Raw genomic sequence first — 57,671 nt, 5'->3', positions numbered from 1 at the left:
TACTAATTCCCCTTCTATGGATATTTTAATATCTAGCAACCTTGAAAGGCTTTTATATGATTTAAGCAATGAAGATTCAATTCTTATAAAAAATCTTATGAATTCCTTAGAAATTCAAGGCTTTTATGAGATTCCTAAATCATTAAAAGAAAAATTAAATGAAATTTTTTATAGTGATTTTGCTACAGAAAAAGAATCAATAAATGCAATAAATAAGGTTTATAAAAACTTTAATTATCTTATAGACCCACACACTGCCGTTGCTTATTCAGTTTATGAAAAATATAAAGAAAAAACTAAAGATAAAACGCAAACTATAATAGCCTCAACTGCTAGTCCTTTTAAATTTCCAAAAACAATTTTACAAGGATTAAATGTTAATACTTCAAACATTAATGATATAGAAGCCCTTAATATTTTATCTAAAAAAACTACTTTGCCTATCCCAACATCATTGAAAAATTTAGATAAAAAGCCAATTATTCATAATAACATTTGTCCAAAAGACAAAGTTTTACAAGCCATAGAAAACTTTGCACATATAGGAGGTGATTTACTTGATTAAAATTAAAGTTCCCTGCTCATCTGCAAATTTTGGACCTGGATTTGATTCTATTGGTGTTGCATTAAATCTTTACAATACTTTTTCAATATGTGAAATAGAGAGTGGTCTTATAATAGATGGTTGTCCCTTAGAATTTCAAACAGCAGATAATATAGTATATAAAGCTATGGAAATTGTATTTAAAAAAGTAAATTATACTCCATCTGGAATAAAAATTTTAATTGAATCTGATATTCCAATTTCAAAAGGACTAGGGAGTAGCTCAAGTTGTATCATAGGTGGTATGGTTGCTGCAAATTACTTATCTGGAAATAAGCTATCTAAAGAAGACCTTATAAACTTAGCAATTAAAATGGAAGGCCACCCTGATAATGTTATTCCTTGTTTTTTAGGTGGATTTATTGTTTCTTTCTTTGATGGTGAAAAAACTTATTATGAAAAAATTCCTTTTGAATCTAAAACTAAATTTTTTGCCATGTATCCAAACTTTAATTTATCTACTAAAAAATCAAGAAATGTTTTACCTAAACAATTAGATTTTAAATTTGCTATGTCAAATATAGCTGCTAGTTCATTTTTAGTTGCATCTATTGCTAATAATAATTTAAAGAATATAAAACACGCTATGAAAAACGTTATTCATGAAAATTTTAGAGAAAATTTAATTCCAAATTTTTTAGAAATAAAAAATAAAGCTTTAGAACTAAATGCTTTAGGAGTTTATTTAAGCGGTGCTGGGCCTACTATTATGGCTATAACTTCTCAAGATAATTTGGATTTTAAAAATTCTATGGACTCTTTTTTTGAAAGCTTAGAAAATGATTGGACAATCAAAGAGTTATCTATTTGTACTAATGGCACTACAATATATTGATTAAAAAGGAAAGAGGGATTTTATGAAACAAGTTAAAATTGCACTTTTAGGACTTGGCAACGTTGGATCTGGAGTTTGGAAAATATTAAATTTTAACAAATCCGAAATATTTAAACGTTGCGGTTTTGAAATAGAAATTAAAAAAATTTTAGTTAATGATATAAATAAAAAAAGATATCTAGATATTCCAGATGGTATTTTAACAAATAATTTTTGTGACATTTTAAATGATGACTCTATTGAAATTGTAATAGAAGTTATGGGGGGCGCATACCCAGCCCTTGACTATATGATAGAAGCTATGAAAAAGAAAAAACATATAGTTACAGCTAATAAACTTTGCATAGCTCTTCATGGTGATAGATTGTTTGAGACTGCTTTAAAAGAAAAAGTATTTTTATATTATGAAGCAAGTGTTGGTGGTGGAATTCCAATTATTAAACAAATAAATGAAAGCCTTACTGCAAATAAAATTGAAAAAATAGTTGGTATAGTAAATGGAACTACAAATTATATTTTAAGTAATATGACTGAATCTAATATGTCTTTCGATAAAGCACTGTGTTTAGCTAAAGAAAATGGATTTGCCGAATTTGATCCAACTGACGATATAGAAGGTTTTGATGCTGCTTACAAACTATCCATTATGTCTTCTTTATCTTTTGAAGCACCAGTTCATCCAAATAATATTTTAAGAGAAGGAATAAGTAATATAAGGATTAAAGATATAAATTATGCTAAAAAATTTGGCTACGTTATAAAACTTTTAGCCATTGGAACACTTAAAAATAATTCTATTGAAGTTAGAGTGCATCCGGCGTTTGTTCCCAAAAATCATCCATTTGCAAGTGTTAAAGATTCATTTAATGCTGTTTACTTAAAAGGAAATGCTGTTGGTGATTTAACAATCTATGGGAAAGGAGCTGGTGATTTACCAACTGGTAGTGCAATAGTGTCTGATCTTCTTTCAATATTAAGAAACAACCTAAACTATTGTGGGATAAATCAAGCTAGAAATTTAAATAATAAATACGATATTTTACCTAGTGATGAAATTGAAAGTGAATACTATATAAGGCTTAATGTCAAAGATAAGCCTGGCATAATTGGTGATATTGGAACACTTCTTGGAGAAAATAATATAAGTATATCCTTAGTTACTCAAGATATACAAACAAAACATCAAGTTGATTTAATATTTTTAACTCAAAAATGCAAAGAAAAATCAATAAAGAATTTTAAAGAAAAAATAAATAACTATAAAAATCTTAATAAATTAGAGAATATAATAAGAATTGAAAATTTAAATAATTAAATTTAAATGAGGATTCAAAGTATTTGAATCCTCATCTTTTACGCTGCATTTCTTCTATTTTTCTTAATTGGTATCCTAAGTATGGGATTTGCAATTTTATAAACAAAACGATTATAAAGAAAAATAGCTATTAAACAAGATATAAAGCCTACAACTACTCCCATTAGAACATCTGTTGGATAATGAACAGTAAAGTACAACCTAGAACATGCTATTAATATAGCCCCTATAATCGATGGCGCTGCCATTTTTCTTATATAAATAGCTATTATAAATGCTGCTACAAAAGCTGCTGACGTATGTCCTGAAGGAAATGAGTATCCAGGAGGCGTTGAAATAAGTAAATGTAAACTATGTAAAGTATCAAACGGTCTTGCTTCCTTTACAGTATTTTTTATTACCTCTGTTATTATATAATTTATTATAGATCCGAAATAAATTAGAAAACCAACCTTTCTATATTTCTTCGTTATAAGAAGTATAATTCCTATCACAAGCCATATAGCCCCATCTTTCCCTACAGTGGTGAAAAAACTCATTATTGGAGTTAAAAAAGGATTTTGAATATGAGCCTGAATAAAGAATAAAATATTATCGTTAAAACTAGATATTAGTGACATATTTTCTTTTCTCCTTAGTTTTTTACAATTTATATATTTAATTATACATTACATTTAAACTATTAACATTAATTTTAAATTAAAATTATTTATATCACAAAATTCATGTTATATCATTTTATATAATTTGTCTACTTAATTTTTTTATATCGTCTTTAATCGTAAATGATAAAAAGGAATAAAAATATAAATTTTATTCCTTTTATGTTTTATAATTAAATATTTTATCACTCAACATCACAGTTATTATTTTTCTCTTTTTTCTTCTTAAAAATAAAAGATATTTTATCCTTAGTTGAAAGTTCCTCTTTTTTTCTTTCACTTTCTAAAATATTGATACCTAAATTTATAATAGGTTCTAGAAGATTTTTAGCATCATTGTATCCATGATTAATTCTGTTTTTCTTTGCATTAATATCTAAATTTAAAACCCCATTTATTACATTTTCCTCTAATTCCTTAGGGTATATTTCTATTATTTGAGCGTTAGGATAAAGACTTCTATCAACTTTTACATCTTTTGATAGTAAAACAACTATTATTGTATCACAACCCTCTCCATATACAGGTTGTATGGGAAGATTATCAACAAGTCCTCCATCTAGATATCTTTTCCCTTCTATCTGAGCACTTTCATATATTAATGGCAATGAGGCTGATGCCATTATTATTTCTTTAGCATCAGCTACATTATAATCATTTAACTTAAAATACTTTACTTTAAAATCAGGAATTTGAGTACACGTTGCATAACATATTTTTTTCCTCTTTTTTATTTTGTTTATATTTATGTAATTATCCATTATTTGCACTAATCCATCTTTTGAAACAGCTCCGTTTTCTAAAGAACTAACCATATATTTTTTTACAAAATTCATATTTTTAGCTCCAACTGATAGAGCAATTCCCTTTTTAACTAAATTGAATTTGCTTATAGGCACTAAAGAATCCATAGTAACCTTATCCCAAAGTTCTACTGCCTTTTCTAAATCATCTTGTGCAAATAATGCAGCATTAAAAGCACCTATAGAAGTTCCAGAAAAAACATCAATATATTTATCTATGGACAATTCCTTTAAAGCCTTCCAAACTCCAAGTTCGTATGCTCCTTTTCCGCCTCCACCTGCTAAAACTAAACCTATTTTCATATAAATTACCCCTTAATACACATATTTCTTTATAAATATTTCTAATTTTATTTTAATTATATTATATTCCTAACTTTTGATTAGTTTCTTGATTTTATTTTTATATTTTTGGATTATTAACTTTTTTGAAATATTTATGCAATAATTGTTTTAAAAAAGAAATCATAGAATTTAATTTTTAATTCTATGATTTCTTATATTAAATATTTATTTTAAACTAAGCTTTAAATTTTTTAAGTCTTAATGCATTTAAAAGTACTGATACTGAACTACAACTCATAGCTGCTGCACCAATCATTGGATTTAAAAGTGGACCTCCAAATATGTATAAAAGCCCCATAGCTATTGGAATACCAACAACATTATATGCAAATGCCCAAAACAAGCTCAATTTTATATTATTTATTGTAGCCTTACTTAATTTAATCGCTGTTATAACATCCATTAAGTCGCTTCTCATTAATACAATACTAGCTGACTCTATAGCAACATCTGTTCCTGAACCTATAGCTATTCCTATATCTGCTTGAACAAGCGCAGGCGCGTCATTTATACCATCTCCAACAAAAGCCACCTTTCTATTTTCTCCTTGAAGCTTTTTAACTTCATTAGCTTTATCTTCTGGTAAAACTTCTGCCAAAACTATATCTATACCTATTTCATCGGCTATGGCCTTTGCTGTCTTCTTATTATCCCCTGTTATCATTGCAACATTTATTCCCATGCTGTGTAATGTTTCTATAGCTTTCTTGCTACTTGGTTTAACTGTGTCTGCAACAGCGATAACCCCTTGAAGCATTCCATCTATTGCCATATACATAGGAGTTTTTCCTTTTTCAGCTAAGCCTTCTGCCTTATTAAATATAGCATCATTTATCTTAACAGTTTTACTTTCCATAAGTTTTTTATTTCCAAGTAAAATAGTCTTATTCTCTATTAACACCTCAATACCATGCCCTGGAATTGCATTAAATTTTTCTATTTGTTTTAATTCTAAACCTTTATCTTTAGCTCTATTTACTATTGCTTCACCTAAAGGATGCTCTGAACCTTTTTCACAACTAGCAGCTAATGCTAAAATTTCATCTTCACTCATAGAATCTGTTATTATATCGGTAACTCTTGGTTTTCCTTCTGTTATAGTACCTGTTTTATCAAATACCACTGTGTCTACTTTATATGTATTTTCTAATGCCTCTCCACCTTTTATTAAAACTCCATTTTCTGCACCTTTTCCAGTACCTACCATTATAGCTGTTGGAGTTGCTAAACCTAGAGCACATGGACATGCAATTACAAGTACTGCTATAAATATAGTAAGCGCAAATACTAAATCTTGTCCTGATATATACCATGCTATTCCTGCAAAAAGTGCTAAACACATTACAACTGGCACAAAATAACCAGATACAACGTCAGCAAGCCTTGCAATAGGTGCTTTAGATCCTTGAGCATCCTCCACAAGTTTTACTATTTGAGATAGCGCAGTATCTTTTCCAACCTTTGTTGCTCTATATTTTATAAGTCCTGTTTTATTTATACTAGCTCCTATTACCATGCTACCAACTGTTTTTTCAACTGGAATACTTTCTCCTGTAAGCATAGATTCATCTGTTGATGTCATTCCCTCTATAACCTCACCATCAACTGGTAATTTTTCACCTGGTTTTACAACTATTATATCATTTACTATAACTTCATCTATTGGTATTACTATCTCAGTATTATTTCTAATTACTGTAGCTGTCTTTGGTGCTAAACCCATAAGTTTATTTATCGCTTGTGATGTTTTTCCTTTTGAAATAGTTTCTAAATATTTACCTAAAGTTATAAGTGTTAATATTGTAGCTGCTGAATCAAAATAAAGATGTTCAACAAAAGAAACATTTCCAGCTATTATTTCTCCAATACAAAACAATCCATATATAAATGCTGCTAATGTACTAACTGATATCAAAGAATCCATATTAGGACTTAAGTGAAATAAATTTTTAAGCCCAACCTTATAAAACTTAGAACCTATTATCATAACCGGTACTGTTAACACTAATTCTAATATAGCAAAATTTAAAGGATTTAATGACGGACTTATTATACTTGGAAGTGGCATTCCAAAATCGTGTCCCATTGCTATTATAAAAAGTGGCACTGTAAATACACAAGACCATATAAACCTATAAAACATAACCTTAGTTTTATCTACAGGTTTTGTTTGTTCCTTTTTCTCCTCTTCTTTAACAAGCTTATAACCTGACTTTTCTACTGCAGCTTTTATTTGTCCATAAGTTACTTCATCTGCATTAATTGTTATTGCAAGCCTTTCTGTTGCAAGATTTACAGTAGATTCTATAACTCCTGGTAACTTTCTTGTAACTCTCTCAACTCTACTAGAACATGCAGCACATGTCATTCCTTCAACCTTTAAATTATAACTTTGAATATTTTTTCTAACCTTATATCCAGCTTTATCAACAGTTTGTTCAATAATATCTGAATTTACTTTTTCTTTATCATACTCTACAGTTAATGTTTCTGTGGCAAAATTGACAGTAGCACTCTCCACTCCATCTACTTTTTTAGTAAACCTTTCAACTCTATTTGCGCATGCAGCGCAAGTCATCCCATCAATTTTAAATGATTTACTCTCCATTAATTGCACCTTCTTTTGTTTAATATTATACTTTTAAGAAACAATCCATGTTGTTTTATTTAGACATTATTTTTTCCAACACTTGAATTATTTCCTCCATTTTTTCATCTGCTTTATTTTCATTACAAGCTTCTTTTACACAATGATGTATATGCTGTTTTAAAATAAGAAGATTAGCTCTTTTTAATAAAGATTGTGATGCTGTTATTTGATTTGATATATCAATACAATACCTTTCATCTTCTATCATCTTTATTATTCCTTCTATTTGACCCCTTGCAGTCTTTAAAGATTGTAATGCTTTCTTTTTTTCTTCATTCATTTTTATACCTCCCCACCCCATGGGGGTGTTTATATTTTAATTATATCTTTCTTTGAAACTTTGTCAATAATATAGACTCATTTTTTAAGAAAAATATTTTACCAATTTATAAATATAATACTTTTATTATTTTAACCTTAAACAGCAAAAAAACGCAAATAAATTTGCGTTTTTAATTTAATATTTCAATATTTTTATTTCATGCGTATAAAACATTTAAAAAACTCTTTATTTCATCGCTATTTAATGTTATTTCACCTAAGGAATTGTATTTTTTTCTAAATGTATGAAAATCTGAACCAGCTGTATATATAATGCCTTTTTCTTTTGCAAACTTTAAAAAAAATTCCTCATCACTTTTTTTATTTTCTATATACTTAGCTTCTATTCCTTTGAAATCAAAATCCTTTATAATATCAAAAATTTTTCTTTTAATCCTAACAGGATGCGCAAGCACGCAAATCCCATCAAATCTACTTATTAGCGTTATAACCTCCATAGGAGTTAAAAATTTATCTTTCTTTCTATCTATATTAGAATTTAAAAACTTTCTTATATCTTTTATTTCTTTTTTTTTAATAAGATTTAGGATCTCATAAAATAACCTATTATTAACTATATCATCCCTAAAATAACATAGAATATGAATATGTTCCCCATTATACATAGATGATATTTCCACTCCTGGAATTACACATACACCTAGTTTTTTTCCAATCTTCATAGCCTCATAAACCGAACCCATAGTATTATGATCTGTAATAGATATTATATCTAACCCCTTTTTCTTTGCTAATTTTATTATTTCTAAAGGGCATAAATTTCCATCAGATGCTGTTGAATGTATATGAAAATCTCCTTTTTTATACATAATTTTTTCTCCCATAATTTCTCTAATAAATATACTATTCAAAACATTTATGAAAATTTATATAAATTATTGTCTTTTAAAACCAAGATAACGACTACCCTGAAAAGAAAGTTTTCCATAATCTCCTTCTTTCAACATACCATACTCTTTTTCGCAAACACAAAACTCTATTCTATCACCACTTTGAACTTCAAACGTCACATAATAAGTAGATGTTCTTGTGTACCCAAACTCATTAACATTATTATTATGTGTTACATTTATTCGTTTTGTTATAATAGTTGCATCAACAGTTAATCGTGGAGATTAATTATTTTTATTCCACTGACCAACTCCTCTAATAATTTGGGATATAATCGACACAACAATAATTAAAAACACAAGTATATACATAAATTCAAATCCATTTAACCATATCATTTTTTACCTCAATTTATTTTGATTTTCATATTATTATCTTATAAAGTAAAAAAATATATAACATTATTTTTTACAATCATAATATCTATTCAGTTATCTTATAGCTGTTATAACATCTGTTTTAGCTGCTTTATTAGCTGGAAGTATGCCTGATATAAATCCTATAATTAGACAGAATACTAAAATACCTAAAACAAGTGATATACTTGGTATCGCAATAGATTTTATTGGTTGGTCAATTAGTGTCTGCGTAATATTTTCCGCAACCAAATTTATTACACCACTTATTAACAACCCTAAAATAATTGATATAATCCCACCTATACCTGATATTGCACAAGCTTCTCCAACAAATATTTTTCTAACATCATTAAGATCACCACCTATAACCTTTATGACACCTATCTCTTTGTTTCTTTCATAAATTGCCATATCCATTGTATTAGTTATTCCAAGTGCTGCAACTAAAAGTGATACTCCAGCTAAAGAACCTAATATAATATTTACTCCCATAAGTATTTTTTTAGTATCCTCTTCAAATTCTCTAAAAGAGTAAGTTTGATATCCCATTTCTTTCAAAACATTCTCATATTCTTCTAAATTATTTTTGTTATAAACCTTAACTGCTATTTCATTATATTCTTTAAGAAGCCTATTAATTTCATCTTTTCCATAATAAATTTGAGATTGAACTATATTATCATACAACCTTCCAGTTACTAAACTAGAATATTTATACTCTCCTGAACCATTAACAATGCCAACAACTTTCCCTGATATAACTTTAGATGTAGTTTCTTGTCCATTTTCATCTACATAACTATTTCCCCCAATTTTAACCTTTTTACCAATTAATTCATTGTATTCTGATAAATCCTCTACCTTTTCTCCCCAGTCATATCCTAAAAATGAATTGGCAACTTCCACTCCTAAAACTATTTCTTTGCTATCTTTTCTTGGGACTCTACCTGCAACTAAGTCTGCTTCTATATCATCATAACTATCTTTAGATATAATACTTGAATAATTCGTTACATTTGCTATATTAAACTCTGCTGAAGTCGTTCTTTTAGGTGTTACATTTTCTACAAAATCTAATTTTTTAATTTCCTCTACACATTTATCATCCAATATAGTTTTTGTATTTTTATCTTCATTTGTTTCTGCCCAAAAAGGTTGTACCGTTATAACAGATGTATCCATAAGACCATTCATGCTTTCATTTAAATATTTTTCAAAGCCATTTGTTATAGATACTATAATAAATACTGCAAGACATCCAATTATAACTCCACTCATTGTGAATATAGTTCTTGCTTTTCTCTTCCACATATTTCTCCATATTATTCCTATTAAATCTTTAAATCTCATTTGCTATGCTCCAAAACCAAAAAGATTTTTTATAAATCCCCAAAACCCTCTACTCTCTTTAGTATCATTCTCTATTGCATCTGATACACTCTCTGTTGCTAATGCCTTTACTGTACAATTGCTTTCTGCTACATATGTGTTTTTAGAATCATCCTCATAATTTACAGATATTGAAGCTACAGTATCTTCTAAAACATTTGGAAGGTCTATTTCAAACATTTCCTCTTCTTCCGTTTTTATATTTGATGCTTGATAGGAATAAACATTACCATTTAGATTAACTCTAACATCTACATTTTTGATTTTTGTATCACCAGCATTTGTTAAACTCCCTGTAAGTTTGTATCCATCTCCGTTTTCATAAACATCAACATCTGAAAGTTCTAATTGTGCCTTAGATTTTAACACTATTCCAGATAATTTAGTTATCTCTTCTTGCTCTTTACTATCTTCATTATATGTTACACTAGTTATAAAATTATAAGCCCCCGCCTTCAAACTCTTATCACTATAAAGTCTTATTGATACCTCTCTTTTACTTCCCGCATTTATAGTTCCTAAATAAATTTCATTTGTAGTTCCCATTGGAACAAATCCTTCTAATGTTCCCTTTCCCTCAATACTTACTATTTTTAAAGATGTATTATGAAGTTTAGCATTTGTATTATTAACTAGTGTATACGTCAGTATAAATTCATCGCCTGGCTCTATCTTATCCTTATCAATCTTAACACTTTCTATTAATATTTTTTTAGGTTGAATATTATTAACTTGGGTGTCTATATTATTTTTACTTTCAGTCTCTCCAACATTACCTTTTTCATTTCTATCTAAGTTATCTAAAACATCGGCATTTATATTTGTAGCTAAAACTAAATTTTCTCTCCCTACTAAACTTACACTACTAAGTGCTAAAGCTGTAACTAATATTACTAATCCTTTTTTCTTCATAATAAAATTTCCTCCCCATTACTTACTAATAATCCATCTTTCATCTTTATAATTCTAGTTGCGTATTTATAAACTACTTTTGAATGAGTAACAACTACAAAAGTGGTTTTATATTTTTCGTTTAATTCTTTTAAAAGTTCTAATATTTCGACGCTTGTTTTACTATCTAAATTACCGGTTGGTTCATCGGCTAAAATAACCTTTGGATTATTCATTAAAGCTCTTGCAATTGATACTCTTTGTTGCTGTCCACCAGACAATTCACTCGGCTTATGATTTACCCTATCTTCAAGCCCTACTTTTTTTAACATATCTAATGCCCTTTTTCTTCTCTTATTTTTAGAAACTCCCGAAAATATTAGAGGCATTTCCACATTTTCAATAGCACTCAATTGTGGCATAAGATTATATGCTTGAAATATAAATCCTACATTATGCCTTCTAAAAAGAGCTAGCTTGTTTTCGTTTAGCTTGTCTATTCTATTTTCATTAATTGTTATCTCTCCGCATTCACACGGCATAAGTCCCCCTAAGATATTTAAAAAAGTAGATTTTCCAGAACCTGATTCTCCAATTATTGCAACAAACTCACCTTCTTTTATGTCTAAAGTTATTCCCTTTAAAATCTCTACTTTCTCGTTTCCTACTTTAAAATTTTTTTTAACATCTTTACAACAAACTACTTTCACTACATTCCCCTTTTAACTTAATTTATCCTATTTTATTACATTTTATATTAATTTTACTATATTTTCTATAAATATTCAATTTAAAAATTATTTTAATAACCCATTGAAAAAGTAGTATACTGTAATTACAATTTAGTTAATTCGAAAAACATCTAAATAAGAAAGAGGATTTTGATAATGAAAAAGAAAAGTAATATTTATAATTTAATTTTAACTGTTATAGCATTTTTAATTCCTATAATTTTGTATAGTAAACTTCCCTATGCTATCCCCTGCCAATTTAGTATGTCAACAGGAACTGTCACTAATTATATGAATAAACCTATAGGAGCATTCTTTCTTCCTTTAATCATGGCACTTATTTGGATTGGAATGTTATATCTTCCCAAGATAGACCCTAGAAAATCACACTATGCTAAATTTGCAAGAAGCTATGGTTTAATTTTATGCCTTATACTAACATTTTTCTTTGTTTTACAAATAATAATTATTTTAGTTTCCCTTGGATTTAATGTTCCTGTAAATACAATTATTCCATTTGCACTGGGAATACTTATTATAGTTATAGGAAACTACATGCCAAAATCTAAAAGTAACTTCTTTTATGGTATAAAAACTCCTTGGACTTTAAGTTCAGAAACTTCTTGGAAGAAAACTCATAAATTAGGTAGAATTTTATTCATTTTAACTGGATTGCTTATATGTATTAGTTCTTTATTTTTAAGTGGTAGTATTACATACACTGTTGTACTTATATCTATAATCCTATCAGTTATAATAGTTGTTATAGCTAGCTACTTTTTCGCCAAAAGAGCTTAAAAAATAAAGCTGTACCAAAATCTAATTATATTTTTGGTACAGCTTTATTTTTATTTTCTTTTAGCTATTAAAAATTTTATTTTTATTCCCTTTTCTGTAAACATATTTTCATGCTCAGTTCTTATATTATCTTTGTCATATTCACTGTTATGTAAATCATATGTTTTATAAATTACATCAAATCCACTTTCTTTAAAATATTCTAAAGACTCTTCAAAAAGATTATCATCATCAGTTTTAAACCATATCTCACCATTATTAACTAGAAATTTCTTATAATTTTCAAGTTGTCTTGTATGAGTTAACCTTCTCTTTTTATGCTTTTCCTTAGGCCAAGGATTACAAAAATTTATATATATTCTATCTATTTTATCTTCTTCTCCTAAAATATCATTTATAAGGCCTATTTCTTGCGCCATAAGTTTAACATTATCTAAAATTTCATTATTTTCCTTATAAACTCTTTCTATATTTCTTTTAGCCAAGACTAAAACTTCATCTTTTATATCTATCGCTATATAATTTTTATCTTTATTTCTAGCACCATGAACCGATACAAAATTTCCCTTTCCACATCCAAGTTCTAAATACATTATTCCTTCATTTTTAAATGAACTACTCCATTTTCCTTTATATTCTTTTGGGTTTTGAACAAAAAAATTACATGCCTCAAGTTCTGGTCTTGCCCATGGTTTTTTTCTAAGTCTCATAACTTTATCCACTCCGTATCTTGTATTTCATAATTATTATACAGAGTTACTTAGTTTCTATCAACATATTTAAAATGCAAATTAAAATATTCTTTTTCCTTTTGCTTAGATAATAACTTTCATGTAAAATTATAATATATTAAGTTATTATATTTAGGAGGTTAAAACTGTTGAATTTACCTAAAATAGGAATGAGAACAATAAAAACTGGCATTGCGGCTTTTATATGCGCACTAATAGGTTATACAGGAATTATAAATAATTCCTTTTTTGCAATAGGCGCTTGTGTAGTTTCTATGCAAAATACTATAAAAGATTCTTATGACGCTGGTTTTAATAGAATAAAAGGTACTATACTTGGAGGTATCTTTGGATTTCTGATGGTTTATATATTTGACCACAATATTTTAATAGCTTCTATTGGATTGGTTCTTGCTATATATGTGTGTAATATATTAAAATTACAATCATCAATATTAGTGTGTGCTATTACCTATTCTTCTATTGCTTACACCATAAGTACGCAAAATCCATTTAGTTACTCTTTTCATAGAACATTAGATACAACTCTGGGTGTCGTTATAGGAGTTTTAATAAACTACACAATCTATAAGCCTAATCTTTTAAATGATATTTTATCTAATATAGAACGCCTTAGAGATTTAAGTTTTCACTTAGTTAGAAATAGTCTTTTATCTAAAAATATAGATTTAGATGATTATGAAAACAAACTATCTAGCTTAATTTCAATTATTAATAAACATGATGCAGAATTTTATAGTGATAAAAATATTGGGGAGTATTTCGAATTTGAAAAAATAATCATGGAATTTAAGGAAATAAAAATACACCTTTATTGCTTAGAGAAACTTAAAGGTAATTTTACTATTTCTAAAGAAAATTTACATTATTTAAATTCAATTTTTGGACCTGAAATTACAAATAACTTTAAGGCATTAGAAGATGCACCTTCTAATAATTTAGAATTATCTTCTGTTTACAATTATCATCTCAATGAAATATTGCATTCTCTAGAAGATATTAATAATTGGATTTTAATTCATTCAAAAAAGAAACTTGTATTATAAAGTAAAACCACAATAGTATGTGGTTTTTATTTTTTTACATAATTTCTTTTAATATTCATACTCTAGAATATACATTAATATATATTTAATAAAAATATTAAATGAGGTTAATTTTATGAATGTTAATACTTTGATAGCTTTTATTCTATGCTCCATAGCTGGTTTTTCTACAATTTTAGGTGCCTTTATTGTCTTTTTTTCTAAATCCGATAATAAAAAAATAATTACATTTGCTTTAGGATTTTCATCTAGCGTGATGATTACAGTTTCTTTTACTGATCTTCTTCCAAATGCCTTAACTTCTCTTTCAAAGCACTATAATATGACTTTTTCAACTGTCTATACCTTAATATTTATATCATTAGGTTTTTTTATAACATTTTTTATAGATAAATTAATTCCAGAAAACAATACTTTATATGATAAAAATAAAAAAAAAGATAATAAACTTTATAAACTCGGCTTATTTTCTTGCTTAGCTATTATGATACATAATTTTCCTGAAGGTATGGCGACATTCATTTCTAGCTATGAAGATCCTTCTTTAGGTTTATATATAACTTTAGCCATAATGCTTCATAATATTCCCGAAGGTATATCAATTGCTATTCCTATATATTCATCCACCAACAGTAAGTTAAAAGCTTTTAAATATACATTCCTATCAGCATTAGCAGAACCTTTAGGAGCCATAATTACATTCCTATTTTTACAACCATTTATAAACGAATTACTCCTTGGAATAGTCTTTGCGATTGTTTGTGGTGTTATGATTTATATAGCTTTTAATGAACTTATACCAAATGCTATTAATTTAGGATTTCAAAATATTTATTTATTTTCAATTCTTTTAGGAATTATTGTTATGAGTTTAAGCCATATATTTCTCCATTAATTTAAGGAGCTAAAAAATTTTAGCCCCTTAAATTTTATTCTATATAATTCTTAATTCTTTCTTTAAAAAATGTAATTCCAACTCCTCCTATACCTAAATGCGTTCCAAGTACACTCCCTATTTTACTTACCATATATTGCTGTTTTCCTATTTTTTCATCTATCATTTTCATTATTTCTTCAGCTGTTTCTATATCGTCCGCATGACTTATTCCAATTATCTGCCCTCTAAACCCTTTAGATTCAGCACATACTAAATCTACAACAGTTCTTAATGTCTTTTTTCGTCCTCTTACCATTTTTATAACTTCCATGTACCCCTCATTAACATGTAAAATTGGTTTAATATCTAAAATTCCACCTATAGTTCCTTTAAACTTACTTATCCTTCCTCCTTTTATAAGCCATTTTAAATCGCTTATGCTAAATATATAGCACGTTTTCTCAACCATATCATTTATACTTTCTATGATATTATCAAAACTATAACCCTCTTCAATCATTTTTGCAGCTTGCATTGCCATAAGCCCTATTGCAGCTGCACCAGTTTTACAATCTATTATTTCAATCTTTAAATCTTTATGCTTTTCTTTAAACTCATCTAAAATATTTTTGCACACATTATAAGTTCCAGAAAGGCGAGATGAGAATGATAAATAAATAAAATTATCATTATTATTGCACAATTTTTCAAAGACGCTATAAGCATCCATTGGATTTACTTGGGATGTTTTAGGAACAATCCCTTCTCTCATTTTTTCATATATGTAATCTACGCTAACATTTACCTTATCTAAAAATTCCTCGTTATTTGCCGATATCCTAAGCGGTAAAACTTCTATATTATATTTTTTAATAAAACTATCATCTAAATCACAAGTGCTATCAACTACTATTTTAATCATAACAATACTCACTTTCCTTTATCTTTTTATCAATTATATATTGATTTATAATAACATTTAATTACTAAAATAAAAAAGTTTTTAGAGTAAATTACCCTAAAAACTTTTTAAATTTAGTGTTTTAACTCTTTTCCTTTTTTCATAGAAATTCTTTCGAGAACTAAATTTTCAATCAAAACATTAACAGTCCAATTTTTAGATGTTTCAGTTACAATAGCGAAAAGTACATCATTCATTCTACTCTTCTTTAAACTATCTATAAAAAGATTTACTTTAACATTAGGCACATTATTAAATATAATTGCTCTTTTTTTATTTGAAACCTCACAATTTTCATCTAACTTATTATCTATTAAATCACTAATTACTGTTTCTCCATTTTTCCATGAAATATTTATCTGATCCCGTACACCAAAAATATTCCCATAATTTTTGATAATTTTTCTATCTTTATCATTAAAGTTATATACTATTACACAACTTCTCTCATTGTTATCTATATTTTTATTATCTAGTTTTACAAAAGACAAGAAAAACACCTCCTAAAACTTCTTTATTATATAATAAAGTTTATTAAATATGCAAACTATAATTTATTAATAAAATTATTATTAATTTTATTTCATTTTTTTATTTACATAACATTATTGTTATATTATTATATTAAATTATATATAAATATAAAGGAAGTAAAATTAATGAACTTATTCATTGAAATTTTAAATATTATTTTCAATATCTCATTAAATACCCTTATTTTATTTTTTTTAATCATAGGTTTTTTAATTATTCAAGGACTTATAATTGGCTACCTTGAAAAATTATCTATGAAAAACATCTATTCTTCAATTGGGTATATAGGTATTTTAATCACAGGTTTAGGCGTATGCTTACATGAGACAAGTCATTTATTAATGGCTAAATTATTTGGATTTAAGATAAAAGATGTTAAATTTTTTAGACCAGTGCAAGGAGCTAAGGATGGAGTTTTAGGTTATGTTAATTATTCATATAATCCTAAAAATATTTTACATAAAATAGGATTATTTTTTGTTGGTTTTGCTCCTATTTTAGGAGGTATATTAGGACTAGTTCTATGCATTATAATATTTTTACCTAATACTTTTAACAATGTGCAAACTCAACTAAATGTTATTTTATCTTATGATAATGTCTTTAGCTTGCGTTTTTTTCAAAATCAACTATTTTTATCTTTTTCACTTTTTAAAAGCTTATTTACATTACAAAACTTTAAAAATATTACCTTTTGGATATTTTTATTACTAGCTATAAGTATTTCCTCTCATACAGCATTAAGTATAGCTGATTTAAAATCTAGCGTTAAAGGCATAAAAACTATCTTTATATGTTTGTTTTTGTTAAATATAGTTTTTTATATTTTAAATATAAATATTTATAATCATATGTTTTTTATTTATAAGTTTGATGCTCTATTTATAACTTTTATGAATATTTCTATATGTTTTTCTATTTTACACTTAACTATAACATATATAATTAAGCTTAGTATATCTATCTTTAAGAAATTTATTTATTAAATAATAAATTTTCATATAATAATAAAATAATAATAAAACTAAAATAACTACATTTTAAATATGCCTAAGAATTAACATTTATAAACTTTACATAATATCAAATAATATTTCTATGTATAATTTAAAAGTATTTAATAATACAAATTTCCTTTTTATCTCTTTATTTCTTAACACCATATAGACTTTTATTATATTTTGTCATATAAATAACAAAATTAAAAATATAATATTGTTTTTTTGTCGAATAATGTATTATAATAAATATAAAATATATTACTTAATTTATACTATAGAAAGGAAGATATTATGAAAATAGGACTTGTTCTTTCTGGCGGAGGAGCTAACGGAGCTTATGAAGTTGGAGTGTGGAGATATATGAGAGAGTTGGGTTTAAGCAAACATGTTCATGTTTTTTCAGGAACATCTATCGGAGCATTTAACTCTCTCCTTTTTGCTCAAAATGAACCTTCAAAATCAACAGCCTTATGGAATGATTTATCTGCAGATATAGTTATGCCTATATCAAAATTTAAAATACTTTCTATGAGCATACAACTTTCAATTGGTGCAAAAATAGTGTCTAAATTTGATAAAATAGGCGACTGGTTTTTAAACAAATACTGGGACTCTGGCAAAGCCCCTACTGAAGGATTATTGGCCGTTTTAAACAAATACTTAGATTATGAAAAAATAATTAATTCAAAAATAAAATGTTATGCAACATGTACGGAAATGCCTGAATGTAAAGCTACATATTTTAAACTTAACGACTATACTCCAGAAGAAATAACAAAAATAATAATGGCTTCAGCTACTTTACCTACAATTTTTAAAAGCACAGAATTTAACGGTAAAAAGTATGTAGATGGTGGATTAGTTGATAACACTCCAATTGAACCTGCCTATAAGGAAGGGTGTGATTATATTATTGTTGTATACTTAAATAAAGGTATATCAATTGACAAAAGTCTTTATCCTAATAGTAAAATAATAGAAATTATTCCAAAAGAAATTAATGAGGGTACTATAGGTGGGGTTCTTAACTTTAAAGAAAAAGCTAAACTTAAGCTATTTAGACAAGGTTACTTAGATGCTCAAAAAGTTTTATCACCTGTATTCCAAAAAAGTAACTTATCTTTAAGTTCAATAAACTAATTTTTATTATTTGTTATCGCTAACTTTATATTTATAAAATTACATATATATTATTAATGAACCTTTTATTGAATTTATAATATAGGTTAAGTAAATTTACTTATATAAAATTATATATTAATTAAATTTACTTTATGTATTATTATGTATATAATTACATTGTAATATATATTATAAATTTAGGAGGTTCTTTTTTTATGGTTATAAATCATGGTGCAAATTTATTTGATTTATCTAATAAACTTAATGTTAACGAAGATGAATTTTTAGATTTTAGTTCTAATATAAACCCTTTTGGAGCTTGTCCTAATGCTAAGGAAGCGGTTATTTCAAATATAGATAAAGTATCAATTTATCCTGATGTAAACTATTTATCACTTAAAACATCAATTTCTAATTATTGTAGATGCAAAACTGAACATATACTTTTAGGGTCTGGCTCAACAGAACTTATATCAACATTTATAAAGATAATAAAGCCTAAAAATGCGCTTATTATATCTCCAACCTATTCAGAATACGAAAGGGAATTAAAAAAATCATCTTGCAACATTAGTTACTATTTTGCTAAAAAAGAAGATGATTTTAAAATTGATGTAGAGGATTTAATACACACTATAAATGATGATCTTTATGATTTGGTTGTTATATGTAATCCTAATAATCCTACTGGATTTGCTTTTACTCAAGAAGAAATTAAAGAAATTTTAAAATATTGTAGTACCTATATTATGCTTGATGAAACTTATGTAGAATTTATAGATACTAATGTATTTTCATCCACTCCTTTAATTGATAGATTTTCTAATTTATTTATTATAAGAAGTACATCTAAATTTTTTTCAGCCCCTGGTATAAGGCTTGGCTATGCTTTAACTTCAGATAAAGAAGTCTTAAAAAAAATGAATGATAATTTAGATTTATGGAATATAAATATTTTTGCAAGTTTAATGGGTGAAGTAATGTTTAATGATTTAGAATATATATATTCTTCATTAGAAAAAATTCAAGATGAACATTCATATCTCATGAAAGAACTTAACTCTATAGATGATTTAAAAGTTTATCCAAGCTCCAGTAATTTTATTTTATGTGAAATTACATCTAAAAAACTAACAAGTTCTTCTTTATATGAAACTCTTATAAAAAGCAACGTAATTATTAGAGACTGTTCTTCTTTTAATAGCTTAAATAACTATTTCTTTAGAGTATGTGTTTTAAAGCATAATGATAATAAACTTCTTATAAATCTTTTAAAAGATATTTTTTCTTAAAAATAAAAACATAGAAAACAAAAATATGTTTTCTATGTTTTGAAACTAGATTTTCTTTATAATTTTTACACCTATTTTATCTATTATCAACTTTTTCTGGATATAAGTCATGATTAACTAGTCTGTTAAATGCAACCTCTTCCCACTTAGTTCCTTTTTTTCCGTAATTACAATAAGGATCTATTGATATTCCTCCTCTTGGAGTGAATTTTCCCCAAACTTCAATATATTTAGGATCCATAAGTTTAATTAAATCCTTCATTATTATGTTCATACAATCTTCATGAAAATCCCCTTGATTTCTAAAGCTAAACAAATACAGTTTTAATGATTTACTCTCTACCATATATGTATCTGGTACATATGATATATATATAGTTGCAAAATCTGGTTGTCCTGTAATAGGACAAAGACTTGTAAATTCTGGACAATTAAACTTTACAAAATAATCATTTCCTTGATGTTTATTAACAAATCTTTCTAATATTTCTGGTTTATATGCATAATCATACTTAGTTCCTTGATTTCCTAAAAGGCTTAATCCCTCTAATTCTTTTCCTTGTCTTCCTGATGCCATAAATCTTACCTCACTTCTTACTTTTTAAATTGCTCCTTAAATTTTAAATATCCATTTTTTCTAAGTGTACATGCTGGACATTCACCACATCCATTGCCCTTTATACCATTATAACAAGTTAAAGTTTCATTTTTAACTATATCTAATACACCTAAATCGTCTGCTAATTTCCAAGTTTCAGCTTTATCAATCCACATAAGTGGAGTTAAAACTTCAAATTGATAATCCATAGCTAAATTTAAAGTTACATTTAATGATTTTATAAACACATCTCTACAATCTGGATATCCACTAAAATCACTTTGAGAAACTCCTGTTATTATAGTATTTATCCCTCTTTGCTTTGCAAATACTGCAACAAAAGTTAAGAATAACATATTTCTTCCATCAACAAAGCTATTTGGAAGTTTATCCTCTTCCTTTTTTTTATCAACCTTTATGTCAACTCTAGTTAATGAGTTTGGAGCTAATTGATTTAAAAGATTTAAATCCATTATATGATGCTCTACATCATATTTTTTACATATGTCCTTAGCACATTCAAGTTCTAAACTATGTTTTTGTCCATAATCAAAAGAAACAGCTATAACTTCCTTGTATCTTTTTTTAGCCCAAAAAAGACAAGTTGTACTATCTTGACCACCACTAAAAACTACTACTGCTTTTTCTTTATTCAAAAAAATCACCTCTTAAAAATTATTAATATATAAAAAAATATTTATATGCTCATTAATAGCTCTTGTCTTAAAGATGAATCATCTTTAAATGCACCTTTAAAAGTTGTTGTTCTAGTTTTTGAACCATTTTTCTTTATTCCTCTAGTTGTCATACAAGCATGCTCCCCTTCTATAACAACAGCAACATCTTCACTATCAGTTATCATGCACATGATTTCAGCTATATCATTTCCTATTTTCTCTTGAAGTTGAAGTCTTCTTCCTACCATATCAGCAATTCTTGCTATTTTGCTAAGACCTATAACCTTTTTTCTTGGAATATAAGCTACTGTAACATTCATATTATACATAAGAGCTAAATGATGTTCACAAAAACTAAATATCGGAATATCCCTCATTATAACCATGCCTTCACTTGCCTTACTTTCATAATCCTCAGTAAAACACTTATCAAACATTTTAGCTATTTCTTCATTTGTATACCTTACACCCTCTAAAACTTCCTTAATCATATTTACACATCTTTTAGGTGTATCTTTAAGTCCTTCTCTGTTTGGGTCTTCTCCTAAAAGCTCTATAAACTCTTTAACTAAAGATATAGCTCTTTCTTCTTTTTCTCTTGATTCCCAAATATTCATATATTATACCCCCTTAGTTTCTGGACTCCATATTATTTTATGCATCTGTATTTGCATTCTTATATCATTTAATTTTCTTGTTTTTAAAAACTCAACTATTTCAACTAATTCTATTTTTCCAAACACTGGGCTTACAAATATAGGAGTCTTTCCCTTAACAAGTTCAGTTTCTTTATAAACTTTTTCCATTGTTTTAAGATCTAATATATCTCCCACTACAAACTTTACACAATCAATAGGTCTTAAAATATTGAAATTGTTTATTAACATTTTTTCCTGCATTTCACTTGACGGACTTTTGTAGTCAACTATAAAAGCTACTGTTGGAAAATCTTTAACAAAGTCTTTCATATCGATTGAACCATTTGTCTCAACACTTACATTGTACTTTTCTTTTACTAAAGCATTTAAAAGACTATACGCATTCTCTTTATTTAAAAGAGGTTCTCCACCTGTTAAAGTAATATTTTTTATTCCCTTATCTAATTTCTTTAAGATGTCGTCTATGGACATCTCCTCTCCATCTGATAAGTTTTGTCCATAAATAGTATCACAATAATTACATCTTAAATTACACCCTGAAAGTCTTATAAAATTGGTTATTTTACCTGCATTAAATGCTTCACCGTCTATGCTTTGAAAAATTTCAACAACCTTCATTAGCCTAATCCTCCTTATAAGTTGCTTTATTATTAGGTGTTTCATATACTGTTATATAACAAAGTGAAAAATTATTACTTTTTACTTTTTCATCTAACAAAGCACTTATTTCATAAAAAAATAATTTAGACATATTTTCAGCTGTTGTTCTACATGGAAGATTTATTATTTTAAAATTCATAGCATTACAAGCATCTATAAATGATTTTTCTTCACTTGAAACTTCATGACTATCAACAGTTAATAACAAAGCATGGTCATATTTGTCAAAATAATTTTTTATTATATTTTTTATATCTGTAAAATCTATAATCATTCCTTTTGAGCTTCCAGACTCTATTAACTCATCAGCCTTTAATCCATATTGTATTTTCCACCTATGGCCATGTAAATTTTTACATTTCCCACTATGTCCTATTAAAAAATGACTAGAATCAAAACTTTCCTCGCCTTCTAAAAAATAACTCATTCCTTACCTCTCCTTAGCTTTAAAAATCTATCTTTGAATATTAAGTATTTAAATTTTAAACAATAAAAAAAGAGCATTTCTGCCCTTATAAATAAAAAAACTAGAGATAAACAACACAAAAAGTAAACCTATTATTAAATAAAAAATTTTTAATTAATATAAGTATATGTATATTTCTCCTAGTTTTATTTATAGACAGGATGGTTACGAACTGTCTTATTAAATTTTACACTTAATATTAACATATACTTTCACTATTTGCAATATAACATGATAAATACAAACCCTTTATATTTAATTTATCAAAATTAGCAATGCCTAAATTTTAAAAAATATTAATGATTAAAATTAAAATTCCAAAACATAATAAACAAGATATTATTGCCAATATAATAATCTTAGAATTAGAATTTTTAGATATTTTTTTATAAATAAAATATTTTATATATTTTTTATATTTTTTTATTATCCAATACACAATAATACTAAATGCTATAACAAAAATTATAATCATTATGTATCTACTTAGATATCTTTCTATATTTTTAACATCTCCTCCCAGAAAATCTCCAAGACATATGAATGTTAAAATCCAAAAAAATGCTCCCATATATGAATTTAATATAAATTTTTTATAATTAATTTTAATTATTCCAGAGAAATATCCAGTAACATGTCTAACTCCTGGTATAAAGCATGAAATTAAAAGAATTTTACTACCATATTTATTAAACCATTTTGATACTTTTTCTACTTTTTTATCATTTATTCCAAAATATATTCCATACTTCATTAAAAATTTTAATCCTATAAAATGACCTATAATATAAGAGATACTAAGCCCTAATGCAACACCTGAAAAACCAAAAAATATACTCAAAAATAAATTTAATTTTCCTGCATAAATTAATGCTCCACAATAAATCATTAATAATTCTCCGGGAATTGGAAGAGCTAATGTTTCAAGCATTGGAGCTATAAATAATATTATATAACCATATTGTATTAATAAATTATTTATTACATCCATGATTCCTCCTAAAAATAAATACCTTATATTTATTTTAATACCCAAAGATTAAAGTATTATTAACATAAATTTAAAAAATAAAAAAACTACTAACTTTTTTATAATTAGTAGTTTTTTTATTTTTTACGCTTTTTTTATATAATTCTTATTATCTTCTCTTTCATAAACAAAGTTTTTAGGTGAAGAAGATACAAATCCTTCTATCCATCCATCTTTTAGTATGTAATAATTATTTACATCTCCACCTACAGCATCCCAAAATCTTTTATGTACACAAGTTGTAGTAATCCAAACCACTTTCTCATCTGATTCCTCTTCTACAAGATTTACTCTATCACAAGGCATTCCTTCAACTAAATTATCAAAAATAACCTTAAATAATCCATCAGCTGATAAACTTTTATCTTCTATGTTTTCAAAAACTTCTTTTCCGTTTGATTTAAATACTTCTTTTATCTCTTCTATTTTGATATTTTCTTTTAAAATATCAGTTACGATTGAAGCTAATCTATACTCTAAACTATCTATTCTTCCTTGTAACCATCCATGAATATTTCCTTCATCAATTACATCTTCTAAGTTACTATAATCTGGTTCTCCATATTTTTCATAAGCTTTAGATTTTATTGAATCTACATTAATTCCTCTGTTTTTAGCAAACTCTAAAACCTCTTTTTGAATATTTTCTCCAACTAAAATTTTATTATATACCCAATAATGTATAGGGCCTAAAAAAGCACTCATTTGACTTATCCTCCTAAAAATACAATTTATATTTTATTGTCTTAAATAATTATATCAAATTTGATTATAATGTTCAAATAAAATATACATTTTATTTAATAAAAAAGCAAAGTTTTAACTTTGCTTTTTTATTACTTTTAAAGATATGCTTCAACATTAACTAGAGTTTTAAATTCTTCAAGACCTACTCTATCTATGTAATCCCCTAATCTTTCTTTCTTTTCTGCATTATTTTCATATACATCTACTATTTTTTCAACAAATGATATGATTTTATCATTTGGTACTGATAAGGCAATTCTATCACCAAGTCTTGGCTTAGCTCCACCTTTTCCTCCAACGACTACCATCCAGCCTTTTCCGCCACCTATGATTCCTATATCTCTAGTATGGCTATCACCGCAAGAATTTGGACATCCACTAACGCCCATTTTTAGTTTATTAGGTAAAGATTTTCCATGGAATAATTCATCTAATTGAGCTCCAATTCCTACTGAATCTTGAAGACCTCTTTTACAGAAACTAGTTCCTGGACAAATTTTTACACTTCTTACACAAAGACCAACAGCTGCACCTGCTTTCATTCCTAAATCAGCCCATGCGTTATCTATATTTTCTTCTGCAATACCAACTAATGCAATACGTTGTGCAGCAGTTACTTTTACAGCTTGTGCATTATATTTTTCAGCAACATCTGCTAATTTTCTTAATTGATCTGGTGTAACTAATCCACCAACTAAATGAGGTGCAATAGCATAATTTTCTCTATCTCTTTGAACTATTGCTCCTTTTTCTAGTAAATCATTTTTCATTAATAATTCCTCCTAAAATCGCAAAATAATTTTATTTAATTAAATATATATCTTACTTGAATATTTAAAAATAAATTATTAAAAACATCAACTTCAATTATTATACTACATATTATTATATAATACAAATTTATTTTTAATAATCTATATTAATTAATTTCATAATAATATTATCTTTATATTGTTCTTATTTTATTAAATATTTTATTTATATCTGATTGATAATGGATTAATTTTAAGCTTCATGTTATAATTTAAAATCTAACAAATATATAAAGCATATTAATTTTAATAAAATACAACAGGAGTACTAAAATTACATGGATATTAATTTAGAACGCAAAGAACTAGAAAAAATTTATGGGAAAATAAGTCCCTTTGAATTTAAAAATCAGTTAATAGATTTGGCAGAAACATCTCAAAAAAAAAGCACAAGAGCGCTTTTAGATGCTGGACGTGGAAATCCAAACTGGATTGCCTCTACCCCTAGAGATGCTTTTTTTACTTTTGGTCATTTTGCGACCCAAGAAGCTAAACAATCTTGGTGTCATGAAGATTTAGCTGGAATTCCTCAAAAATATGGAATAGCAAATAGGTTTTTTGAATACATCGAAAAAAATCATAATTATCCAGGAACTAAGCTTCTAAAAGATATTATTAATTATGGAATTAATGATAAAAAATTCAATCCAGATGAATGGGTATTTGAACTTGTAAACGGAATAATCGGATGTGATTATCCACTTCCTGAAAGAATGTTGTCTAAAATTGAAGTTGTAGTTCATGATTACCTTATACAAGAATTATGCTCTAATAATGAACCAGATGGAAAATTCAATATTTTTGCCGTAGAAGGTGCTACCTCCGCTATGTGTTATTTATTTAATTCTTTAAGTGCAAATAAACTTTTGCATAAAGGTGACAAAATAGCATTAATGACACCTATTTTTACACCATACTTAGAGATACCAATACTTCCTAATTATGATTTAGAAATAGTTCCTATAATTGCCAATGAATTAACCCCAGAAGGTGCACATACTTGGCAATATCCAAAATCTGAACTTGAAAAGTTAAAAGATCCTTCTGTTAAAGCTCTTTTTATAGTCAATCCAAGCAATCCTGCATCTATCGCTTTAAGCCCTAAATGCACTGAAGAACTTGTTAATATAATTAAAAATTATAATAAAGATATAATGATAATATCTGATGATGTATATGGAACATTTGTTGATGGTTTTCAATCACTTATGTCTAAGCTTCCTTACAATACCATAGGTGTTTATTCATATTCTAAGTATTTTGGCGTTACAGGATGGCGTCTTGGAACTATGGCAATTCACGAAAACAATGTATTTGATAACTTACTAAAAAAACTTCCTTTTTATGAAAAGAAAGAATTACACAGAAGATATGAAGGTTTATCAACAACACCTGAAGATATTAAATTTATTGACAGATTAGTAGCAGATAGCAGACAAGTTGCTCTAAATCATACTGCAGGGCTTTCTACTCCACAGCAGGTTCAAATGGCATTCTTTTCTATATTTTCTATTTTAGATAAGAATAATAATTATAAAAAACTTACTATGGAAATTTGCCATGTTCGTAAAAAACTTTTATTTCAAAGTCTTGGACTTCCTTTAAAAATGAATAAGCTTGATGCTTGCTATTACTGTGAATTTGATTTATTAGAATGGGCAAATTTAAATTATGGAAATGAGTTCTCAAATTACTTAAAATCTAATTTTAAAACCGTAGATGTTTTATTCAGACTTGCAAAAGAATCCTCTATCGTATTATTAAGTGGTGGTGGTTTTTCAGCCCCTGAATGGTCTATCAGAATTTCTTTGGCTAATCTTAAAGATGAGGCTTATATTGAAATTGGTATAGCTCTTAAAAAGATTTTAAATGATTTTGTTTCTGAATGGAAAAAAACTACATAAAAATAAACTCCTAAATAATATAAACTTTATTTAGGAGTTTATTTAATTTTAATATATTGTAGAAATTATCTTCTCTTACTAGAAACTTTAATTCCTTTGCCTCTCAAGCTATTACCTCTTTTATCCTTCATTTTATCTTTTCCTGGATTAAAATGCATTTCACTTTTTCTACTCTTTTTATTATTTGATTTTACAAATTTATCACTTTTTCTTCTAGTTAACCCATGCGTTTCTTTATATCTTTGTTCTTTAGATTTTATAAGACATTTAGGTCCATTTCCTATTAAATCTTCTCTTCCAGCCTTAATTAAAGCATCATAAACTATATTATAGTTTTTAGGTTTACTAAATTGTAAAAGAGCCCTTTGCATAGCCTTCTCTTCTTTCGTTTTTGGTACATACACTTTCTTCATTGTAAATGGATCAAGTCCTGTATAAAACATTGTTGTAGATAGTGTTCCTGGCGTTGGATAAAAATCTTGCACTTGTTCTGGTTGATATTTTATATCTCTTAAATATTCTGCTAAAATTATGGCATCTTTTAAAGTGCTTCCTGGATGGCTTGACATAAGATAGGGAATTATATATTGCTTCTTTCCAAGTTCTTTATTTATTCTAAAAAATTTTTCTCTAAATTCATCATAAACTTTTCCAGCTGGTTTTCCCATATATTTTAGAACATTTTCTGATATATGTTCAGGCGCAACCTTTAACTGACCACTTACATGATATTCTGAAAGTTCTTTTATAAATTTATCTCTCTTCTTATCTGCCATTATATAATCATATCTAAGTCCTGAACGAACGAATACCTTTTTTATCCCTTTGACACTTCTAACTTTTCTTAAAAGCTCTAAGTATTCGCTATGATCTACCTCCATATTTTTGCATATACTCGGGGACATACATTGTTTTTTCTTACACGCACCATAAATAAGTTGTTTCTCACAAGAAGCCTTTCTAAAGTTTGCAGTAGGACCTCCTACATCATGAATATAGCCTTTAAAATCTTTAAACTCTGTTATATCCTCAGCTTCTTTAACTATGGAATCTTGACTTCTACTTGTAACAATTCTTCCTTGATGAAATGTAATAGCACAAAATGAACAGTTACCAGAACATCCTCTAGAACTTACTATACTAAATTTTATTTCCTCAATAGCAGGGACTCCTCCTTGCTCTTCATATATCGGATGGTAATCTTTTTGATATGGAAGTCCATAAACAATATCGAGTTCTTCCCTAACCAAAGGTCTCTCAGGCTTATTTATAACTACATACTTATCTAAATTTCTTTGAACTAAAGTATGACCTCTAAAAGGATCTTGCTCTTCATATTGAATTCTAAAAGCTTCACAATATTTTTCAATATCACTTGCCACCTCTTTGAATGTTGGAATTTCTATATACTCTTCATAAAGTTCATCTAAACTATCAACTGTGTAACACGTTCCCGCTACACTTCTTATATACTTAGCTGGGAAACCATCATTTAAATAATTTGCAACCTCTACTATTTGTTTCTCACTCATGCCATAAACCAAAAGATCTGCCCCACTATCTATTAAAATAGACTGCCTAACCTTATCACTCCAATAATCATAATGAGCAAACCTTCTAAGACTAGCTTCTACTCCTCCAATTAATATATCCACATCTTTAAAGGCTTCACGAACTTTATTACAATAAACTATAGTTGCTCTATCTGGTCTTAACCCCATCTTTCCACCAGGAGAATAATAGTCCTTTTCTCTAATTCTTTTGCTAACAGTATAGTGATTTACCATAGAGTCCATATTACCAGCATTAACTAAAAAAGCCAACCTTGGTCTTCCTAACTTTTTAAAATCATCTATGTTATTCCAATTTGGTTGAGAAATTATTCCAACTTTATATCCCGCATTTTCTAAAACTCTTGATATTACAGCAGTACCAAAACTATGGTGGTCAATATAAGCGTCCCCTGTAACTATTATAAAATCACAGACTTCCCATCCTCTCTCCTCCATATCTTTTTTACAAATAGGTAAAAATTTATTCTCACTCATTTTTAATATCACTCTCATCTCTTGCTAATTTATTATATAAAAATTAATATCTAATTCATTTAATGATTATAACATTATAATATCTTTAATACAAAACATATATTAAAACAAAAAGCCATACATAAAGTATGACTTTTTATTTTAATATCTTAAATTATTAATATCGTCTTTCCCTAATAAATATATAAACTAAAAGTATAATACTTACAATTGATATAATAACACCTATATCAAAACCTTGCGGGCTAAACTTAAGCATTACAGTTTGTTGTCCTTGATTTAACTTAATAGCCATAAAACCATTAAAGTTTTCTATTGAAACTTTTTTACCATTTATATAAGCATGCCATCCCTTATCATAAGGTACAGATAAGAAAAGAACATTATTATCTTCAGTTCCATATGCTGTTCCAGATATTTTTGTGTTAGTTACCTTTATATTTTGCATGCTTTGTGAATTTAAAGTTTCATAAGCTCTACTAAATTCATTTTGATTTAATCCGTATAATTGTACAACACCAAGCTCTGCATTTTCATTTGTAAATTTAATTGATACAGTTGCACTTTCACCTTCTGTAAAATATCCTAAATCCATAACAGCTGGTTCATCCCATGCACTATAAATTCCTATTTCCTTACCATTTACATAAACTGTACATTGATTACTGTCTCCATTATTCAAATCTAAATAAACTTGTTGATTTGAATTACTTGTAAAATGTAGTCTAACAATTCCTGAATAATCAGGATCTGTAAGCGCTAGCTTAGCATAATCTGATGTTTGTTTTAATACAGATATATTTTGAAGGGTTGTTGTATAATCTATAGGTTTTAAATATTCTTTATACCCATTTCCATCTTTAGCATATCCTAAGAATGAATTTAACAATATGTTAGTGTTTGCAAAATAATCTGAATTTGTATATTTTATATTTTTTGATAATGCATAATTATTTACAACATATCCTATTGGTAGAGCATATTTATTTTTATTTATATATCTATTTACTCCCTCAATATTATTAGTATAAAAACCTCCTAAAGGTTCTTTAGATAGAATATATTTTATATCAAATAATGAATCTAAGACCTCAGTTGTACTTTTGTATTGAAGAGATAAAGCAATTCCTGTTCCACCATCTTGAACACCAAATGTGTTAGTTAGGAAACTGTCTAAACTTCTATAATTTAAAGACGTAAATGTTGATATGCTATTATAGTTTAAAGCTATTCCTTCATTGAATCTTTCAACTGTATTTAATTGCTCCATCCTATAAAAACTTTTATCACTACTTTGAACTGCTTTCACATCTGGTTCAACAGATAATACATCAGTAAATGCACCCTTAGATAAGTATCCTATCTGAGAATACACATTGTTTAAATATGTTGTTGCTGCAAATAGCATTTCTCCAAAAATTAATACAAATATTACACCCATTATGAATTTTTTCTTTTTTACTTTAAGCCTTAACATAATAATAAGAACTGCATAAATAATTATAAAAATCAAATTAGCATAAAGAAGGATACGATTTACTGGTAGTAAATTTATATGTTCTATAAGAGTTGGAGATACTGCTCTGTTTACACTCTCTCCAATACCATACGCTAAAATATAATATATTCCAGAACCTAAAAATAACACCGATACTATTATTCCTATAATAGGGGTATCATCTAAGTTCTCTATAGTCTTATATGCTATTATAAGGACTAAAAAAGAAAATACAAAAGAATATCTAAACATATACCATATAGGTATATTAAAATCTTGCCATGCCCATGTTAAAAAAGGCGAAGCAAAACTTACTAATAATATTGCTATAAATATTAAGTCAATTATTTTTTCTTTAGCTCTAATTTTTTTATTGAAAAAGTATGGAACTATAAGCAGTAATGGTAATAGCCCACAGTATATATTAGGTGAACCATAAGAAACTGAATTAAATGTGCCCATAAAAAATTTTTCAATAGTAGATCCAAATGTAGAGCTAACTAACAATTGACTATCTAAAGTAGTTGCACCTCCATTTTTTAATGAAAAGTATGTAGGTATAATTATAACCGCTGCACACGCTGCTGCTATAACTCCTCCTAATACAAATATTAAAAATTTTTTTATGTATCCTCTTATATCTTTTATACTATTTTCTGTAAAATAAATAGCTGTAAAATATAAAAAAGTAAATATGCCAACAGGATATGCTATGTAATAGTTAGCCACGAACATCATAGCTAAAAATAATATAAATACCCCTATTTTATGTTGGAAAACTAACCTTCTAACACCTATCAAAATTAAAGGAAGAAAAATTATTCCATCTAACCACATAAGGTCTAAAGAAAATACTACTGCATAACTCATAAGACCATACATAGTACTAAATAGTACAGACATTAAACTTACTCTTTTATACACATATTTTATGTAAATAAAAAATGTTAAAGAAGCTAATGAAACTTTTACAAGTATCATAAATTCCATAGCTGCTGCAAGCTGATCTTTTGGAAATAATAATACTAAAAGTGATACAGGACTTGCTAAATAATAAGTAAATAGTCCTAAAAAGTTTCCACCAAAACCTAAATTCCATGAATATAAAAGTTTTGAGAAATCTCCGCTTCTTAATATAGTTTGATACTGAGAATAAAAATTTACATATTGGTCTCTTAAATCTCCAACAAGAACACTTTTATTCCCTAAAAAACCTATACCGTTTAAAGTATAAGCTAAAAATAGTATTATAAAAGGAATTACAAAACTTAGTAGTAAATAAAGTTTAAAATGATTTTTATTATTTTCTTTGGTTTTTGTTAAATTATTATTCATTCTTATAATATAATTTAAATTTAAATTTTTTTCAATAAATTTTATGATATATAAATGAAAAAATATTGTAAAACTTTCTTTATTTTAAAAAATTAATCTTGTATATTAAATATATACTCTTTTTTTCTCCCTTTTTCTTAAATTATCTACTTTTAAATATTATTATTTTATTTTTTAATACTATTAGATTATAATTATTAATAAAATAAATGATTATTTAATTTATATACTCATTTTTTATATAAATTAATATTTTGTAAACTTTAACTAATAAAAAAAAATATATGTTAAAATAACTTATATGAAAGGATATCAATAATGAAAACAACAAGCTTAAATAATGACTTTAAAGAAATAAGTTTAAATAAAATCTTACCTCACTTAAAAACAACAACTATCGGCCGTCATTTTAAATATTTTACGACACTTGATTCTACAAATACATACTGCAAACTCCTTGCAGAAAAAAATTGTCCAGAAGGTACAATTGTTATTTCAGAAGAACAGACAAAAGGTAGAGGTACTAAAGGTAGAATTTGGTCCTCCCCTAAAGGCTCTGGGCTTTGGATATCAATTTTATTAAAACCTAAAATAACCACAACTGATATATCTAAAATAACCCTTATAACTTCCTGTGCTCTTTATGAAACTTTCAAAAAACTAGGAATTAATTCACAAATAAAATGGCCTAATGATATGCTTATAAACAATAAAAAGGTTTGTGGTATCTTAACAGAAGCTAATATCAAAGAAAACGTAGTAAATTATATAATTCTTGGAGTAGGCATAAACGTAAATGTATCTTACGATGATTTTAATGATGATTTAAAACCCAAAGCAACATCCCTTAAAATAGAAGCAAATAAAGAAATTGATAGATGTTATGTTCTAGCAATATTTTTAAATTATTTAGAAAAATTCTACAATCAAATGATAAATAATTCATCATTGGAATATTTTAAAATTTATAAAGAAAATTCATATATACTAAATAAAACAGTTAATATAGTAAAAAATAATACTGTAGAAGTTGTGCAAGTATTAGATTTTGATTTAAATGGTTTCATATTAGTTAAAGATTTAAATGGTATAATAAAAAAAATATCTTCTGCTGAAATTTCATTAAGAATATAATTTAAACTAAAAGAAAGTAGATAAAATTATCTACTTTCTTTTTCAACTTATTTCAAGTTTACCAAACTTTCTAAATCTAGCATACCTAGCATTTAAAAGCTCATCAATATTCATATTTAAAAGAATGTTTAATTCTTCTACAAGTTCCTTTTTTATATTGTTAGCAACTGAGACTACATCTTTTTCAGCTCCACCCTTTGGCTCTGGTATTATCTTCTCTATAACACCTTTTTCTAATAGGTCAAAAGAAGTTATTTCCATAAGTTCCGCTACCTCTTTTGACTTTGATGGATCTTTAAATAATATTGATGCAAATCCTTCAGGTGATAACACTGAATAAACTGAGTTTTCAAGCATCCAAACCCTATCTGAATTTGCAAGACCTATAGCTCCGCCACTACCTCCTTCTCCTATTATTATAGAAATTATAGGAACTTTAAGCATAGACATTTCTATAAGATTTTTAGCAATAGCTTCTCCTTGACCTCTTTCTTCAGCTCCAACGCCACAATATGCACCAGCAGTATTTATAAAACAAATTACAGGTCTTTTAAACTTCTCTGCTTGTTTCATAAGCCTAAGAGCTTTTCTATACCCTTCTGGATGCAATGAACCAAAATTTGTTTCTAAATTTTCTTTTAAATTTTTTCCTTTTTGTATGCCAATAACAGTAACAGGCATTTCTCCTAAAAATGCAATACCACCAATTAAAGCCTTATCATCTCTAAAATTCCTGTCACCGTGAAGCTCAAAAAAATCTTTAAAAATTAATTTTATATAATCTAGTGATGTTGGTCTTTGAGGGCTTCTAGCTATAGATAATCTTTCCCATGCTGTTAACTTCTTATTTATCATACCTTAATGCCTCCTTAGAACAATGAATATTTAATATTCTTATAAGAGTCATTCTTAAATCTTTTCTTTCAACTATAGCATCTACAAACCCTTTTTCTAAAAGGAATTCAGCGCTTTGAAAATCTTCAGGTAAACTTTCTTTTATTGTTCCTTCAATAACTCTTCTGCCAGCAAAACCAATAAGAGCTTTTGGTTCTGATAAAATAATATCCCCTAACATAGCAAAGCTTGCTGTAACTCCACCTGTTGTTGGATCAGTTAAAACAGTTATATATAACAATCCCTTTTCATTATGTCTAGCTAAAGCTGAACTGATTTTTGCCATTTGCATAAGTGAAATTATTCCTTCTTGCATTCTAGCACCACCAGATGTTGTAAATATTATAATAGGTAAGTTTTCTTTAGTTGCTATTTCAACAGCTAAAGTTATTTTTTCTCCAACTCCAGCTCCCATACTTCCCATCATAAAGTTTGAATCCATTACGCAAATTACGTTTTTTATTCCACCAATTTTTGAATATCCAGTTACAACACCTTCATTTAAGCCACTTTTTTCTTTACTATCTTTTAACTTTTTATCATAATTTGGAAAGTTTCTTATATTGTTTGATTTAATTTCTTGATTAAATTCTTCAAATGTATCTAAATCACATATAGAATCTATTCTTTCATAAGCACCTAACCTAAAATAACCATGACAATGATAGCATATCCCATTATTTTCTTCTAATATTTTAGAATATAATATTTTCCCACATTTATTACATTTTGTCCAACACCCATCTGGAACATTTGGACTATTTGTTTCATTTTGGGCAACATTAACAGTCGCATATTGCCTTTTTTTAAATATTCCCATATAAAATCACCATCACATATTAAATTCCTGATTTATAAAGCTAGTATCAAAATTTCCTGATTTAAATACATCATTATTTAATATATCAAATTGGAAATCTATATTGCTTTCTATTCCCTCTATCACAAATTCTTCTAGTGCCCTTATCATCTTATGTATAGCTTCATCTCTATTTTTTCCATGGACTATAAGTTTTGCTATCATTGAATCGTAAAGAGGTGGAATAGTATATCCTGAATAAACTGCAGTATCAACCCTTACACCATTTCCTCCTGGTATATTTAAAAATGTTATTTTTCCAGGGCATGGAGCAAAATTTTTGTCTGGCATCTCTGCATTTATTCTACATTCTATTGCATGACCTCTTAACACTACATCATCTTGAGAAAATGATAATTTATTATTATTTGCAATATTTATTTGTTCCTTTACAATATCTACAGAAGTTATCATTTCAGTTACCGGATGCTCTACTTGAATTCTAGTGTTCATTTCCATAAAATAAAAATTCCCATGCTTATCTAGAAGAAATTCCATTGTTCCAGCATTAACATATCCTGCTGCTTTAGCTCCATTTATAGCAGCAATACCCATCTTTTCTCTAAGCTCTTCAGTTAAAACCTTAGCTGGTGCTTCTTCCAAAACTTTTTGATTACGTCTTTGTATAGAACAATCTCTTTCACCTAAATGTATAACATTTCCATAATTATCTGCTATTATTTGAAATTCTATGTGTCTAGGATTCTCTATAAATTTCTCCATATATACAGAATCATCCCCAAAATTTGTAGCTCCTTCACTTTTAGCAGTATAAAAAGCATTTTCAAGCTCATCTTCTTTTCTTACAAGCCTTATACCTTTTCCGCCTCCACCTGATGAAGCCTTTATCATTATAGGGTATCCAATTCTTTTAGCTTCACTTTTAGCTTTCTCAAATGTTTCAATTATTCCTTTACTTCCAGGTATAACTGGTACTTTTGCCCTAGTCATAACTTCTCTAGCCATAGATTTATTTCCTAATAAATCTATGGTTTCTGATCTAGGACCTATAAACTTTATGTTACAAGCCTCACACATAGCTGCAAAAGTCGCATTTTCTGATAAAAATCCAAAACCTGGGTGTATAGCGTTACTTTTAGTAGCTACAGCAGCACTTAATATATTAGTGGAATTTAGATAAGATTCTTTAGATTTTCCACTTCCTATGCAAATAGCTTCATCTGCAAGTTGTGTATGCATAGCATCTTTATCTTGCTCTGAATAAACAGCAACGGTTGATATTCCAAGTTCCTTGCAAGCTCTTATAATCCTAACCGCTATTTCCCCCCTATTGGCTATTAGAATTTTTCTAATCATAAAAAATCACCTCTTTATCCAACTATAAAGGTAAGTTCAGCCTCTGCTGCTTTTTTGCCTTCCACGTAAGCAACTCCTTTAGCAACCCCAACTTTACTTCTCATTTTTATTAACTCTACTTCTAAAGTTAATGTATCTCCAGGTACAACTTTTCTTCTAAACTTAGCTTTATCTATACCTCCAAAATATGCTATTTTACCTTTAAATTCATCTTTAGCTAATAAAGATACTGCCCCTGCTTGAGCTAAAGCCTCTATTATTAAAACTCCTGGCATAACAGGTTCTTGAGGAAAATGTCCTTGAAAAAAATTTTCATTCATTGTAACATTTTTTTTTGCAACTATTTTATTTCCTTCAATACTTTCAACCTTATCTATCAACAAAAATGGGTATCTATGAGGTATTATTTCCATTATTTCTTTAATATCCATAACAAATTCTTCCTTATTCTTATCTATTTTATTTTAAATAGTGGCAACCCATATTCTATTATATCATCATCTTTACACATTACTTCAACTATTTCACCATCATATTCTGATGTTATCTCATTCATTATTTTCATAGCCTCAATAATGCACAAAACATCTCCCTTTTTCACCCTATCTCCGACTTTAGCATAAGGTTCTTCTCCTGGTGATGATGCAGAATAAAATGTTCCAACTAAAGGTGATTTAACTATTTTGAAATTGCCATCTTCTTCATTTGCTTCATTTTTAACTTCTTCTTTAATTTTATTACTAACTGTACTATTAGATAATTCAGTTTTTGAAACTTCATTATTAGACTTTCTATTCTCAACATTTTTTACTACAGTTTCATTTTCAAAATTTTGAGAAAACTCTAGATTTTTATTCATTTTAATTTTAATATCTTGACCTTCAAGTTCAAAACATCTTAAAGATGATTTATCTATTATATCTATTAATTCTTTAATTTCATTGTAATTTAACATATCTTTTACTCTCTCCACTTTTTGAAAATAATACTTCCATTATGGCCACCAAACCCAAATGAATTTGACATTGCATATTCAACTTCTTGTTCTCTTCCTACATTTGGGATGTAATCTAAATCACAATCTTCATCTTTATTTTTTAAATTTATAGTTGGAGGTAAAAATCCCTCTTTCATAGCTTTTATTGCTGCTATTGCTTCAATTGCACCAGCTGCTCCTAAAAGATGTCCTGTCATAGACTTTGTAGAACTTACTGGTATATTTTTAGCATTTTCAGCAAATACAGTTTTTATTGCTAATGTTTCCATTTTATCATTTATTTTTGTAGAAGTTCCGTGAGCATTTATATATAAAGATGCATTTTTATCTATTCCTGCCTCATCCATTGCCATTTTCATAGCCTTTGCAGCCCCTTCTCCATCTGGAGATGGTGATGTTATATGATATGCATCACAAGTTGTTCCATATCCTACTACTTCTCCATAAATTTTTGCTCCTCTTTTTAAAGCACTTTCAAGTTCTTCTAATATAACAGTTCCTGAACCTTCTCCCATAACAAACCCACTTCTATCACTATCAAATGGTATAGAAGCTCTATTTTTATCCTCTGACGTGCTAAGTGCTGTTAATGATTGGAATCCAGCTATTGAGAATCCATCAATTGAACTTTCTGATCCTCCTGCTACTACAATATCAGAATAACCATGCTTTATTGATCTATAAGCTTCACCTATACAATTAGTTGATGTAGCACAAGCTGTTACTATACTTATGCAGTTTCCTTTCAATCCAAATTCTATGGCTATATTTCCTGCTGCCATATTACAAATTAACATTGGCACTGCAAAAGGAGATATTCTTCTAGGGCCTTTAAAAGCTAAAGTTTCAACTTGTTGTTTAGCAGTTCCAATACCTCCAACACCAGTTCCAAATATTACTCCTACTCTTTCTCTATCTATGTTATCTAAATCAAGACCGCTATCCTCAATGGCTTCTTTTGTTGAAGCTATTGCAAACTGTGAATACATATCTAATCTTTTAGCTTTTTTCTTTTCCATATATTTTTCAACTTCAAAATCCTTAACTTCAGCTGCAAGTTTTGCTTTATATTCACTTATATCAAAATGAGTTATAAAATCTATTCCATTTTGTCCTTCCTTTAATGAATTCCAAAACTTCTCTACTCCACATCCAACTGGAGATATTACTCCCAATCCAGTTATAACAACTCTTCTTGTCATATTTTAAAATCCTCCTTTATATCATAACCATTCCACCATCAACGTTTATAACTTGACCTGTTATATAATCTGATAAACCTGATGATAAAAATAAAACTAAATTTGCTACATCCTTAGTTGATCCCATTTTTTTCATAGGTATTGTTTGAAGTATACTTTCTTTTACCTTGTCTGACAATCCATTTGTCATATCTGTATCAATATACCCTGGTGCAACAACATTTATATTAACTCCTCTTGGCGCAAGCTCTCTTGCTATAGATTTTGAAAAACCTATAACTCCAGCTTTAGATGCTGCATAATTACATTGACCTGCATTTCCAACCAATCCAACTACAGAAGATATATTTATTATTTTACCTGCTCTTTGTTTCATCATTATAGGTGTAATAAGTTTAGTTGTATTAAACACACCTTTTAGATTAACATCTAAAACACTTTCAAAATCTTCTTGTTTCATTCTCATTAAAAGACCATCTTTAGTTATTCCAGCATTATTCACTAAAATATCTATAGACCCTAATTTTTCTTTTGCCTCTGATATTAAATTTTCAACCTCTTCAAAATTACTAACATCACATTTTACAGTAACAATCTTTACACCTTTTGCTTCTATGTCTTTAACTAAAACTTCTATTTCGTTGTTATAATTTCTATAATTTATAACAATATTAGCACCATTTTCAGCTAAAGTTAATGCAATTTCACGTCCTATTCCTCTTGATGCTCCTGTAATTATTGCATTTTTCCCTTTTAACATATGCTTTTCATCCCTTCTAAAGTTTTCTCCAAACTCTTTAAATCTTCCACATTAAATATATTAACCCTTTTTTCTAAAGTTTTACTTATATCTCTAACAAAACCACTTAAAACTCTTCCAGGGCCAACTTCTATAAACGTATCTACTCCATTTTCTAACATTAACTTTATAGAGTCTTCCCATCTTACTGAAGATTCTATTTGTCTTACAAGAAGTGGAATAATTTCTGATTTATCTTGTACAAACTTTCCCTCAACATTGCACACTAGTGGAACATTTAATTCTTTAAATTCAACTTTTTTAAGTTCTTTTTCAAGTTTTAATGCAGCCTCATGAAGCATTGATGTATGAAATGGTCCTGAAACTTTTAAAGATATCGCTCTCCTTGCACCTAATTCTAAAACTATTTCCTTAGCGTATTCTACTGCTTTAAGTTCTCCACCTATAACAATTTGTTTAGATGTATTGTAATTTGCAATTTCAACTATACCTTTTTCCTTAGCTTTTTCTACTGCTTCTTGAACCTTTTCTCTTGAAAGTCCTATAACAGCTACCATAGCTCCAACACCTAGTGGAACTGCTTCTTGCATAAACTTCCCTCTTTTTTTAACTAAAGAAACAGCATCTAAAAAATCTATAGCTCCCGCTGAAACTAAAGCTGAATATTCGCCTAAACTAAGTCCTGCAACTACATCAGGCTCTATATTATTTTTTTCTAAAGCTTTAAGTATAGCTATAGATGTTGTTAAAATAGCTGGTTGAGTATTTTCTGTTATATTAAGTTCGTCTGCATTACCTTCTAATATCATGTTTGTTATATCAAAACCTAATGCATTATTAGCCTTATTAAAAATCTCTCTACATTCATCTATGTTTTCATAGAGTTCTTTTCCCATACCTATATATTGAGCACCTTGCCCTGAAAATATAAACGCTGTTTTCATGCTTCCTCCTAAAATTAATTATTAAAATAATTTTTTACTTTATCATACTCTTGGAATAAGTCCTCTATTATTTCTTTAACACTTTCTCTCTTATTTACAAGCCCTGAAATTTGTCCTGCCATAACTGAACCTAGTTCTACATCTCCATCTCTCGCAGCTTTAGGAAGCGCTCCTCTTCCTAATTTCTCTAATTCTTCTACTGGTGCATTATTAGATTCTAAAGTCATAAATTGTCTAGCTAATTTATTTTTTATTACTTGAACTGGATGTCCTGTTGATCTTCCTGTAACTACCGTATCTATATCATTAGCTTTAATTACTGCTTCTTTATAATTTTCGTGAATAGTACATTCATGAGAAACTAAAAATCTTGTTCCTACCTGTATCCCATTAGCACCAAGCATAAATGCCGCAGCAACACCTCTTTTATCTGCAATACCACCTGCTGCTAAAACTGGTATATTAACCGCATCAACAATTTGTGGAACTAATGCCATTGTTGTTAATTTACCTATATGTCCTCCTGATTCACAACCCTCTGCTATAATAGCATCTGCACCTAATCTTTCCATTCTTTTTGCTAAAGCTACAGATGGAACTACCGGAATAACTTTTATTCCTGCTTCTTTCCACATATCCATATACTTCCCTGGATTTCCCGCTCCAGTTGTTATAACTTCAACGCCTTCTTCCACAGCTATCTTAGCTAGCTTAGGTGCATCTTCTGATAAAAGCATTATGTTAAGTCCAAAAGGTTTATCCGTTAACTTCTTGCATTTTTTTATTTCTTCTCTTATATATTCAGCTGGTGCATTACCCCCAGCTATTATACCTATTCCTCCAGCGTTAGACACAGCTGCTGCTAAAGAACTATCTGAAATCCAAGCCATAGCACCTTGCAGTATTGGATATTTTATATTCAATAATTTACATATGTCCTCTTTCATAATCACCACTCCATATTCATAAGATAAAATTAAACACCTCTATAATTATAGTGTATTTAGAAATTTTTTTCTACATCTCTATTAAAGCGCCACCCCAAGTTAAACCAGCACCAAATCCTACTATTATAATTTTATCTCCTTTTTTCAAAAGATTTCTATTATCCATATCTGCAAGCGCTATTGGAATGCTTCCTCCTGATGTATTTCCAACCTTGTCTAAATTAGTGAAGAATTTATCGATTGGACACTCTAATCTTCTTGCCGCTTCCTCAACTATTCTTAAATTAGCTTGATGCGGCACAATATATTTTATATCATCTATACATAATCCAGATTTTTCAAGAAGCTTTGAAACCACTTGTGGTAACATTTTAACACTAAACTTAAATACTCCTCGTCCATCCATCCATATATGATCGACTTTAACTTCTTCTATGGTAGTGCATATTTTAGAAGATGGTACAACTTTTCCAGCTGTTAAACTCTTAATACCTAACGTTCCATCAGAACCAGTATATGTTGCTAAAACACCATTTTCTTCTGAAAGCTCTAAAACACAAGCACCTGTTCCATCTCCAAATAAGACACAAGTATTTCTATCTTGCCAATTCATGATTCTTGATAAAACTTCTCCACCTATAACCAATGCTTTTTTATATTCTCCAGATTTTATAAGAGCATTAGCAGTTATTAATGAAAAAACAAATCCAGAACAAGCAGCTGAAATGTCAAAGCATGTAGCATTTTTACATCCTAACATATCTTGAACAATACATGCAGTTGATGGACATACACTATCTGGTGTTATTGTTGCAACTATTATTAAATCTATTTCTTCTGGCTTACATTTTGCCTTTTGCATAGCCTCTTGACAAGCTTTTGCTGCCATTTGTGCTACAGTTTCACCAGATGAAATTCTTCTTTCTTTTATACCTGTACGTTTTGTTATCCATTCATCAGATGTATCTACAATTTTTGCTAAATAATTATTATCTACAATATTTTCTGGATAGTAACTTCCATATCCCAAAATTTTTGCTCCTGACATAATTCTTCTCCTTATCTATACGTTTATTAATAAATTCTCATTTTAAAAAACTTACTGACAAATCTATTGATTAATTTTATGTATAAGAATATTAAAACTAGTTTATAATGATAAACTGTATTAAATAATTTAAAATCTCTAATATTTAGTTAAAATATATTAAAAATAATTTTTATTTTCCCAATATTCATTCAAAATTTTTGATTGTCAAAGTTAATTAGAATAATAATACTATTTTTTTTAAATGTCAATCTATTTATGGAAATTAGTAGTATGTTTTATTAAAACTAAGTTTAAAAACATAATTTTTCTCAATAAAACAAATTTAATTTTAATAAATTTATATTTCCAATCTAATACTGTAATTAACAATAGTAAAATTTATTTATTTTTTACACTTTATATACATTTTTTATTTAATATCATTTATAATTTACTTAAAGAGATTAACATTATTATTTTAAAATTATTATACCATGTAATTTTATATTTTTTATTACAAAAAAACAATCAAAACTCAACTTATATTAAAGGGGAATTAGAATTATGAAAAAAATATTTAGCTACTTAACTTTTACTTTAATTATTTTTTTTATCTTAAGTGATTTAAATACAGGATATGCTTTCGCTCAAGATTTAAATAATATGGAAATAACAGCTGATAAAGCAATTACAATAGATATTCAAACTAATGAAATAATTTACGCTAAAAATGCTGATGAAAAAGCTCAACCCGCATCTACTACAAAACTTATGACGGCAGCGTTACTTTCTTTAAATAAAAATTCATCAGATATGCTATCTATAACAAATACTGCCTTAAATCAACCATCTAGTTCTATTTACAAGGATTATTCTTTAAATCTCTCCTCAGGAGATTTAATATCCGCAGATAATGTTATGAAAGGTCTTTTATTACATTCTGGAAATGATATGGCAACTATTATAGCTGAAGCTATTTCTGGAAATGTAGATAACTTTGCAAATCTTATGAATGAAAAAGCTATAGAACTCAATATGCATAATACACATTTTTCAACTCCTAGTGGTTTAGATACCGAAGAGGCCCTAAATGGAAAAGAGCACTATACAACAGCCTATGATTTATCTCTTCTAGGACAGTACGCATTTTCAAATCCTTGGGTTTTAAATGCTGCATCAACTACTACTGCTAATCTAGATATAAATGATGAAAACTCTATAACTTTAACTAATGGAAATAAAAATCTAAATAAAAATGGTTGCTTAGCAGGAAAAACTGGTTTCACCACAAAAGCCGGTAGATGTTTAGTAGCGCTTTATGAGAGAAATGGCAGACAAATTTTAGGAGTAATATTAGGTTCTACGTCTGATGATTACTTTAATGATATGGAAAAAATAATTGATTATAGTTATGAAGTAAAACCCTCTATACTTTACAAAAATGGTGAGACTGTAGATACAGAAGACTTAGAATTTAAACTTTTTAAATTTTTTGGACCTAAAATCACTTACAATATTCCATTTATACTTAAAGAAGATGTATATCAATACTTTAATGATATAAATGCTTTAGAGAGTAAAATATCCCTTAATGCTGATGTTAATCTTTGGAATTTGTCTAAAGATTCTGTAATAGGTACTCTTACTATTCAAGAAAGAAATGCAACTAAAACTTTCAATATATATACAAATATAACTACTAAAGATTTAATAAAGAAAAATATTGTTATATATTTAATATGTTTATCTATTATTTTATTTATATTTTTATTTGTAATAATTAAAATTATAAGAAAAAAATCAACTAAAAAGCATAATATATCTGTATAATTATATAAAAAAAGAAGGATTTAATTTAAATCCTTCTTTTTTATTTCATACTAACATAAAATTTTTCAAAACTTAGTTTATATATTAAAAAATTCTATTATATGTGCTTCATTGTAATTTATAACTAATTCATCTGGAAAATTAATTTCCTTTAATAATTTTTCACAATTAGGAAATTTCCCAACTGCATAAGATATATGTGCATCACTTCCTAGTATAACTTTAACTTTATACTTTTTACACAAATTTAGCATTATTTTATAATTGTCTAACGCTCCAGCTCTATATCCATCTGAATTTAAAGATGAATTATTTACTTCTAATAAAACATTTTTTTCTTTTGCATATTTTACTATTTTTTCATAATCTAAAGGATATCTAGAGTCATCAGGATGACCAATTATTTTAACATATTTATTATTCATAGCTTTTATAACAGCCCTTGTATTTTCTTCTATACTACCAAATGCTACACAAGGTGGATGCATACTTGCTATCACATAATCTAGCTTTTCTCCTAAATCATCTGGAATGTCAATATTTCCATCATAATCTATAATATTTGCTTCTACACCTTTTAAAATTTTAACACTTTCTATTTCCTTTGGTATAGCTTTTAAATTATAAAAGTGAAATAAATGACTAGCCCCTGGCATGTTAGGCGCATGATCTGACATACCTAAAAACTTCAACTTACATTTAACAGCTTCCTCTATATTTTCCGATATAGTACTATATGCATGACCACTTGATATCGTATGACAGTGTAAATCTATAAATGATTTCAAAGTATCCTCCTCCTAAAACTTATATATTACAATTATTGTTATTTAAACAATCAATTTATCTTTTAATAAATTATAAAATTTATTAAAAATAATAGCAATATCTAATTTTTAAAAAAGAAGGTGGATTTTTATTTAAATCCACCTTCTTTTTTAACTAATTATTTTTTTCATTTTTAATTGCTATTCCTAAAGTCGATGCAAACCCTCCCCAAAGAACTGTTGCACCAAATATAAAAAATCCAATTGCTGTCCCTGTCATAAAGTATCTCTCCTTTCTTTTTTAAGCATCTAATAACTCAGTGCTTAATTTATTTTTTTTCCAAGGTTTTTTACTTATTAATATTGAAACAAGTATGCCAAATCCAACTACTCCCCATCCATATAATATCAGTGCCCAAACTGAATATCCTTCATATGGAGATTTAAGTTCAGTTAAAAAGCTTTGAATCAACATAAATAAAAGCATTCCTGGTGTTATATATTTTATAGCTAAATCCCACCATTTTCCTATTTTGAAATATGACATAGAATTTGTATGTTTTCTAATAGTTTTCGGCTTTATTATATATCCTATAAATATAGCTTCTAATAACCCTACTACAACTATTCCATAATTATTTATAAAATTATCTATTATATCTAAGAAATATAGTCCTGCTCCAGTTGCAAATATTGAACTTAATAGAAAACCTACAACACATATAATTGTTATTACTTTTTTACGCTCAAATCCAAACTTATCTATAATTGCAGCAGCAGCAGCTTCAGTTAATGACACACTAGATGTTATTCCTGCAAATATTAAACATAAGAAGAATAATGCTCCTATAACATTTCCAAGCACTCCCATAGTACTAAATATTTGTGGAAATACTATAAATGCAAGACCAATACCGCTTGTTGCAACCTCTCCAACTGAAACATTTTGAATTGTTGCCATATACCCTAAAATACTGAAAACTCCAATAGAGCATAAAAACTCAAATCCACAATTAGCAAAGGCGGTCATAAAAGCACTATTGTTTATGTCAGTTTTCTTTGGAAGATAACTTGAATAAGTCATCATTATTCCCATTGCTATACTAAGCGAAAAAAATACTTGTCCATAAGCTGCAACCCAAACTTTTGGTTTTAAAACCATTGACCAATCTGGTGTAAATAATGTATTTAATCCAAGTGAAGCACCTTCTAAGTTAACTGATTTTATTACTATAAAAATCATTATTGATATTAAAACTGGTAAAAGCACTTTATTAACCTTTTCTATACCAGACTTTATACCTCTAAAACATATAAACCAATTTACTGCCCAAAGTAATGCTATTCCAAATAGTATTACAAATACAATTCCTCCAAGTTGAAAAGGAGATGATGATAAATTCAAGAAATTATTATAAAAGAATCCATTAGGATCACTTCCCCAAGATTTAAAAAAACTAAATCTAAAATAATTTATTGCCCAACTTAAAATCATAGAATAATAACAAAGAATTATAAATGCATTTATGCTAGGCCACCAACCAAGCCACTCCCATTTCTTATTTCCTTTTGCAATTGATAATGGTGTTGAGCCTCTAAACTTATGACCAACTCCATATTCTAATATTAAAAGAGGTATTCCTGCTGTAAATATTGCAAAAAAATACGGAATTAAAAATGCGCCTCCACCATTTGAATAAACCAAATACGGAAATCTCCATATATTCCCTAGTCCAACTGCCGAGCCAACTGCTGCTATTATGAATCCCATTTTGCTTCCCCATTGCTCTCTTTCTTTCTCCATTTAAATTCCTCCTTATCCATTTTATTTATTAATTAATTTTTTTTACCATATAAATCTTTATTATATGATATATTATTTTAATATATTTATCAATATTTTTTTGAACATTTTTTATATTTTATAGATTTTATTTTTATTTTTCCTAAAATATTCATATATTTTTATAATTTTATTATTTTATCAATTTAAATACTTTAATAATAATTTTATAAAAAAAACCTATAATAGATTTATTATCATCTATTATAGGTAACACAAATTTATTTTATTTAGCCTCTAAGTATTTGTTTTAATACCTCATAAGTGTAGTCTATTATTTCACCACAACTTATTCTTTTTTGTTTTAATTCCTTACAAATTTCTGTATTATATTGTATTTGTATTTTCTCCATTAATTCTTTTGTAAGAGCTCTTGCCTCATTAATTTCATCATTACTTTTTCTACCCCTTAGGTATCCAATTACTATGGTTGCACCTCCAAGAGCACCACATAAACTCCCAGATGCAAAGCCTGTACCCATTCCACTTGCTAATGATATTGGCATATCAGTCTTAAATTCATCATTATATGATTTTATTATAGCTTCTGAACATGTGTAACCTAATCTATGGTATTCTGATGGTTTTGTCATTTCAAAATCTCCTTAATTAATAAATATTTTATATAACAAATTTATTTATATAATAATTTTATTTTATATCATTAATTTAATTATAAATATTACATTTTAATAATTTTTATATTTATCTACATTTTAATAATTTCTAAATTACTTTAATAACAACTTTCCCTCTTTTTAGACATATATTTTTAGCAAATTTTCTAATAAAAAAACTATGTTTTATACGCCATTTATGAATAAATATCGTTTTTCTCAAAACTAAATATATTCAAAGCTGTACTAAAACATAGTTTTAAAGTTAACTTACATTATACATAAAATTCACTACATATCCATTTAAACTTACTTTTAATTAAAACCAATCTTATTATATGCTGTAAATCATAAACCGATAGTATTTCCCCATCTTTCACAAAATTATCTATCTCATTTTTTATATTTTTAATCAAATAATTGATATCTAATTCTGTGAAATAATAATCTTTTTCTAAAGCCATTTGTTGAAGTTGATTAACTATACGTTCAAAATCTAATTCTTCGGTTATTCCACTTTTAGTTTTAATCTTCATGATAAAACTTCCCATTTACTTTTATATTAATACAGTATATGCTAACTCTTCTTCATTTTCTATATACATTTTTTTGTTAAACTGTTAAAATAATTAATAATATTATTGTTTTAATTGTTTAGAAAGGATATTTTATGAATTTTATTAAATATTTAGACTATAATACACTTTTTTTTATACAAAATCATGTGCAAAATGATTTTTTAAATCCCATTATTATTTTTTTTACCAAACTAGGCAATTCAGGTTTCATATGGATTTTAATATCTATTATATTAATAATGAAAAGTAAGTATAGAAAAATTGGTTTTCTAGTTTTATCTGTTTTATTTATAAACACTCTTTTTGGTGAAATACTTTTAAAACATTTAATACAAAGACCTAGACCTTTCATTACATTAACCAATCTTAACATAATAATAGAAAAACCAAGCAGTTTTTCTTTTCCATCAGGACACACATCTTCTGCATTTGCTTGTGCGTTTATGTTTGGTTATTTTTTCAAAAAATACAAATGGTATTTCTATTCATTAGCCTTTATTATATCATTTTCAAGAATTTACCTATTAGTTCATTATCCTAGCGATGTTATATGCGGAATTTTCTTAGGATATTTTAGTTTTTTAATAACTAAAATCTTATATTTAAAGTTTATTAAACACAAAAACTCATTAAGTGTAAAAAGACATAGTAAAAGATTGTAAATTAAAATTTACAATCTTTTTGTTTTCTTTGTTCCCTTATTTAATATTCTTTCATAATATTTTATAGAAGCGCTTAACGTTTTTACAACTTCACTACTATTTTTTCCAACAGTCGTTTCACCTGTTAACATGAATCCTGTTATACCGCTCTTAAGCAAGTTATAAATAGCAGTTAATTCACTTATTGTAGGTCTTACTGAATATTTCATGGAACTTAATACACTAGTTGCTACTATTATTTCTTTTTTAGTATTTTTTAGAGTATAAATAATCTTTTCCTGTATTAAAGGAATATTAAAAAGTCCTGTTTCTGGGACCAAATCACCTCTTGCTATTACTATACCATCTAATTCATTTGCTATTTGTCTTATATTTTCTATACCTTCTTTAGTTTCTATTTTACCCCAGAGTTTAGGTATTTTCCCAAACTGTTTTATACTTTTAAAAACCGCCTCTTTAAATTCAACACATTGATTATAATAAGAACAATAAGAATAACATATTACATCTGCTTCATTACTCAATGCAAAATTTATATCATGTATATCTTTTTTAGTCATACTCCAACTTGTCCTATTTATTCCTGGAAGATTACACCCTTTTTCAGCCCTTACAATTCCCCCTATTTTAGTTATAGCTTTTATATAATTTTTTGAGACCTCTAGCACATCAAATTCCATAGTTCCATCTTTCATATAAATTTTTTTATATCCTTTATTATCTAAAATCATTTGCTTTTTTATATTAAGAGGTATAATATTACTTGTTCTTTTTTCTTTCAAAACACATTCATAATCATCTTCACTACAAAAATAAACTATTTCTCCTAGCGTTATTTTAAATACATCTTTTAAACATTTTGACACTCTTATTTTATTTCCTTGTAAATCCATAATAATTTTGACATCTTTATAATTTTTCCTTATGTATAAAACTGTATTTTCTATATCCTCATAATTACCATGTGAAAGATTTATTCTTACAAAATTACATCCACCCTTTATTATTTGATCTATTGCATAAGGTTTACAATTTCTAGGTCCAATTGTAGCTATTATATTCATAACTTCCCCTTTATTAATTATTTATACTAAATACTATTCAACTAACGTTTCTAATATTATAATTTCACATAAAATAATTGCTAAAACACCCTAAAGTATTTTAGCAAAATATAAACCTTATATTTTATGTGATTTACTAGAAATCATTTCTATTAAATCACATAAAAATTTAGCTATTTTTTCTTCATTATATATATTACTTGTTGTCATTCTAATTATAATCGATGCACATTCTATATTCTTTATCAAGTATAATTCTTTACCATTTTTCATAAATAACTGTTTTAAATTAAACTCTTCTAATAAAGCTTCAAAATTAAAGGACATGACCTTAGATAATACATTTTCATCAGCAAAAATCTCTAACCTTTCATCATTATTTTTTACATATATAAATCTTAAAAATATTTCAGGCTTTGTAATATTAGTTAACAAAGCTTTCTTATAATGACTTTCTCCAATATTTAAACTTTTATCTTGTATACAATCTACAATATTATGTCCTTTATCTTGTAAATTTTTAATTACTTTCTTTTTAGTTTCCTCATTTTCTATATCAATAGCAAATTTCAATTAAATATCCCCCCTAATTTTATCTTATTATGCATAATTTTGTACTATATATTATTCATACATTTCTTAAAAGGTTCTATTAAAGAGAATATTTACATAAATTATTGTGAGGTGATACTTACATGATTAAATATATCAAAATGTTTACTTTAATTATTTTAGTAACATTGCTTTCTGGTTGCACTTTAGAAAATATTTTTAATAGAGAAAAACCAAATTCAAATTACTATACCTATGAATTATCCAATCTAATCTCCGATAATTCTTTTGAAATCCATATTTTAGATAGAAATGTATATAGAAATATTAGCGTTACTAATGAAGATCTTTCCATATTAGATGACCTTTTAAAAAATATAAAAGATAGCAACTATCTCTTAGAAACACCAGATGATTTACCTAGTAAGCCTATTTACACCCTTTTTATAACTACTGAAAAAGAAAAGATGATTTTAGATGTCTATGGGGATGATTTAATTTCAATATACCCTTGGGATGGAAAATACGAAAAGGATTATTTAAGCCTTAAAGATATACCAAATGCTTTTAAAATGGAACAATTTTGTGAATATATCTTTGAAAAAGCAAAAAGCCAATAACATATTGGCTTTTTAGTTTATTTTATTTCATTTAAAAGTTCAAATACTCTTTTTCTATAAAGCGGATGTATTTTATTTGGAGCTATTTCATTTATAGGCTCTAAAACAAACTCCCTTAAATGCGCTCTTGGATGTGGAAGAGTTATAAAATCATCATCTGTTACTAAATCATCATAAAATATAATATCTAAATCTATTGTTCTTGGTCCCCATTTTATCTTTCTCTCTCTATCTAGTTTTTTCTCAACGTCTAATAAAAATTCCATAAGAGATGTGGGATTTAAAATTGTTTTTATTATACAAGCGCCATTTAAAAAATCATCTTGTTCAGTATATCCCCAAGGTTTAGTATCTATAAGGGTTGATTTTTTTATCAGCTTTATAAATTTAGAATCATCTAAGATTTTTAATGCTCTTTCTATATACTCACGTTTATTACCCATATTCGACCCATAAGATAAATAAGCTTTACTCCATCTTCTTGTCATCTCTATAAATACTGTATCTAAACTTTTATGAATAGGAGCCCATGGTTTTTTTACAATAACCTTAACCTCATTAACTATATCATACTCTAGTAGCACAAATTCACAGAGTTTTTCACACGCTGTTTCTATTAAATCATAACTTTCTTTCTTAAATTCTTCTTCTATCTTCTCACAAAGTTCTCCATAATGAACGCTTTTTGTTAAATCATTATTTCTACTAGCCAAGCTTAAATCTAAACTAAGTTCTAAAGAAACTAAAAATTTTTGTCCAACACTTTTTTCACCTTCAAAAACTCCATGAAACGCAAAAATCTCTAAATCTCTTATAACTATTTTGTCATTACTCAAAAAAATCCCTACCTTCTTACGATTGCATCTGTCATAATTGCAACTCTTTTATTTTCTAAAACATCATGAACCCTTATAAAATCACAACCCTTAACTATTCCTAAAGCCGTTGTAGCTAATGTTCCCTCTAACCTTTCCTTTGGTGGAAGATTTAATGTATTTCCAATAACAGATTTTCTAGATGTTCCAAGCAAAATAGGATATCCTAAATCTCTAAGTTCTTCTAATCTGTTCAAAACATCTAAATTATCCTCATAACTTTTTGCAAAACCAATTCCAGGATCTAAAATTATATTTTCTTTAGATAAACCATTTTCAATAGCCAAATCTATACTTTGCCTTAAATCTTTTTTCATAACATTTATTATGTCATCATTATAGTTTGAATCTTCTCTATTATGCATTATACAACATGGAATATTATATTTCCCTGCAACTTTTGCCATATATGAATCCTTTTTCAAACCCCAAACATCATTTATAAGATTAACTCCAGCCTTTATTGCTTCTTCAGCTACTTTCCCTTTATAAGTATCAATAGATAAAGGTATATCATATTTTCCCCTTATTGCCTTTATTATAGGAATTACCCTTCTTATTTCTTCCTCTTCTGTTACCGGCGTATGATTAGGTCTTGTAGACTCCCCCCCAATATCTATTATATCTACTCCTTCTTTTATTAATTTTTCAACTTGTCTTAAAGCATTTTCTATAGAATTAAATTCTCCTCCATCAGAAAATGAATCTGGGGTTAAATTTAATATCCCCATTATTATTGTTCTTTTTCCTAAATCAAAATTTTTTACACCTATCTTCATAAAAATCTCCTTTAGTATATTATGTCTTTATTTTTTTTATCTTCTCCCCAATAACATTTATCACTAGCAGTGCAAACAAAACATTGTCTAGACAATTTATCTGCCCTATAAAATATTTTATTTAAATCTCTGCACTGCTTATTTCTATGATTTAATATAGCATCCAGTATTATTTTTATTTCATCTTGCGAAAAGTCACTTTCTTTTAAAATTTCTTCACTAATATTAACCGATGATATATTATGTGGAATGTTTTTTTCATATTGAAGCCATCTTCCTATATCATGTAAAAGTCCTACTGCATATATAATATCTTTATTTACATTTAATCCCTTTTCCAAGCAAAGTATATAACTTATTCTTGCCACAGCTAAAAAATGTTCCATATCATGTTTACAAAACTCTCTATTTTTCTCATAAAAATTATTTTTCTTTAAATAATCTTTATATTTTTCATTGTTAAGTATTTTATTTACCCTGTCCATTTTATTTAAAATCCCCAATCTTTAAATCATACATAAATTAAGAAATCTATTTTATATACGTTTTATAACAATTTATTATTTCTTCTATTTTATCATGGCTATTAAATTTTTTTCCCTCAATCTCACAAACTTTCATAATCCCAACTATACTGTTTGTTATAAATATAGCATCTGACATTAATAAATCCTCTATTTTATACTCTCCCTCTTCCACAATAAAATTATCTACAACCCACTGTCTAACTATGCCGTTTAATATTCCACACTTAACTTTTGGTGTAAAAATTTTATTATTTTTTATAAAAAATATATTAGAGGTTGCACCCTCTGCTATATATCCTTTTTCATTTAAAAATATAATTTCATCAAACCCTAAATTTTTTCCTTTATTTTTCTCCATAATATTCTCTATGTAGCAAGTAGATTTTACATAAACTAACATAGAAGTTGAATTTCTCAATACAGAGCTTAAGCAAATGGAAAAACCTCTTTTATAATCCTCACTCTTATATTGAATATCTCTAGTTGAATATATAATGTTTTTATCTGTTAGAGTTATTTTTAAAGCTTTGTTTTTTATATTATTTTTTTCTATAAAATTTAAAACATCATTATACTCTACATATTTTTCTATATTTAAAATTTTACAAGAGTTATTTATTCTATTTATATGTTCTTCTAAAAAAATAGCTCTTTCCTTAACTAATATTGTTTCAAAAAGACCCTTTCCAAAAAACAACCCTTTATCTAATTTTATTCTATCTTCTTTGCTATCTATATAATCCATTATAAAACCCTCATAAGCGCTTTTGCTTTATCTAAGCTTTCTTCATATTCTGCTACTTCTTCTGACTCTATTGTTATTCCACCACCTACTCCAAAGTAAGCCTTATTACCTTTTTTTAAAATCGTTCTTATAATTATATTAAAATCACAATTTCCACGAAAATCAAAATATCCAATACTACCTGTATATATATTTCTTCTTATCCCTTCTATCTCCTCAATAACTTCCATTGAACGTATTTTAGGAGTCCCCGTTATAGAGCCTCCTGGAAAACACTCTCTCATACATTTTATAGAAGTTATATTTTCCTTTAATTTTCCTGTTACCTCAGATACTAAATGAAAAACTGTTGCATAACTCTCTAATGTAAAAAGTTCTGTTACCTTTACAGTGTTTTTTTCACAAACCTTGCTTAAATCATTTCTCTCTAAGTCCACAACCATTAAAAGTTCAGCTTTATCTTTTTCACTATTTAAAAGTTCTAATTTATTTTTTTCATCTTCTACTTTATCTTTACCTCTAGGTCTTGTACCTTTTATTGGTCTTGTTGTAACAATTTTATCTACAGTATTTAAAAATCTCTCTGGAGATGAACTTATTATTTCAAAATCATCTAGATTCAAAAATGCTGAAAAAGGTGCCTTATTTATTTGTCTAAGTTTTGAATAAATTCTAAAAGCATCTTCATTAGAATAGCACCACATTCTTTGTGTAAAATTTGTTATATATACATCACCTGATAATATATAATCTTTAACTTTCTTTACGCCATCTATATAAGTACTCTTTTCAAAATTTGAATAAAATATATTTTTTGATTCTATATCTACATTAAAATATTTTTGTTCTGTTTTAGCTTTTTCTTTTATTAAACTTTCTATTTTTTCTATCGACTCACTTTCTGAATCCAAAACGCCTAAAGAAGTCACATATGTTCTTTTTTCCTCTAAATCAAATATTATTATATTATCATAAAACAAAAAATACGCATCAGGAACTTTAACATCATTTATAGCAGTATCTAAAATATTTTCAACTACTCTGCCTATATCATAAGAAAAATATCCTAATGCTCCAGAAACTAATGGTATTTTACTTGGATAATTTACTTTATATTTTAATATAAGTTTTTCAAGTTCTAAAAAAGGATCTCCTTTTATAAATTTTTTTGTCTTATTTTTATAATCTAATATAGCTATATCGTTTTTATATGCTGTAAATTTTATGAATGGATTTATTCCTATAAAAGAGTATTTAGAAAATTTACTCTCTTCCTTAGAACTATCTAAAAATATTGTTTCTTTTTTATGACTAAACACTTCATAAATATTTAAACTACTCACATTTGTTTTTATCTCTTTTATTTTAAAATTCAACTTTATCACCCTTTTTGCATTTTTTTATGAAATTTTCAAACATAGCATGACCACATTCAGTAAGATGAGCTTCTGGATGAAATTGAATTCCTTCTATATTATAAAATTTATGCCTTATCCCCATAATTACTCCCTCCTTTGTTCTAGCTGTAACTACAATATCTTTAGGAATACTTTTTTCATCTATTTTAAGAGAATGATATCTTGTTACATTTAATGGATTTTTTATATTTTTAAAAATCCCCAAATTATCATGAACTATTTCATATATTTTCCCATGAACAGGATACTCTGCCCTTACTATAGAACATTTAAAATAATGTCCTATACATTGGTGTCCCAGACATATTCCCAATATTGGAATCTTACCTTTAAATCTATCTATTACTTCAAGACAAAATGGTACATCTTTAGGTGCTTTTGGGCCTGGGGATATTATTATTCCATCTAAATTTAAATTTTCTATTTCTTCTAAAGTTATTTTATCATTTCTCTTAATTAAGACATCTTCATCAAGTTCTTCTAAATATCTAACTAGGTTATACACAAAAGAATCATAATTATCAATTATTAAAAACAACTAATTCACCTCTATTTTTTATATTATAAGTATTATAACAAAAAAACAGATATTATTATCAAAATTTTTATTTATATTTGTATATTATTATATCCTATTGAACCAACGTGTTAGGTGGAATCACTATAACATTAGTTATTTCACCTTGTTTACTCCCAATTGGAAGTTTTATCATTAAAATTTTTTGAATTGCTATTTCATAAGGAAATACTTGCACTCCTAATATTAAAGCATCAACATACCCCTTAGCTTTCACCTTAATATCATAAAGACTATACGGTAATATTGCGTTTTGTATAGGATACTGTGATAAAAGTTTACTAGGAGCTTTAACCTTTATCCTATCAGTTTTACCAGAAAAATTTTTATCTATCATTTTGTAAAAAACTATATTAGAACTTTTATGTTCATATACTGTTATTTCTCCACTTTTTATAGGCATTTCTGTGTTAAAATCTAAAATATAAATAACTATAAAACCATAATCCATACATTTGATTCCTTTTAAAATTTGTATACATATAGATTATTAAATCTAATAAATATTTGTTAAAAAAATTTAAAAGTTCAATTTATATGATAAAATATTTATAAAAAATTTATAAAGAGGAAGTGGTTATTATTAATATAAATATAGAAATGCATTGTCACTCAACAGCATCTGATGGAATTCTTTCACCACAAAATATTGTTTTAGATGCTAAAAATAAAAATTTAGAACTCCTTTGTTTAACTGACCACGATACAACTGACGGTATAGAAGAGGCTTGTAAAGCCGCTAAAGAAATCAACCTAAAATTTATTCCTGGAATCGAACTTAGCTGTAACTATAAAGGTTCTAGTATACATATTTTAGGATATTTTAAAGATGAATCTTATAAAAATTTAGATTTTCAAAACTTTTTAAAAAATTTAAAGGAACATAGAATACAACGAGCAAAACAAATTATATTTAATTTAGAAAAATATTTTAATATATCCATAGATTATAATAAAATTTTATCATCTAATAAAGGTATTATTGCTAGACCACATATTGCAAAAGCTATTATCGACTCGGGATATAACTATACCATAGATGAGATATTTAAAAAATTTTTAAGTGATTCTAGTCCAGCTTATATACCTAATAAATTAATATCCTTAAGTTTTGGTATAGAATTTTTAAAAAAACATAACGCTTTAGTTTTTTTAGCACATCCAAAACTTATTAAACAAAATTTAATTAATGATGTTTTGAAATTTCCTTTTGATGGAATCGAAGCTATCTATTCTCAAAATTTTAAATATGAAACTGATAAATTTGTATCTTACGCAAGATACAATAATCTTTTAATATCTTGCGGATCAGATTTTCACAGCTTTAACGATAAAAAACATGGAATCTTAGGCTCAATGACTCTAGAATATGATGATTTTCAAAAATTTTTAAGTTCTTATAATTCCATCTAACAATAACTATATTAATTAATATCAAATATCTTTACTCCTTTTATCATATTATTAAATATGAATTACTAAAAGGAGTTTTTTTATGT

Annotated in this window: 61 protein-coding genes and 1 pseudogene (2 of these 62 cut by a window edge); 16 read left to right on the top strand and 46 right to left on the bottom strand. The window is 27.1% G+C overall.

Annotation, left to right across the window (positions count from 1 at the left end):
• The 3 genes in view from thrC to DR020_RS09900 are tightly spaced (at most 22 nt apart) and all read left to right on the top strand, a layout consistent with a single transcriptional unit that may run on beyond the window.
• Positions 1–565: the 3' end of a threonine synthase gene (gene thrC / locus DR020_RS09910; protein WP_207655895.1), read on the top strand. 941 nt of this gene lie to the left of the window's left edge; only the last 565 of its 1,506 coding nucleotides appear in the window; its start codon lies off the left edge, out of view; the stop codon is at positions 563–565.
• Complete coding sequence (thrB, locus tag DR020_RS09905; RefSeq protein WP_160110464.1) at positions 558–1,439, top strand: homoserine kinase; 882 nt, start codon at positions 558–560, stop codon at positions 1,437–1,439. Before thrC ends, thrB begins: the two co-directional genes overlap by 8 nt.
• A gap of 22 nt (positions 1,440–1,461) precedes the next feature.
• A complete protein-coding gene (locus DR020_RS09900; RefSeq protein WP_112365844.1) occupies positions 1,462–2,754 on the top strand; it encodes a homoserine dehydrogenase in 1,293 nt (430 codons plus the stop codon).
• A gap of 38 nt (positions 2,755–2,792) precedes the next feature.
• On the opposite strand, the gene DR020_RS09895 is transcribed toward DR020_RS09900, so the two are convergent.
• The 9 genes and pseudogenes from DR020_RS09895 to DR020_RS09855 all read right to left on the bottom strand — a co-directional run bounded on the left by DR020_RS09895 (position 2,793) and on the right by DR020_RS09855 (position 11,796).
• Positions 2,793–3,374, bottom strand: coding sequence for a phosphatase PAP2 family protein (locus DR020_RS09895; RefSeq protein ID WP_112365843.1), 582 nt, complete (start codon positions 3,372–3,374; stop codon positions 2,793–2,795).
• A gap of 227 nt (positions 3,375–3,601) precedes the next feature.
• Positions 3,602–4,522, bottom strand: a complete 921-nt coding sequence (locus DR020_RS09890; RefSeq protein WP_112365842.1) for a patatin-like phospholipase family protein — start codon at positions 4,520–4,522, stop codon at positions 3,602–3,604.
• Between the two features lie 217 nt (positions 4,523–4,739).
• The gene (locus DR020_RS09885; RefSeq protein WP_112365841.1) at positions 4,740–7,172 is read right to left on the bottom strand and encodes a heavy metal translocating P-type ATPase; all 2,433 of its coding nucleotides are present in this window, start codon (positions 7,170–7,172) and stop codon (positions 4,740–4,742) included.
• Positions 7,173–7,227: 55 nt separating this feature from the next.
• Positions 7,228–7,494, bottom strand: a complete 267-nt coding sequence (locus DR020_RS09880) for a metal-sensing transcriptional repressor (RefSeq protein WP_055256989.1) — start codon at positions 7,492–7,494, stop codon at positions 7,228–7,230.
• Between the two features lie 199 nt (positions 7,495–7,693).
• Positions 7,694–8,365 carry a PHP domain-containing protein gene (locus tag DR020_RS09875; RefSeq protein WP_160110463.1) on the bottom strand — a complete coding sequence of 224 codons (672 nt, stop codon included), beginning with the start codon at positions 8,363–8,365 and terminating at the stop codon, positions 7,694–7,696.
• A gap of 66 nt (positions 8,366–8,431) precedes the next feature.
• A pseudogene (locus DR020_RS12740) lies at positions 8,432–8,659 on the bottom strand (DUF2500 domain-containing protein); the annotation flags it as partial.
• A 219-nt stretch (positions 8,660–8,878) separates the two neighbouring features.
• Positions 8,879–10,156, bottom strand: coding sequence for an ABC transporter permease (locus DR020_RS09865; RefSeq protein WP_058992406.1), 1,278 nt, complete (start codon positions 10,154–10,156; stop codon positions 8,879–8,881).
• Between the two features lie 3 nt (positions 10,157–10,159).
• Entirely contained in the window at positions 10,160–11,107 is a 948-nt protein-coding gene (locus DR020_RS09860; RefSeq protein ID WP_112365839.1) for a COG1361 family protein, read from the bottom strand.
• On the bottom strand, positions 11,104–11,796 hold the full coding sequence (locus DR020_RS09855; protein WP_055256994.1) for an ABC transporter ATP-binding protein: 693 nt from the start codon (positions 11,794–11,796) through the stop codon (positions 11,104–11,106). Before DR020_RS09855 ends, DR020_RS09860 begins: the two co-directional genes overlap by 4 nt.
• Before the next feature lie 177 nt (positions 11,797–11,973).
• On the opposite strand from DR020_RS09855, the gene DR020_RS09850 reads away from it, so the two are divergent.
• Positions 11,974–12,615, top strand: a complete 642-nt coding sequence (locus DR020_RS09850) for an SdpI family protein (protein ID WP_055256995.1) — start codon at positions 11,974–11,976, stop codon at positions 12,613–12,615.
• A gap of 50 nt (positions 12,616–12,665) precedes the next feature.
• Here DR020_RS09850 and trmB read toward each other — a convergent pair whose 3' ends face one another.
• On the bottom strand, positions 12,666–13,325 hold the full coding sequence (trmB, locus tag DR020_RS09845) for a tRNA (guanosine(46)-N7)-methyltransferase TrmB (protein WP_055256996.1): 660 nt from the start codon (positions 13,323–13,325) through the stop codon (positions 12,666–12,668).
• A 170-nt stretch (positions 13,326–13,495) separates the two neighbouring features.
• Between trmB and DR020_RS09840 the strand changes: the two genes are divergently transcribed.
• Together DR020_RS09840 and zupT are read left to right on the top strand one after the other, a co-directional pair.
• The gene (locus DR020_RS09840; RefSeq protein WP_055256997.1) at positions 13,496–14,413 is read left to right on the top strand and encodes an FUSC family protein; all 918 of its coding nucleotides are present in this window, start codon (positions 13,496–13,498) and stop codon (positions 14,411–14,413) included.
• A 115-nt stretch (positions 14,414–14,528) separates the two neighbouring features.
• On the top strand, positions 14,529–15,308 hold the full coding sequence (gene zupT, locus DR020_RS09835; protein ID WP_112365838.1) for a zinc transporter ZupT: 780 nt from the start codon (positions 14,529–14,531) through the stop codon (positions 15,306–15,308).
• A 34-nt stretch (positions 15,309–15,342) separates the two neighbouring features.
• Here zupT and DR020_RS09830 read toward each other — a convergent pair whose 3' ends face one another.
• Complete coding sequence (locus DR020_RS09830) at positions 15,343–16,212, bottom strand: DegV family protein (protein WP_112365837.1); 870 nt, start codon at positions 16,210–16,212, stop codon at positions 15,343–15,345.
• Positions 16,213–16,325: 113 nt separating this feature from the next.
• Positions 16,326–16,742, bottom strand: coding sequence for a DUF3783 domain-containing protein (locus tag DR020_RS09825; RefSeq protein WP_160110462.1), 417 nt, complete (start codon positions 16,740–16,742; stop codon positions 16,326–16,328).
• A gap of 168 nt (positions 16,743–16,910) precedes the next feature.
• On the opposite strand from DR020_RS09825, the gene DR020_RS09820 reads away from it, so the two are divergent.
• The 3 genes from DR020_RS09820 to DR020_RS09810 all read left to right on the top strand — a co-directional run bounded on the left by DR020_RS09820 (position 16,911) and on the right by DR020_RS09810 (position 20,200).
• The gene (locus DR020_RS09820) at positions 16,911–17,771 is read left to right on the top strand and encodes a hypothetical protein (protein WP_055257001.1); all 861 of its coding nucleotides are present in this window, start codon (positions 16,911–16,913) and stop codon (positions 17,769–17,771) included.
• Between the two features lie 306 nt (positions 17,772–18,077).
• Entirely contained in the window at positions 18,078–18,926 is an 849-nt protein-coding gene (locus DR020_RS09815) for a patatin-like phospholipase family protein (RefSeq protein ID WP_055257002.1), read from the top strand.
• Positions 18,927–19,123: 197 nt separating this feature from the next.
• A complete protein-coding gene (locus tag DR020_RS09810) occupies positions 19,124–20,200 on the top strand; it encodes a pyridoxal phosphate-dependent aminotransferase (protein ID WP_055257003.1) in 1,077 nt (358 codons plus the stop codon).
• Between the two features lie 76 nt (positions 20,201–20,276).
• Here the strand turns inward: DR020_RS09810 and queF are convergent, their stop codons facing one another.
• From queF to DR020_RS09770, 8 genes are all read right to left on the bottom strand, one after another.
• Positions 20,277–20,777 (bottom strand): preQ(1) synthase, encoded by a 501-nt coding sequence (gene queF, locus DR020_RS09805; protein WP_055257004.1) that lies wholly within the window; start codon positions 20,775–20,777, stop codon positions 20,277–20,279.
• Between the two features lie 17 nt (positions 20,778–20,794).
• Positions 20,795–21,454 carry a 7-cyano-7-deazaguanine synthase QueC gene (queC, locus tag DR020_RS09800; protein WP_055257005.1) on the bottom strand — a complete coding sequence of 220 codons (660 nt, stop codon included), beginning with the start codon at positions 21,452–21,454 and terminating at the stop codon, positions 20,795–20,797.
• 41 nt (positions 21,455–21,495) lie between these two features.
• Positions 21,496–22,092 carry a GTP cyclohydrolase I FolE gene (folE, locus tag DR020_RS09795; RefSeq protein ID WP_112365835.1) on the bottom strand — a complete coding sequence of 199 codons (597 nt, stop codon included), beginning with the start codon at positions 22,090–22,092 and terminating at the stop codon, positions 21,496–21,498.
• Positions 22,093–22,095: 3 nt separating this feature from the next.
• The gene (gene queE / locus DR020_RS09790) at positions 22,096–22,752 is read right to left on the bottom strand and encodes a putative 7-carboxy-7-deazaguanine synthase QueE (protein ID WP_055257007.1); all 657 of its coding nucleotides are present in this window, start codon (positions 22,750–22,752) and stop codon (positions 22,096–22,098) included.
• Positions 22,753–22,756: 4 nt separating this feature from the next.
• Complete coding sequence (locus DR020_RS09785; RefSeq protein WP_055257008.1) at positions 22,757–23,221, bottom strand: 6-pyruvoyl trahydropterin synthase family protein; 465 nt, start codon at positions 23,219–23,221, stop codon at positions 22,757–22,759.
• Positions 23,222–23,546: 325 nt separating this feature from the next.
• Positions 23,547–24,251, bottom strand: coding sequence for a DedA family protein (locus tag DR020_RS09780; RefSeq protein ID WP_055257009.1), 705 nt, complete (start codon positions 24,249–24,251; stop codon positions 23,547–23,549).
• 123 nt (positions 24,252–24,374) lie between these two features.
• Positions 24,375–24,995: a hypothetical protein gene (locus DR020_RS09775; protein WP_055257010.1), complete on the bottom strand. Its 621-nt coding sequence runs from the start codon at positions 24,993–24,995 to the stop codon at positions 24,375–24,377.
• Between the two features lie 137 nt (positions 24,996–25,132).
• Positions 25,133–25,807, bottom strand: a complete 675-nt coding sequence (locus DR020_RS09770; RefSeq protein WP_055257011.1) for a nitrite/sulfite reductase domain-containing protein — start codon at positions 25,805–25,807, stop codon at positions 25,133–25,135.
• Between the two features lie 320 nt (positions 25,808–26,127).
• Here DR020_RS09770 and aspD point away from each other — a divergent pair, with 320 nt between their 5' ends.
• Positions 26,128–27,753, top strand: coding sequence for an aspartate 4-decarboxylase (gene aspD / locus DR020_RS09765; RefSeq protein ID WP_058993737.1), 1,626 nt, complete (start codon positions 26,128–26,130; stop codon positions 27,751–27,753).
• Positions 27,754–27,818: 65 nt separating this feature from the next.
• Here aspD and DR020_RS09760 read toward each other — a convergent pair whose 3' ends face one another.
• The gene (locus tag DR020_RS09760) at positions 27,819–29,801 is read right to left on the bottom strand and encodes a YgiQ family radical SAM protein (protein ID WP_112365887.1); all 1,983 of its coding nucleotides are present in this window, start codon (positions 29,799–29,801) and stop codon (positions 27,819–27,821) included.
• Positions 29,802–29,958: 157 nt separating this feature from the next.
• Positions 29,959–32,634: a YfhO family protein gene (locus DR020_RS09755; protein WP_059027296.1), complete on the bottom strand. Its 2,676-nt coding sequence runs from the start codon at positions 32,632–32,634 to the stop codon at positions 29,959–29,961.
• Positions 32,635–32,952: 318 nt separating this feature from the next.
• Here DR020_RS09755 and DR020_RS09750 point away from each other — a divergent pair, with 318 nt between their 5' ends.
• Complete coding sequence (locus tag DR020_RS09750) at positions 32,953–33,768, top strand: biotin--[acetyl-CoA-carboxylase] ligase (protein ID WP_112365834.1); 816 nt, start codon at positions 32,953–32,955, stop codon at positions 33,766–33,768.
• Between the two features lie 42 nt (positions 33,769–33,810).
• On the opposite strand, the gene DR020_RS09745 is transcribed toward DR020_RS09750, so the two are convergent.
• The 10 genes from DR020_RS09745 to DR020_RS09700 form a co-directional block, all read right to left on the bottom strand.
• Positions 33,811–34,623, bottom strand: coding sequence for an acetyl-CoA carboxylase carboxyltransferase subunit alpha (locus tag DR020_RS09745; protein WP_055257015.1), 813 nt, complete (start codon positions 34,621–34,623; stop codon positions 33,811–33,813).
• Positions 34,613–35,482 (bottom strand): acetyl-CoA carboxylase, carboxyltransferase subunit beta, encoded by an 870-nt coding sequence (accD, locus tag DR020_RS09740; protein WP_055257016.1) that lies wholly within the window; start codon positions 35,480–35,482, stop codon positions 34,613–34,615. The genes DR020_RS09745 and accD overlap by 11 nt, the downstream gene beginning before the upstream one ends.
• A gap of 12 nt (positions 35,483–35,494) precedes the next feature.
• Positions 35,495–36,838 carry an acetyl-CoA carboxylase biotin carboxylase subunit gene (locus DR020_RS09735; RefSeq protein ID WP_055257017.1) on the bottom strand — a complete coding sequence of 448 codons (1,344 nt, stop codon included), beginning with the start codon at positions 36,836–36,838 and terminating at the stop codon, positions 35,495–35,497.
• Between the two features lie 14 nt (positions 36,839–36,852).
• The gene (gene fabZ / locus DR020_RS09730; protein WP_055257018.1) at positions 36,853–37,269 is read right to left on the bottom strand and encodes a 3-hydroxyacyl-ACP dehydratase FabZ; all 417 of its coding nucleotides are present in this window, start codon (positions 37,267–37,269) and stop codon (positions 36,853–36,855) included.
• A 23-nt stretch (positions 37,270–37,292) separates the two neighbouring features.
• On the bottom strand, positions 37,293–37,811 hold the full coding sequence (gene accB / locus DR020_RS09725; RefSeq protein ID WP_235865687.1) for an acetyl-CoA carboxylase biotin carboxyl carrier protein: 519 nt from the start codon (positions 37,809–37,811) through the stop codon (positions 37,293–37,295).
• Positions 37,799–39,037: a beta-ketoacyl-ACP synthase II gene (gene fabF / locus DR020_RS09720; RefSeq protein ID WP_055257020.1), complete on the bottom strand. Its 1,239-nt coding sequence runs from the start codon at positions 39,035–39,037 to the stop codon at positions 37,799–37,801. The genes accB and fabF overlap by 13 nt, the downstream gene beginning before the upstream one ends.
• Before the next feature lie 16 nt (positions 39,038–39,053).
• Entirely contained in the window at positions 39,054–39,797 is a 744-nt protein-coding gene (gene fabG / locus DR020_RS09715; RefSeq protein ID WP_112365832.1) for a 3-oxoacyl-[acyl-carrier-protein] reductase, read from the bottom strand.
• Entirely contained in the window at positions 39,791–40,741 is a 951-nt protein-coding gene (gene fabD / locus DR020_RS09710) for an ACP S-malonyltransferase (RefSeq protein ID WP_112365831.1), read from the bottom strand. Before fabD ends, fabG begins: the two co-directional genes overlap by 7 nt.
• A gap of 14 nt (positions 40,742–40,755) precedes the next feature.
• A complete protein-coding gene (gene fabK, locus DR020_RS09705; RefSeq protein ID WP_112365830.1) occupies positions 40,756–41,688 on the bottom strand; it encodes an enoyl-[acyl-carrier-protein] reductase FabK in 933 nt (310 codons plus the stop codon).
• Positions 41,689–41,758: 70 nt separating this feature from the next.
• Positions 41,759–42,736: a beta-ketoacyl-ACP synthase III gene (locus DR020_RS09700; RefSeq protein WP_112365829.1), complete on the bottom strand. Its 978-nt coding sequence runs from the start codon at positions 42,734–42,736 to the stop codon at positions 41,759–41,761.
• Positions 42,737–43,282: 546 nt separating this feature from the next.
• On the opposite strand from DR020_RS09700, the gene DR020_RS09695 reads away from it, so the two are divergent.
• The gene (locus DR020_RS09695; protein ID WP_055257024.1) at positions 43,283–44,548 is read left to right on the top strand and encodes a D-alanyl-D-alanine carboxypeptidase family protein; all 1,266 of its coding nucleotides are present in this window, start codon (positions 43,283–43,285) and stop codon (positions 44,546–44,548) included.
• A gap of 77 nt (positions 44,549–44,625) precedes the next feature.
• Here the strand turns inward: DR020_RS09695 and DR020_RS09690 are convergent, their stop codons facing one another.
• From DR020_RS09690 to DR020_RS09670, 5 genes are all read right to left on the bottom strand, one after another.
• Positions 44,626–45,336: a phosphatase gene (locus DR020_RS09690; RefSeq protein WP_055257025.1), complete on the bottom strand. Its 711-nt coding sequence runs from the start codon at positions 45,334–45,336 to the stop codon at positions 44,626–44,628.
• Positions 45,337–45,490: 154 nt separating this feature from the next.
• Positions 45,491–45,595 carry a MetS family NSS transporter small subunit gene (locus DR020_RS09685; RefSeq protein ID WP_112365828.1) on the bottom strand — a complete coding sequence of 35 codons (105 nt, stop codon included), beginning with the start codon at positions 45,593–45,595 and terminating at the stop codon, positions 45,491–45,493.
• A 21-nt stretch (positions 45,596–45,616) separates the two neighbouring features.
• On the bottom strand, positions 45,617–47,119 hold the full coding sequence (locus DR020_RS09680; protein ID WP_112365827.1) for a sodium-dependent transporter: 1,503 nt from the start codon (positions 47,117–47,119) through the stop codon (positions 45,617–45,619).
• A gap of 269 nt (positions 47,120–47,388) precedes the next feature.
• On the bottom strand, positions 47,389–47,751 hold the full coding sequence (locus tag DR020_RS09675; RefSeq protein WP_055257027.1) for a C-GCAxxG-C-C family (seleno)protein: 363 nt from the start codon (positions 47,749–47,751) through the stop codon (positions 47,389–47,391).
• Positions 47,752–48,050: 299 nt separating this feature from the next.
• A complete protein-coding gene (locus tag DR020_RS09670; RefSeq protein WP_055257028.1) occupies positions 48,051–48,311 on the bottom strand; it encodes an ATP cone domain-containing protein in 261 nt (86 codons plus the stop codon).
• Between the two features lie 281 nt (positions 48,312–48,592).
• Between DR020_RS09670 and DR020_RS09665 the strand changes: the two genes are divergently transcribed.
• Positions 48,593–49,015, top strand: a complete 423-nt coding sequence (locus DR020_RS09665) for a phosphatase PAP2 family protein (protein ID WP_235865686.1) — start codon at positions 48,593–48,595, stop codon at positions 49,013–49,015.
• A gap of 8 nt (positions 49,016–49,023) precedes the next feature.
• Here the strand turns inward: DR020_RS09665 and DR020_RS09660 are convergent, their stop codons facing one another.
• Both DR020_RS09660 and DR020_RS09655 read right to left on the bottom strand, forming a co-directional pair.
• On the bottom strand, positions 49,024–50,079 hold the full coding sequence (locus tag DR020_RS09660; protein WP_055257029.1) for a pyruvate kinase: 1,056 nt from the start codon (positions 50,077–50,079) through the stop codon (positions 49,024–49,026).
• Positions 50,080–50,196: 117 nt separating this feature from the next.
• Positions 50,197–50,652 (bottom strand): hypothetical protein, encoded by a 456-nt coding sequence (locus DR020_RS09655; RefSeq protein WP_112365825.1) that lies wholly within the window; start codon positions 50,650–50,652, stop codon positions 50,197–50,199.
• Between the two features lie 122 nt (positions 50,653–50,774).
• Between DR020_RS09655 and DR020_RS09650 the strand changes: the two genes are divergently transcribed.
• Positions 50,775–51,251 (top strand): DUF4883 family protein, encoded by a 477-nt coding sequence (locus DR020_RS09650; protein WP_058991810.1) that lies wholly within the window; start codon positions 50,775–50,777, stop codon positions 51,249–51,251.
• 17 nt (positions 51,252–51,268) lie between these two features.
• On the opposite strand, the gene folK is transcribed toward DR020_RS09650, so the two are convergent.
• The 7 genes from folK to DR020_RS09615 form a co-directional block, all read right to left on the bottom strand.
• Positions 51,269–52,087: a 2-amino-4-hydroxy-6-hydroxymethyldihydropteridine diphosphokinase gene (gene folK / locus DR020_RS09645; protein ID WP_112365824.1), complete on the bottom strand. Its 819-nt coding sequence runs from the start codon at positions 52,085–52,087 to the stop codon at positions 51,269–51,271.
• Between the two features lie 8 nt (positions 52,088–52,095).
• Positions 52,096–52,905 carry a dihydropteroate synthase gene (gene folP, locus DR020_RS09640; protein WP_112365823.1) on the bottom strand — a complete coding sequence of 270 codons (810 nt, stop codon included), beginning with the start codon at positions 52,903–52,905 and terminating at the stop codon, positions 52,096–52,098.
• A gap of 11 nt (positions 52,906–52,916) precedes the next feature.
• Entirely contained in the window at positions 52,917–53,390 is a 474-nt protein-coding gene (locus tag DR020_RS09635; RefSeq protein WP_112365822.1) for an HD domain-containing protein, read from the bottom strand.
• 46 nt (positions 53,391–53,436) lie between these two features.
• Positions 53,437–54,177 (bottom strand): aminotransferase class IV, encoded by a 741-nt coding sequence (locus tag DR020_RS09630; RefSeq protein WP_112365821.1) that lies wholly within the window; start codon positions 54,175–54,177, stop codon positions 53,437–53,439.
• Positions 54,177–55,553, bottom strand: coding sequence for an aminodeoxychorismate synthase component I (gene pabB, locus DR020_RS09625; RefSeq protein ID WP_055257036.1), 1,377 nt, complete (start codon positions 55,551–55,553; stop codon positions 54,177–54,179). Before pabB ends, DR020_RS09630 begins: the two co-directional genes overlap by 1 nt.
• Positions 55,543–56,133: an anthranilate synthase component II gene (locus DR020_RS09620; RefSeq protein WP_055257037.1), complete on the bottom strand. Its 591-nt coding sequence runs from the start codon at positions 56,131–56,133 to the stop codon at positions 55,543–55,545. Before DR020_RS09620 ends, pabB begins: the two co-directional genes overlap by 11 nt.
• Positions 56,134–56,227: 94 nt before the next feature.
• Positions 56,228–56,623 carry a hypothetical protein gene (locus tag DR020_RS09615; protein WP_055257038.1) on the bottom strand — a complete coding sequence of 132 codons (396 nt, stop codon included), beginning with the start codon at positions 56,621–56,623 and terminating at the stop codon, positions 56,228–56,230.
• Positions 56,624–56,754: 131 nt separating this feature from the next.
• Here DR020_RS09615 and DR020_RS09610 point away from each other — a divergent pair, with 131 nt between their 5' ends.
• On the top strand, positions 56,755–57,585 hold the full coding sequence (locus tag DR020_RS09610; RefSeq protein ID WP_235865691.1) for a PHP domain-containing protein: 831 nt from the start codon (positions 56,755–56,757) through the stop codon (positions 57,583–57,585).
• 82 nt (positions 57,586–57,667) lie between these two features.
• Positions 57,668–57,671 carry the 5' end (the start) of a S8 family peptidase gene (locus DR020_RS09605; RefSeq protein ID WP_112365820.1) on the top strand. It continues 1,916 nt past the right edge of the window, so only the first 4 of its 1,920 coding nucleotides appear in the window; the start codon lies at positions 57,668–57,670; its stop codon lies off the right edge, out of view.

The sequence above is a fragment of the Sarcina ventriculi genome (assembly GCF_900456775.1).
In the GTDB taxonomy this organism is placed as follows: domain Bacteria; phylum Bacillota; class Clostridia; order Clostridiales; family Clostridiaceae; genus Sarcina; species Sarcina ventriculi.
Note: the sequence above shows the minus strand (reverse complement) of the source record. Positions and strands in the feature narration are given on the sequence as shown.

What these genes read in the sequence shown, in the direction of transcription:
- DR020_RS09900 (WP_112365844.1), top strand. Translation starts at nt 1,462, where the DNA reads ATGAAACAAGTTAAAATTGCACTTTTAGGACTTGGCAACGTTGGATCT.
- DR020_RS09895 (WP_112365843.1), bottom strand. Translation starts at nt 3,374, where the DNA reads ATGTCACTAATATCTAGTTTTAACGATAATATTTTATTCTTTATTCAG.
- DR020_RS09890 (WP_112365842.1), bottom strand. Translation starts at nt 4,522, where the DNA reads ATGAAAATAGGTTTAGTTTTAGCAGGTGGAGGCGGAAAAGGAGCATAC.
- DR020_RS09885 (WP_112365841.1), bottom strand. Translation starts at nt 7,172, where the DNA reads ATGGAGAGTAAATCATTTAAAATTGATGGGATGACTTGCGCTGCATGC.
- DR020_RS09880 (WP_055256989.1), bottom strand. Translation starts at nt 7,494, where the DNA reads ATGAATGAAGAAAAAAAGAAAGCATTACAATCTTTAAAGACTGCAAGG.
- DR020_RS09875 (WP_160110463.1), bottom strand. Translation starts at nt 8,365, where the DNA reads ATGTATAAAAAAGGAGATTTTCATATACATTCAACAGCATCTGATGGA.
- DR020_RS09865 (WP_058992406.1), bottom strand. Translation starts at nt 10,156, where the DNA reads ATGAGATTTAAAGATTTAATAGGAATAATATGGAGAAATATGTGGAAG.
- DR020_RS09860 (WP_112365839.1), bottom strand. Translation starts at nt 11,107, where the DNA reads ATGAAGAAAAAAGGATTAGTAATATTAGTTACAGCTTTAGCACTTAGT.
- DR020_RS09850 (WP_055256995.1), top strand. Translation starts at nt 11,974, where the DNA reads ATGAAAAAGAAAAGTAATATTTATAATTTAATTTTAACTGTTATAGCA.
- trmB (WP_055256996.1), bottom strand. Translation starts at nt 13,325, where the DNA reads ATGAGACTTAGAAAAAAACCATGGGCAAGACCAGAACTTGAGGCATGT.
- zupT (WP_112365838.1), top strand. Translation starts at nt 14,529, where the DNA reads ATGAATGTTAATACTTTGATAGCTTTTATTCTATGCTCCATAGCTGGT.
- DR020_RS09830 (WP_112365837.1), bottom strand. Translation starts at nt 16,212, where the DNA reads ATGATTAAAATAGTAGTTGATAGCACTTGTGATTTAGATGATAGTTTT.
- DR020_RS09820 (WP_055257001.1), top strand. Translation starts at nt 16,911, where the DNA reads ATGAACTTATTCATTGAAATTTTAAATATTATTTTCAATATCTCATTA.
- DR020_RS09815 (WP_055257002.1), top strand. Translation starts at nt 18,078, where the DNA reads ATGAAAATAGGACTTGTTCTTTCTGGCGGAGGAGCTAACGGAGCTTAT.
- DR020_RS09810 (WP_055257003.1), top strand. Translation starts at nt 19,124, where the DNA reads ATGGTTATAAATCATGGTGCAAATTTATTTGATTTATCTAATAAACTT.
- queF (WP_055257004.1), bottom strand. Translation starts at nt 20,777, where the DNA reads ATGGCATCAGGAAGACAAGGAAAAGAATTAGAGGGATTAAGCCTTTTA.
- folE (WP_112365835.1), bottom strand. Translation starts at nt 22,092, where the DNA reads ATGAATATTTGGGAATCAAGAGAAAAAGAAGAAAGAGCTATATCTTTA.
- queE (WP_055257007.1), bottom strand. Translation starts at nt 22,752, where the DNA reads ATGAAGGTTGTTGAAATTTTTCAAAGCATAGACGGTGAAGCATTTAAT.
- DR020_RS09785 (WP_055257008.1), bottom strand. Translation starts at nt 23,221, where the DNA reads ATGAGTTATTTTTTAGAAGGCGAGGAAAGTTTTGATTCTAGTCATTTT.
- DR020_RS09780 (WP_055257009.1), bottom strand. Translation starts at nt 24,251, where the DNA reads ATGGATGTAATAAATAATTTATTAATACAATATGGTTATATAATATTA.
- DR020_RS09775 (WP_055257010.1), bottom strand. Translation starts at nt 24,995, where the DNA reads ATGAGTGCTTTTTTAGGCCCTATACATTATTGGGTATATAATAAAATT.
- DR020_RS09770 (WP_055257011.1), bottom strand. Translation starts at nt 25,807, where the DNA reads ATGAAAAATGATTTACTAGAAAAAGGAGCAATAGTTCAAAGAGATAGA.
- aspD (WP_058993737.1), top strand. Translation starts at nt 26,128, where the DNA reads ATGGATATTAATTTAGAACGCAAAGAACTAGAAAAAATTTATGGGAAA.
- DR020_RS09760 (WP_112365887.1), bottom strand. Translation starts at nt 29,801, where the DNA reads ATGAGTGAGAATAAATTTTTACCTATTTGTAAAAAAGATATGGAGGAG.
- DR020_RS09755 (WP_059027296.1), bottom strand. Translation starts at nt 32,634, where the DNA reads ATGAATAATAATTTAACAAAAACCAAAGAAAATAATAAAAATCATTTT.
- DR020_RS09750 (WP_112365834.1), top strand. Translation starts at nt 32,953, where the DNA reads ATGAAAACAACAAGCTTAAATAATGACTTTAAAGAAATAAGTTTAAAT.
- DR020_RS09745 (WP_055257015.1), bottom strand. Translation starts at nt 34,623, where the DNA reads ATGATAAATAAGAAGTTAACAGCATGGGAAAGATTATCTATAGCTAGA.
- accD (WP_055257016.1), bottom strand. Translation starts at nt 35,482, where the DNA reads ATGGGAATATTTAAAAAAAGGCAATATGCGACTGTTAATGTTGCCCAA.
- DR020_RS09735 (WP_055257017.1), bottom strand. Translation starts at nt 36,838, where the DNA reads ATGATTAGAAAAATTCTAATAGCCAATAGGGGGGAAATAGCGGTTAGG.
- fabZ (WP_055257018.1), bottom strand. Translation starts at nt 37,269, where the DNA reads ATGGATATTAAAGAAATAATGGAAATAATACCTCATAGATACCCATTT.
- fabF (WP_055257020.1), bottom strand. Translation starts at nt 39,037, where the DNA reads ATGACAAGAAGAGTTGTTATAACTGGATTGGGAGTAATATCTCCAGTT.
- fabG (WP_112365832.1), bottom strand. Translation starts at nt 39,797, where the DNA reads ATGTTAAAAGGGAAAAATGCAATAATTACAGGAGCATCAAGAGGAATA.
- fabD (WP_112365831.1), bottom strand. Translation starts at nt 40,741, where the DNA reads ATGAAAACAGCGTTTATATTTTCAGGGCAAGGTGCTCAATATATAGGT.
- fabK (WP_112365830.1), bottom strand. Translation starts at nt 41,688, where the DNA reads ATGAAAGAGGACATATGTAAATTATTGAATATAAAATATCCAATACTG.
- DR020_RS09700 (WP_112365829.1), bottom strand. Translation starts at nt 42,736, where the DNA reads ATGTCAGGAGCAAAAATTTTGGGATATGGAAGTTACTATCCAGAAAAT.
- DR020_RS09695 (WP_055257024.1), top strand. Translation starts at nt 43,283, where the DNA reads ATGAAAAAAATATTTAGCTACTTAACTTTTACTTTAATTATTTTTTTT.
- DR020_RS09685 (WP_112365828.1), bottom strand. Translation starts at nt 45,595, where the DNA reads ATGACAGGGACAGCAATTGGATTTTTTATATTTGGTGCAACAGTTCTT.
- DR020_RS09680 (WP_112365827.1), bottom strand. Translation starts at nt 47,119, where the DNA reads ATGGAGAAAGAAAGAGAGCAATGGGGAAGCAAAATGGGATTCATAATA.
- DR020_RS09675 (WP_055257027.1), bottom strand. Translation starts at nt 47,751, where the DNA reads ATGACAAAACCATCAGAATACCATAGATTAGGTTACACATGTTCAGAA.
- DR020_RS09670 (WP_055257028.1), bottom strand. Translation starts at nt 48,311, where the DNA reads ATGAAGATTAAAACTAAAAGTGGAATAACCGAAGAATTAGATTTTGAA.
- DR020_RS09665 (WP_235865686.1), top strand. Translation starts at nt 48,593, where the DNA reads ATGAAAAGTAAGTATAGAAAAATTGGTTTTCTAGTTTTATCTGTTTTA.
- DR020_RS09660 (WP_055257029.1), bottom strand. Translation starts at nt 50,079, where the DNA reads ATGAATATAATAGCTACAATTGGACCTAGAAATTGTAAACCTTATGCA.
- DR020_RS09650 (WP_058991810.1), top strand. Translation starts at nt 50,775, where the DNA reads ATGATTAAATATATCAAAATGTTTACTTTAATTATTTTAGTAACATTG.
- folP (WP_112365823.1), bottom strand. Translation starts at nt 52,905, where the DNA reads ATGAAGATAGGTGTAAAAAATTTTGATTTAGGAAAAAGAACAATAATA.
- DR020_RS09635 (WP_112365822.1), bottom strand. Translation starts at nt 53,390, where the DNA reads ATGGACAGGGTAAATAAAATACTTAACAATGAAAAATATAAAGATTAT.
- DR020_RS09630 (WP_112365821.1), bottom strand. Translation starts at nt 54,177, where the DNA reads ATGGATTATATAGATAGCAAAGAAGATAGAATAAAATTAGATAAAGGG.
- DR020_RS09615 (WP_055257038.1), bottom strand. Translation starts at nt 56,623, where the DNA reads ATGGATTATGGTTTTATAGTTATTTATATTTTAGATTTTAACACAGAA.